Annotated in this window: 35 protein-coding genes and 1 pseudogene; 18 read left to right on the forward strand and 18 right to left on the reverse strand. The window is 74.1% G+C overall.

Going from position 1 to position 41,977, the window contains the following annotated elements; genetic code table 11:
• Nucleotides 1–149 (forward strand): annotated as a pseudogene (locus ABZY91_RS27235) (ABC transporter permease); the annotation flags it as partial.
• Between the two features lie 233 nt (nt 150–382).
• On the opposite strand, the gene ABZY91_RS27240 reads toward ABZY91_RS27235, so the two are convergent.
• Complete coding sequence (locus ABZY91_RS27240; protein ID WP_329877071.1) at nt 383–1,843, reverse strand: NCS2 family permease; 1,461 nt, start codon at nt 1,841–1,843, stop codon at nt 383–385.
• A gap of 246 nt (nt 1,844–2,089) precedes the next feature.
• Here ABZY91_RS27240 and ABZY91_RS27245 point away from each other — a divergent pair, with 246 nt between their 5' ends.
• Genes ABZY91_RS27245 through ABZY91_RS27255 form a run of 3 tightly spaced genes read left to right on the forward strand, consistent with a single transcriptional unit; the run spans nt 2,090 to nt 5,271 of the window.
• On the forward strand, nt 2,090–2,392 hold the full coding sequence (locus ABZY91_RS27245; RefSeq protein ID WP_355405633.1) for a DUF2530 domain-containing protein: 303 nt from the start codon (nt 2,090–2,092) through the stop codon (nt 2,390–2,392).
• Nucleotides 2,393–2,444: 52 nt separating this feature from the next.
• A complete protein-coding gene (locus ABZY91_RS27250) occupies nt 2,445–4,994 on the forward strand; it encodes an HAD-IC family P-type ATPase (RefSeq protein WP_355405634.1) in 2,550 nt (849 codons plus the stop codon).
• Between the two features lie 40 nt (nt 4,995–5,034).
• The gene (locus ABZY91_RS27255; RefSeq protein ID WP_329948955.1) at nt 5,035–5,271 is read left to right on the forward strand and encodes a hypothetical protein; all 237 of its coding nucleotides are present in this window, start codon (nt 5,035–5,037) and stop codon (nt 5,269–5,271) included.
• Between the two features lie 111 nt (nt 5,272–5,382).
• On the opposite strand, the gene ABZY91_RS27260 is transcribed toward ABZY91_RS27255, so the two are convergent.
• Nucleotides 5,383–8,670: a molecular chaperone Hsp90 gene (locus ABZY91_RS27260; protein WP_329877079.1), complete on the reverse strand. Its 3,288-nt coding sequence runs from the start codon at nt 8,668–8,670 to the stop codon at nt 5,383–5,385.
• 287 nt (nt 8,671–8,957) lie between these two features.
• Nucleotides 8,958–9,839 (reverse strand): DUF3027 domain-containing protein, encoded by an 882-nt coding sequence (locus ABZY91_RS27265; RefSeq protein ID WP_329877171.1) that lies wholly within the window; start codon nt 9,837–9,839, stop codon nt 8,958–8,960.
• Nucleotides 9,840–10,561: 722 nt separating this feature from the next.
• On the opposite strand from ABZY91_RS27265, the gene ABZY91_RS27270 reads away from it, so the two are divergent.
• From ABZY91_RS27270 to ABZY91_RS27285, 4 genes are all read left to right on the forward strand, one after another.
• Entirely contained in the window at nt 10,562–11,938 is a 1,377-nt protein-coding gene (locus ABZY91_RS27270; protein ID WP_329948976.1) for an MFS transporter, read from the forward strand.
• Nucleotides 11,939–12,077: 139 nt separating this feature from the next.
• On the forward strand, nt 12,078–12,611 hold the full coding sequence (locus ABZY91_RS27275) for a hypothetical protein (RefSeq protein ID WP_329877081.1): 534 nt from the start codon (nt 12,078–12,080) through the stop codon (nt 12,609–12,611).
• A gap of 10 nt (nt 12,612–12,621) precedes the next feature.
• Complete coding sequence (locus ABZY91_RS27280) at nt 12,622–13,509, forward strand: futalosine hydrolase (RefSeq protein WP_355405635.1); 888 nt, start codon at nt 12,622–12,624, stop codon at nt 13,507–13,509.
• Nucleotides 13,502–14,347: a 1,4-dihydroxy-6-naphthoate synthase gene (locus ABZY91_RS27285; RefSeq protein WP_355405636.1), complete on the forward strand. Its 846-nt coding sequence runs from the start codon at nt 13,502–13,504 to the stop codon at nt 14,345–14,347. Before ABZY91_RS27280 ends, ABZY91_RS27285 begins: the two co-directional genes overlap by 8 nt.
• 100 nt (nt 14,348–14,447) lie before the next feature.
• On the opposite strand, the gene ABZY91_RS27290 is transcribed toward ABZY91_RS27285, so the two are convergent.
• Nucleotides 14,448–14,831 (reverse strand): cold-shock protein, encoded by a 384-nt coding sequence (locus ABZY91_RS27290; protein ID WP_329948958.1) that lies wholly within the window; start codon nt 14,829–14,831, stop codon nt 14,448–14,450.
• Between the two features lie 470 nt (nt 14,832–15,301).
• Between ABZY91_RS27290 and ABZY91_RS27295 the strand changes: the two genes are divergently transcribed.
• Nucleotides 15,302–15,538, forward strand: a complete 237-nt coding sequence (locus tag ABZY91_RS27295) for a hypothetical protein (RefSeq protein WP_329877088.1) — start codon at nt 15,302–15,304, stop codon at nt 15,536–15,538.
• Nucleotides 15,539–15,575: 37 nt separating this feature from the next.
• Here the strand turns inward: ABZY91_RS27295 and ABZY91_RS27300 are convergent, their stop codons facing one another.
• Nucleotides 15,576–16,205, reverse strand: coding sequence for an HAD family hydrolase (locus ABZY91_RS27300; protein WP_329877090.1), 630 nt, complete (start codon nt 16,203–16,205; stop codon nt 15,576–15,578).
• A gap of 114 nt (nt 16,206–16,319) precedes the next feature.
• Between ABZY91_RS27300 and ABZY91_RS27305 the strand changes: the two genes are divergently transcribed.
• The 4 genes from ABZY91_RS27305 (at nt 16,320) to ABZY91_RS27320 (ending at nt 20,331) form a co-directional block, all read left to right on the forward strand.
• Entirely contained in the window at nt 16,320–17,348 is a 1,029-nt protein-coding gene (locus ABZY91_RS27305) for an iron ABC transporter permease (protein ID WP_329877092.1), read from the forward strand.
• On the forward strand, nt 17,345–18,391 hold the full coding sequence (locus ABZY91_RS27310) for an iron chelate uptake ABC transporter family permease subunit (RefSeq protein ID WP_355405637.1): 1,047 nt from the start codon (nt 17,345–17,347) through the stop codon (nt 18,389–18,391). The genes ABZY91_RS27305 and ABZY91_RS27310 overlap by 4 nt, the downstream gene beginning before the upstream one ends.
• Nucleotides 18,391–19,272, forward strand: a complete 882-nt coding sequence (locus tag ABZY91_RS27315; protein ID WP_355405638.1) for an ABC transporter ATP-binding protein — start codon at nt 18,391–18,393, stop codon at nt 19,270–19,272. The genes ABZY91_RS27310 and ABZY91_RS27315 overlap by 1 nt, the downstream gene beginning before the upstream one ends.
• Before the next feature lie 72 nt (nt 19,273–19,344).
• Complete coding sequence (locus ABZY91_RS27320) at nt 19,345–20,331, forward strand: iron-siderophore ABC transporter substrate-binding protein (RefSeq protein WP_355405639.1); 987 nt, start codon at nt 19,345–19,347, stop codon at nt 20,329–20,331.
• 27 nt (nt 20,332–20,358) lie between these two features.
• On the opposite strand, the gene ABZY91_RS27325 is transcribed toward ABZY91_RS27320, so the two are convergent.
• Nucleotides 20,359–21,087 (reverse strand): hypothetical protein, encoded by a 729-nt coding sequence (locus ABZY91_RS27325; RefSeq protein ID WP_355405640.1) that lies wholly within the window; start codon nt 21,085–21,087, stop codon nt 20,359–20,361.
• A gap of 539 nt (nt 21,088–21,626) precedes the next feature.
• On the opposite strand from ABZY91_RS27325, the gene ABZY91_RS27330 reads away from it, so the two are divergent.
• On the forward strand, nt 21,627–24,131 hold the full coding sequence (locus tag ABZY91_RS27330) for a helicase C-terminal domain-containing protein (protein ID WP_355405641.1): 2,505 nt from the start codon (nt 21,627–21,629) through the stop codon (nt 24,129–24,131).
• A 168-nt stretch (nt 24,132–24,299) separates the two neighbouring features.
• Here ABZY91_RS27330 and ABZY91_RS27335 read toward each other — a convergent pair whose 3' ends face one another.
• The gene (locus tag ABZY91_RS27335) at nt 24,300–24,566 is read right to left on the reverse strand and encodes a hypothetical protein (protein ID WP_329877105.1); all 267 of its coding nucleotides are present in this window, start codon (nt 24,564–24,566) and stop codon (nt 24,300–24,302) included.
• A 136-nt stretch (nt 24,567–24,702) separates the two neighbouring features.
• Between ABZY91_RS27335 and ABZY91_RS27340 the strand changes: the two genes are divergently transcribed.
• On the forward strand, nt 24,703–25,107 hold the full coding sequence (locus ABZY91_RS27340; RefSeq protein ID WP_355405642.1) for a hypothetical protein: 405 nt from the start codon (nt 24,703–24,705) through the stop codon (nt 25,105–25,107).
• Between the two features lie 82 nt (nt 25,108–25,189).
• Nucleotides 25,190–26,827, forward strand: a complete 1,638-nt coding sequence (locus ABZY91_RS27345; protein WP_329877109.1) for a DNA repair helicase XPB — start codon at nt 25,190–25,192, stop codon at nt 26,825–26,827.
• Between the two features lie 4 nt (nt 26,828–26,831).
• On the opposite strand, the gene ABZY91_RS27350 is transcribed toward ABZY91_RS27345, so the two are convergent.
• The 3 genes from ABZY91_RS27350 to ABZY91_RS27360 all read right to left on the reverse strand — a co-directional run bounded on the left by ABZY91_RS27350 (nt 26,832) and on the right by ABZY91_RS27360 (nt 29,053).
• Entirely contained in the window at nt 26,832–27,458 is a 627-nt protein-coding gene (locus tag ABZY91_RS27350) for an RloB family protein (protein WP_355405643.1), read from the reverse strand.
• Nucleotides 27,406–28,770 (reverse strand): ATP-binding protein, encoded by a 1,365-nt coding sequence (locus ABZY91_RS27355; RefSeq protein ID WP_355405644.1) that lies wholly within the window; start codon nt 28,768–28,770, stop codon nt 27,406–27,408. The genes ABZY91_RS27350 and ABZY91_RS27355 overlap by 53 nt, the downstream gene beginning before the upstream one ends.
• 97 nt (nt 28,771–28,867) lie before the next feature.
• The gene (locus ABZY91_RS27360; protein ID WP_329877113.1) at nt 28,868–29,053 is read right to left on the reverse strand and encodes a hypothetical protein; all 186 of its coding nucleotides are present in this window, start codon (nt 29,051–29,053) and stop codon (nt 28,868–28,870) included.
• Nucleotides 29,054–29,342: 289 nt separating this feature from the next.
• Between ABZY91_RS27360 and ABZY91_RS27365 the strand changes: the two genes are divergently transcribed.
• The gene (locus tag ABZY91_RS27365) at nt 29,343–31,394 is read left to right on the forward strand and encodes an AAA family ATPase (protein WP_355405645.1); all 2,052 of its coding nucleotides are present in this window, start codon (nt 29,343–29,345) and stop codon (nt 31,392–31,394) included.
• A gap of 130 nt (nt 31,395–31,524) precedes the next feature.
• Here the strand turns inward: ABZY91_RS27365 and ABZY91_RS27370 are convergent, their stop codons facing one another.
• The 3 genes from ABZY91_RS27370 to ABZY91_RS27380 form a co-directional block, all read right to left on the reverse strand.
• The gene (locus ABZY91_RS27370) at nt 31,525–32,211 is read right to left on the reverse strand and encodes a copper homeostasis protein CutC (protein ID WP_329948969.1); all 687 of its coding nucleotides are present in this window, start codon (nt 32,209–32,211) and stop codon (nt 31,525–31,527) included.
• Nucleotides 32,212–32,539: 328 nt separating this feature from the next.
• Nucleotides 32,540–33,508 (reverse strand): hypothetical protein, encoded by a 969-nt coding sequence (locus tag ABZY91_RS27375; RefSeq protein ID WP_355405646.1) that lies wholly within the window; start codon nt 33,506–33,508, stop codon nt 32,540–32,542.
• On the reverse strand, nt 33,505–33,894 hold the full coding sequence (locus ABZY91_RS27380) for a PadR family transcriptional regulator (protein ID WP_329948971.1): 390 nt from the start codon (nt 33,892–33,894) through the stop codon (nt 33,505–33,507). Before ABZY91_RS27380 ends, ABZY91_RS27375 begins: the two co-directional genes overlap by 4 nt.
• Nucleotides 33,895–33,977: 83 nt before the next feature.
• On the opposite strand from ABZY91_RS27380, the gene ABZY91_RS27385 reads away from it, so the two are divergent.
• Nucleotides 33,978–34,622 (forward strand): hypothetical protein, encoded by a 645-nt coding sequence (locus tag ABZY91_RS27385; RefSeq protein WP_355405647.1) that lies wholly within the window; start codon nt 33,978–33,980, stop codon nt 34,620–34,622.
• Between the two features lie 165 nt (nt 34,623–34,787).
• On the opposite strand, the gene ABZY91_RS27390 is transcribed toward ABZY91_RS27385, so the two are convergent.
• The 5 genes from ABZY91_RS27390 to ABZY91_RS27410 all read right to left on the reverse strand — a co-directional run bounded on the left by ABZY91_RS27390 (nt 34,788) and on the right by ABZY91_RS27410 (nt 41,347).
• A complete protein-coding gene (locus ABZY91_RS27390; RefSeq protein WP_355405648.1) occupies nt 34,788–37,529 on the reverse strand; it encodes an ABC transporter permease in 2,742 nt (913 codons plus the stop codon).
• On the reverse strand, nt 37,526–38,278 hold the full coding sequence (locus ABZY91_RS27395) for an ABC transporter ATP-binding protein (protein WP_355405649.1): 753 nt from the start codon (nt 38,276–38,278) through the stop codon (nt 37,526–37,528). The genes ABZY91_RS27390 and ABZY91_RS27395 overlap by 4 nt, the downstream gene beginning before the upstream one ends.
• Before the next feature lie 335 nt (nt 38,279–38,613).
• Nucleotides 38,614–38,973, reverse strand: a complete 360-nt coding sequence (locus tag ABZY91_RS27400; RefSeq protein ID WP_329948975.1) for a hypothetical protein — start codon at nt 38,971–38,973, stop codon at nt 38,614–38,616.
• A gap of 169 nt (nt 38,974–39,142) precedes the next feature.
• Complete coding sequence (gene groL, locus ABZY91_RS27405; protein ID WP_329877131.1) at nt 39,143–40,762, reverse strand: chaperonin GroEL; 1,620 nt, start codon at nt 40,760–40,762, stop codon at nt 39,143–39,145.
• Nucleotides 40,763–41,143: 381 nt separating this feature from the next.
• On the reverse strand, nt 41,144–41,347 hold the full coding sequence (locus ABZY91_RS27410) for a cold-shock protein (RefSeq protein ID WP_030289665.1): 204 nt from the start codon (nt 41,345–41,347) through the stop codon (nt 41,144–41,146).
• Between the last annotated feature and the right edge of the window lie 630 nt (nt 41,348–41,977).

The following is a 41,977-nucleotide window of genomic DNA, read 5'->3' on the forward strand; positions in this document are numbered from 1 at the left end:
CCTTCACCCCCGCCATCGAGACCCTGCGCGGACTGCTGCTCGGCAGCGAGATCGGCCACAACGGGTGGCTCGCCGTCGCCTGGTGCCTGGGCCTCGCGGCGCTCGGCTACCGCTGGTCGACCTCGACGTTCAACCGCGACCCGAAGTAGCCGCCATGGCGGCACCCACCACCACCCGCCACTCGCCCCGCCCCGGGGCGGCGTACCCCGACACCCCGTCGGCCTGCGCCGCCCCGTCCGCGTTCCCGGCCGGACGGAGCGGGCAGCCACCGCCCCGCACGACGAATGCCGGCCTTCGAGACGAGTCCCGAAGGCCGGCATCGGAAGCCTGGGCCCCGGAGGCCGCACGCCGCGCACGGTGTCCGCCGCAGCGTGCGGGTCCGTCAGAGCAGGCCGAGGGCCGGCATCAGGTAGTAGAAGGCGAAGACGGCAGAGACCGCGTACATCGCGACCGGGACCTCGCGGCCACGCCCTGCGGCTAGGCGCAGGATGCAGAAGGTGATGAAGCCGAAGCCGATGCCGTTGGTGATGGAGTAGGTGAACGGCATCATCACGATGGTCAGGAACGCCGGGATCGCGATGGTGTAGTCGGCCCAGTCGATGTCCTTGATCGAGTTGGCCAGGATCAGGAAGCCGACGGCGACCAGGGCGGGGGTGGCGGCCTGGGCGGGAACCATGGTGGCGAGCGGGGTGAGGAACAGGGCCACCACGAAGAGGCCGCCCGTGACGATCGAGGCGAAGCCGGTGCGGGCGCCCTCGCCGACGCCTGCGGTCGACTCGACGAAGCAGGTGTTGGCCGAGGAGGAGGTCGCGCCGCCCGCGGCGGTGGCGATGCCGTCGATCATCAGGACCTTGTTGATGCCCGGCAGGTCGCCCTTCTCGTCCAGCAGGTGGGCCTCGTCGGCGACGCCGAGGATGGTGCCCATCGCGTCGAAGAAGCAGGACATCAGCACGGTGAAGACGAAGAGGACGCCGGTGAGGACGCCGACCTTCTCGAAGCCGCCGAAGAGGCTGACCTCGCCGACCAGGCCGAAGTCGGGGGCGGCGACCGGGTTGCCGGGCCAGGCCGGGACGGTCAGGCCCCAGTTGAGGGCCGGGATGTCGGCGATCTTGTCGATGACGACCGCGAGGCCGGTCATGACCGCGATCGAGACCAGGATCGCGCCGGGGACCTTGCGGACGATCAGCACCAGGGTGAGCAGCAGACCGAGCACGAAGATCAGGACGGGCCAGCCGAGCAGGTGGCCGCCGGTGCCGAGCTGGAGCGGGACGGTGGTGTGGGCGGCGTCCGGGATGCGGCTGACGAAGCCGGAGTCGACCAGGCCGACGAGGCTGATGAAGAGGCCGATGCCGATCGCGATGGCCTTGCGGAGGCCTAGCGGGACGGCGTTCATCACGCGCTCGCGCAGGCCGGTGGCGACCAGCAGCATGATCGCGAAGCCGGCCAGCACCACCATGCCCATCGCGTCGGGCCAGGTCATCTTGGGTGCGAGCTGGAGGGCGACGATGGTGTTGACGCCGAGGCCGGCGGCGAGGCCGATCGGGACGTTGCCGATGACGCCCATCAGCAGCGTGGTGAGGCCCGCGGTGAGCGCGGTGGCGGTGACCAGCTGGGCGCTGTCCAGGTGGGCGCCGTTCATGTCCGTGGCGCTGGCCAGGATGATCGGGTTGAGCACCAGGATGTACGCCATGGTGAAGAAGGTGGCGATGCCACCGCGGATCTCGCGCGGCAGGGTGGAGCCGCGCTCGCTGATCCGGAAGTAACGGTCCATCGCGCCGGACGGGGGCTTCGGCGCGTCGGAGGTGGGCTCGGGCGACTCGGCGGTCGGCTGGGCCACGGGCATGCTGCATCCTCTGGTGGGGGCTGAGGAGAGGGGGACCCACCCGGAGCGACGGTGGCCGGGCGGCCCGGTGGGACGGGCACGAAGCAAGGTGTTCTGAGCATGCCGCGGCCGACCGGGGACACAAGTATGAGTTCCCTGTTCGCTCCTACGCCATCTTCGCGCGTAGAACGAAGGGGTTTCCGGAAAGAAAGAGACAGCTGCGGCACGGAATCGGACAAGCGCCCGCCGCACCGTACCCTAGAGCCCATGCCGAAGACGCCGTTGCACCCCTCGCCCCCGTCGCTGGAGGCCAACGACGTCGCCATCGTCGGCGGCGGCACGGTGGTGTGGTTCGTCGCCTTCCTGGTACTGCTGCCCTTCTGGGGCACCCTCTCCGACCACGGCCACGGCAACTGGCCCTGGATCTGCCTGGCCGGCAGCGGCCTCGGCCTGATCGGCCTCTGGTACTGCCGCGCCCGCCGGGACGCCATCGCCCGCAGCCGGGCCGCCGAGGCCCGGGCGCAGGCCCCGAACGGGAACGGCGCGGACCCGGCCACCCGGTCGGACTGAATAGTCCTTTAGTAGCACGCATCGGACATAAGGCACCCGTAGAGTCGGTGCCATGACGCAGCCTGCCCAGCCTGCCGAGGACCGGCCCACCGAGGAGAAGCCCGAAGGCGCGCACCCGCTCGGGCTGCTGCCCGGCCGGCGCGGCGGCCTGACCGCCGACGAGGTGGCCGAGCGGGTCGCCCGCGGCGAGGTCAACGACGTCCCGGTCCGCTCCAGCCGCTCGGCCAAGGAGATCGTCCGGGCCAACGTCTTCACCCGGTTCAACGCGATCATCGGCGTGATGTTCGGGATCATCCTGATCGTCGGCCCCCTCCAGGACGGCCTCTTCGGCCTGGTCATCGTCGCCAACACGGCGATCGGCATCATCCAGGAGCTGCGCGCCAAGAAGACCCTGGACAGCCTCGCGCTGATCGGCGAGGCCAAACCCCAGGTCCGCCGGGACGGCACCGTCCAGCAGCTCGCGGTCGGCGAGATCGTGCTGGACGACACCGTGCTGCTCGGCATCGGCGACAAGGTGATCGTCGACGGCGAGGTCACCGAGGCGGACGGCCTGGAGATCGACGAGTCCCTGCTCACCGGCGAACCGGACCCGGTCCTCAAGCAGCCCGGCGACCAGGTGATGTCCGGCAGCTTCGTGGTGGCCGGTGCCGGCGCGTTCACCGCCACCAAGGTCGGCCGCGAGGCGTACGCCGCACAGCTGGCCGAGGAGGCGAGCCGGTTCACCCTGGTGAAGTCGGAGCTGCGCAGTGGCATCGACAGCATCCTGCGGTTCATCACCTGGCTGCTGGTGCCCACCGCGATCGGTCTGATCATCAGCCAGCTCGCGGTGGAGGGCCGGGACTGGAAGGAAGCGGTCCGCCGGATGGTCGCCGGGATCGTGCCGATGGTGCCCGAGGGACTGGTGCTGCTGACCTCGGTGGCCTTCGCGATCGGAGTGGTCCGGCTGGGCCGCAAGCAGTGCCTGGTGCAGGAGCTGCCGGCGATCGAGGGGCTGGCCCGGGTGGACACCGTCTGCCTGGACAAGACCGGCACCCTCACCGAGGGCGGCATGGACGTCGTCGACCTGCGCCTGATCGAGACCGGTCCCGACGGGAGCGACCCGGACCGGGAAGGCCGGGGCCCGGTCGGGCGGAGCATCACGGGCACCGGGGACGGCCAGGACGGCCCCGACGCCCGGGACGGTCTGGACGACCGCGGCACCGTCAAGGAGATCGTCAAGCAGGCGCTGGGCATGATGGCCGGCGCCGACGCCCGCCCCAACCCGTCGATGCGCGCCGTGATCGACGCCTACGGCGACGGCAGCGGCGAGCGGAGCGGCGGCTGGCGGGTCATCGAGGCGATGCCCTTCTCCTCCGCCCGCAAGTGGAGCGGCGTGCAGTTGCTGGAGCCGCAGGGCGGCGAGGCCACCTGGCTGCTCGGCGCGCCGGACGTGCTGCTGCCGGCCGGCCACCCGACGCTCGCCGAGGTGGACGAGCTGGGCACCCAGGGCCTGCGGGTGCTGCTGCTCGGGCGCACGCCCACCCCGCTCGACGCCCCCGACCCGGCCGCCGGCCTCCGGCCGCTCGCCCTGGTGGTGCTCCAGCAGCGGCTGCGCGACGACGCCGCCGACACCCTGCGCTACTTCGAGAGCCAGCGCGTCCAGGCCAAGGTGATCTCGGGCGACGCCGCCGTCTCGGTCGGCGCGGTCGCCGCCCACCTCGGGCTGCCCGGCGCCGACCACCCCTTGGACGCGCGCACCCTGCCCACCGACCCGGAGGCGTTCGCCGACGCCGCCGAGCGGACCACCGTCTTCGGCCGGGTCAGCCCGCAGCAGAAGCGCGAGCTGGTCGGCGCCCTGCAGTCGCGCGGCCACACCGTGGCGATGACCGGCGACGGTGTCAACGACGTGCTGGCGCTCAAGGACGCGGACATCGGCGTGGCGATGGGCACCGGCAGCGACGCCACCAAGGCGGTCGCGCAGATCGTGCTGCTCGACGACTCGTTCGCGACCATGCCCTCGGTGGTCGCCGAGGGCCGGCGGGTGATCGGGAACATCGAACGGGTCGCCGGGCTCTTCCTGGTGAAGACGGTCTACTCGGTGCTGCTCGCCCTGCTGGTGATCTTCACCCATTCGCCGTACCCGTTCCTGCCCAGGCACTCGACCGTGCTCTCCACGCTCACCATCGGCGTGCCGGCCTTCTTCCTGGCACTGGCGCCCAACAACGAGCGGGCCCGGACCGGCTTCGTCCGGCGGGTGCTCCGGCTGGCGATCCCCGGCGGCATCATCGCCGGTACAGCCACCTTCACCGCGTACGCACTGGCCCGTGCGGACCATGCGACCGACCTCGAATCGGACACCAGCGTCGCCACCCTGACGCTCTTCCTGGTCGCCATCTGGGTGCTGGCGATCGTGGCCCGGCCGTACAACTGGTGGCGGCTGCTGCTGATCGGGACGATGGGCGGGGCGTTCGCCCTGGTCCTGACCGTGCCGTGGCTCTCCGACTTCTTCCAGCTCTCGCTGTCCGGCACCCGGGACCCGTGGATCGGCGTCGGGATCGCGCTGATCGCCGGAATTCTGCTGGAAGTGACCTGGCGCATCATGCGACGCAGGACGGATGATTGACCGCACTCAACGGATCGAGCCCGAACGGGGGGGGTTCCGCATGGCGCGCAGGGGTGGGGAGTTGGAGGCGTTCACCGCCTTCCTGGGCGGCCTGCTGGCGACCGGTCTGCTGGCCCTGGCGCTGGTGGGGGTCGGCACGCTCGCCGGTGTCGACGCCGGACCGCGGCTGGTGAAGGTGGCGACGGCCCTGCTCGGCGCGGTCTGGGTGGTCGTGACGCTGGGGATCTACCTGCGACTGATCGCGCGCGGCCGGACCCGCTCCGGCACCCGCTCCTGAAACGCCGGAACGGGTGCGGGAACAGCTGCGGGACCGGACACCGGAACGGGCCCGGGCGGCGACCCTGGCGGCGACCCGGGCGCCGGAGCAGGCCCGACCGGGCCGCCCCGCTCAGCCCTCGAAGTCCCGGGCCGCGGAGAGCTCGTAGGCCCGGTCGGGCTCGCTGAGCGCGGCCAGCACCTCGAACCGCCGGTGCCACTGGCCCACCGACCAGGCGAGCCCTGCGGCCAGCCCTTCCGGAGTGGCGGCGTGCAGCAGACCGGGCACCGGCGGGACCTCGAACTCGTCGTCCTCGTCGGCCTCTTCGGCCGACTCCGGGTCGTACGGCGCCTCGGGTGCGTCCGCCCCGGTGTCCCAGCGCCAGTCGACGGCGGCCTCGCCGCCGTCCGGGCCGACCACCAGCAGCTCCTCGTGCTCCTCGTAGGCGACCGGACAGCCGGGCAGCAACTCCCGCACCACGGCCGGCACCCGGTGCAGCGCGCCCTCGGAGAGCACCCGCCCGCCGGCCACCTCGCTGGCCAGCGAGACGTGCAGCCGCTCGGCGAGGTCGGCCGCCAGCGCCGGAGCCACCGGCAACAACGCGTGGTCGTGCAGGAGTTGAACCAGGTCGGGGGCGTCCGCGACGACCGCGTCGGCAGCGTCCACGATCACCGTCCGCGACGGGCGGCGGCCGGTGGAGCGGTCCAGCGGCGGCAACGCCCGTACCACGTCGAGCGGTTCGATCCGCTCGACCGGCACGCGGGCCAACGCACTGTGGATGCCGTGCAGTTGGCGGTGCCCGACCTCGGCCTCCGGGTCGGCGAGCCGGTCCAGCACCTCGTCCGGCCCGTGCGGCTCGGCCAGCAGCGCCGTCAGCGTCGTGCGGACGCCCAGCGCGTGCAGGAACTGTTCGTCGAGCGCGGTCCGCGCCTCGTCGTAGAGGCCGCGGAGCAGCGGGTCGGCGCCTGCCGCGCGCAGCCCGGCCGGCTCCCGGCCGTCCAGCACCGGGTGGTCACGCAGCCACCAGGCGGTGTACGGCGGCAGGTCGGCGTACGAGCCGTCGGGCAGCAGGGTGCGGACGGGGGTGACCACGGCGTCCCGGTACGGCGGCCGGGCGAGCGCGGCCAGCGCCTGCGGCCACGCGTCGTCCTCCACCAGATCGAGGTCGCGGACGGCCAGCAGCTCGGCGGCGACCGGTGGGAGGCCCGTCGGGTTGCCCGCGTCGGCGTTCAGGACCTCCAGCACGTCCTCGGCCCACTCGGCGAGGCCGTCCGGCGCCTCGTCGATCAGGCCGGTGGGGTGACCGCCGGCCGCCCGGTCGGCGGGCGCGGTCGGGTCGAGCCGCTCCAGGTCGTCCGGGTCGAGCACCACGTCCTCGGCGCGGACCAGCACGAAGTCGGCCAGCACACCGACGGCGGTGAGCACCTCGGGGCCCCAGCGCTCCAGCAGGTCGTCGTCCACCCAGCCGGCGTCGTCCTCCCGGGCCAGGGCGGCGAACGGGCTGTCCGGGAGCACGAGTTCGCCCGCACGGGCCGGCTCGCCCTCGTCGTCGAGCAGCGCGAGGCGGCCCAGCCAGGGGTGCTCGCCCACGGCCGGGGCGGCCGCCTTGACCAGGGCCAGGACGGCATCGGCGAGGTCCGCGGCGGCGTCCGGGTCGTCCTCGGCCACCTCGTAGGAACGCGCGACGGCCGCCCGCACCTCGGGGGTGTCCAGGACCCCGGCCGGGGTGGCGGCGCCGGCCCCGAGCTTGGCCAGCAGCGGGTGCGCGGCCTCGGAGTGGGCGAGCCGGAGGTCGAGCACGGCCAGCGCGCCGGCCAGCGACTCGGGGTAGCCGGGGAACGCCGCCCAGTCGGCGTCGTCGGAGGGCAGCAGGACGCGGCGCGGACCGGTGACGGTCCGTCCGTCGGCGAGCGGGACGGGCAGCGCGCCGAGCGCCTCCGGGTCGGCCCCGCCGAGCGCCGCGTAGAGGTTCCGCCACCAGGCCGGCTCGCGGTCCAGGCCACCGAGCTGGTCGACCACCTCGGCGAGCGGCACCCGGCGCACGTTCAGCACCCGCAGTTCGGTCCGGCGCTCCAGGCCGGCCGGCAGCAGGCCGGGGAAGATCGGCGCCAGCGCCTCGACCACCGAGCCGTCCGCGCCTTCCAGCAGCGTCGCGTCGCGGGGGCGCAGCGCGGGCGTCCCCTGCGCGACCGGCGCCGGGTGGGGCAGGAACGGCGTGCCGGGCAGCCGGGAGAGGATCGCGGCGCGCAGCGCGTTGTCCAGCGCTCCCTGGCCGAGCGGCCCGGGGACGAGCCCGAGCGAGCCGAGGTCGCCGCCCCGGGAGCGCAGCAGGTCGGCGTAGCAGTCGGCGGCGCGCTCGGTGAGGAAGTCGGCGAGCGGGCCCGGGGCGACGTGCCGGCGGGTGGAGTCCAGCGGGTAGGAGGCGATCAGCAGCGCGGGCAGGCCGAGCGGCTCGTCGCTGGGCGTGGGCGCGTGCAGCACCGGGTCGACCCCGGGCGCCTGCGGGGTGCCCTCGGGGTCGACCGGAACGGCCCAGGTCACCGTCCAGTACGGGCGGGAGCGCTCCTCGGTGGGACGGTCGGCGAGCAGGGCCGCGTCCAGGGAGCCGGAGGCGCCGGCGGTCTGCCAGACGGTCCGTCGCAGCCTGCCGCCCGCGTCGTCGGTGACGGTCACCTCGGTGACGCCGTCCGGACGCGGCTCGGCGGCGCTGCGGGTGAGGACGCGGGTGCTGTCCGGGGTCTCCACGACGATCTCGGAGAGGCCCGCGAGGGTCAGCAGCAGGGCGTCGTCGACGGCGGCCAGCAGACGACGGGTGAGGTCCTCGGCGGCCGCGTCGCGCAGCGGCAGGACGACCACCGTGTCGTAGCCGTCGGGCGCCGGGCCCTCGGCCGCGAACGGCAGCCGCAGCAAAGGCACATGACCGTCCCTCCGGCGCAGCTCCTCGGTGAGTGCGGGCTGGGCCTCGGCCAGCGAGCGGGCCTCGCCGAGCGACCAGCGCACGCCGCCGGCCGCGCCGAGCACGGCGGGTTCGTCGGTGACGGCGAGGACGGCGGCGAAGCCGACGCCGAACCGGCCGACGGTGGGCCGGCCCCCGGCCTCGGAGTCGCGCTTGGAGGAGGCACGCAGGGTGGAGAGCGACTCGACGGCGGCGGCGTCCAGCGGCGCGCCGGTGTTGGCGGCGGCCAGCACGCCGTCCGCCAGGGTGAGCCTCAGCCGGCCGGGGGCGCCGCCCGCGCGGGCCGCGGCGTCGGCGGCGTTCTGCGCCAACTCGACCACCAGCCGGTCGCGGTAGCCGCCGAGCGCGAGCTCCTCCTCGGCGTTGGCGTCCTCCCGGAACCGGGCCGGGGAGGCGGCCCAGGCGTCCAGCACACGGCGGCGCAGACCGGCGCTGCCGAAGTGGTCCGCGAGGTGCTCGTCCATTCCGCTGCCGATGATCCGAGGTTCCACTGGACCTGCCGCCTTCCGCCGCCCTGTACTTCGTACGGGGCATTGTCCCCCGCCCGGGGACCCCCGGCCGACCGGGGTGGGTGCGCACCGGTGCCGTGGCGCGGTCCGGGCCGATCAGGAGGGGTGCGACGGCGTCCGGCGGTGCGGGGCGGTCCGGCGCCGGGAGCGTGTCCGCCGGCACGGAGGCGTCCGGACGGGCCCGTACGACGGCGTCCGGCCCCGCCCGGGTGGGCGGGGCCGGACGCGGAAAGCCGTCGGGCTCAGGAGTGGCCGAGCTCCTCGGCCGGGGCGTCGGGCTCCACGGAGCCGGAGGTGCGGTCGGGGTGCAACTGCATCGGCTCGACGACCAGCTCGTCCAGGATCAGCTCGGACGGCGCCGGCGGGGCCGGGATGACCGCCGCCTCGGAGTGGCCGCCGCAGCCGTACGCGAAGGAGACGATCTGGCCGTCGGCCGGACCGAACTCGTTGCCGCAGGCGCCGAACGCCTGGCCGAGCGTGCCACCGATCGGGATCAGGAAGCCGCAGCTGACGCAGGAGGCCGGGGCCGACTGCGCCATCGGGGTCTGCGAGCCGTGCGCCTTCTCCCAGCGGTCGGCCGCCAGGTGCAGGCCGAGCCGGGAGAGCACCCGGCTGCGGCCCAGGCCGAGCTCGTCGGCGACGGCGCCGATCTGGGCGCGGGCCGGGGCGGGCTCGACGTGCGGGTCGCTGACCACCACGTCCTCCTGGGCGACCTGGGCCACCACGGAGTTCGGCGCGGGCTCGTCCTCGCCGGTCCAGCCCGGTTCGAGGCGCAGGTCGTCGGCGTCGGTGGGGAGCAGGTCGCCGGGTCCCATGTCACCCGGACGCAGCCGCTCGCTCCACGGCACCCACTGCGGGGCGAGGATCGCGTCGGAGCCGGGCAGCAGCACGACCTCGTCCAGCGTCACGTTCTTGGCCCGCGGGGCGCGCGCCACGGTGACCGCCCAGTGCCAGCCGCGGTAGGCCGCGTCGAGGCACTCGAAGGTGTGGGTGACGACACGGTCGGCCTCCGCCTGGACGCCGAGGTGCGCTCCCACGGTTTCCGTGCCGACCGCCTCTTCCGCAGCCTGGCGGGCGAGTTCGACGGCCTCGGCACAGAGCCGATCAGGGGTACGGCTTCGCATCGCAGCACTCACGGCGTCGATTCTCTCCCAGTTCTTCTGTCACCCACGGCGTGTTGCCTGTCCGTCGCGGCTCGGTGTCCCTCGTCCATTCTGCGCGACCGCGGCCCGCCTCGGATACCGGCCGCGCCGCTCGCCGGGTCCGACGGGCGCCGGCCGATCGCTCGGGCGGACCCTGGGCAGGCTACCCGTCGGTCGGCCACCCGGCACAGTCCGGGGCCGTCCCTGTGCCGGGACGGCGGTGCGCGAAAGCGCCGGAGAGCGGTACCCGCCGTGCTCACGGACCGTGCCCGGCCGCGCCGCGCGGAGCGGAATCTCGCGTTGCCTTCCCGATTCTGGGGCAGGATGGCCTTGTGGCGGACGAAAAACCGTCGCAGCACGTACTGCGCCCCTCGCAGGCCGGCAGCCCCGACGAGGCGAACGCCGTGCCGCGACAGCAACCCCCGGTCCACGGTGCGGGCGAACCGCAACCGGTGGACTCCTCCACGACGCCCGCTCCCGCGTCCGGCCCCGTCGCCTCGCCCGCCGACTCACACCCCGACCCGCATCCCGACGCCGCCGACGCACCCGGGGACCTCACGGACACCGGGACGTCCGGGGCGGCCGTGGATCTCCGGAAGGCCGCCGGCACCCCCGAGGTCGAACAGCAGACCGGACAGCAGACCGGACAGACCGGACCGGGAGAGGAACCGGAGGAGGAGGACGGGGAGCGGCGCCGCAACTTCCTGGTCCGCACCGCCTCCGCCGCCGGCTCCCGCACCGGCAAGATGGTGCACGGCACCGGCCGCCGGATCCGTCGGGCCACCTCCGCCGAGGGCGCCGGCGAGTCGGGCCTGGCCAAACTGATCGAGCTGCACGCGCTGAACTCCTTCGGCGACATGCTGATCACCGTCGCGCTGGCCTCCACCATCTTCTTCTCCGTCCCGACCGGCGAGGCCCGCGGCCGGGTGGGGCTCTACCTGCTGATCACGATGGCCCCGTTCGCCCTGCTCGCCCCGGTGATCGGCCCGCTGCTGGACCGTCTGCCGCACGGCCGACGGGCCGCCATGGCGATGTCGATGCTGGCCCGGGCGGTGCTCGCCTGGACGATGGCCGGCGTGGTGACCGGCGGCGGACTGGCGCTCTACCCGGAGGCCCTGGGCGTGCTGGTCGCGTCCAAGGCGTACGGCGTGGTGCGCAGCGTGGTGGTGCCCCGGCTGCTGCCGAGCCGGCTGTCGCTGGTGAAGGCGAACTCCCGGGTCACCCTGGCCGGGCTGCTGGCCACCATGGTGGCTGCGGGGGTGGGCGGTCTGCTGCACCTGATCGGGCCGGGCTGGCCCCTGCGCGGGGCGTTCCTGGTGTTCGTGGCGGGCACCCTGATGGCCTTCCACCTGCCGCACAAGGTGGACTCGGCCAAGGGCGAGCAGCGGGCCGTCCTGCACGCCGAGGAGCACGGGCCGGGGCACCACGGCGTGCTGCACGGCAAGGCGGACGAGCCGGCGCCCGCCGACCAGCGGCCCAAGGCGTCGCTGCGCACCGTCGGACCGTCGGTGATCCTGGCGCTGCGCGCGATGTCGGCGCTGCGCTGGCTGGTGGGCTTCCTGGTGATGTTCCTGGCGTTCCTGCTCCGCGAGGAGCCGATCGGCAGTCTCCAGCCGACCCTGGCGCTCGGGATCGTGGCGCTGGCCGCCGGAACGGGCAACGCGCTGGGTTCGGTGCTCGGCGCCATGCTGCGCACCCGCGGCCCGGAGGTGACGGTCACCGCGATGCTGCTGCTGGCCGGCTGCGCCACGGCCGCGGCCGCGCTCTGGTACGGCGCGGTGACGGTGGTGCTGGTCGCCGGGGCCTCCGGGGTGGCGGCGTCGCTGGGCAAGCTGTCGCTGGACGCCCTGATCCAGCGGGACGTCCCCGAGTCGGTGCGGACCTCCGCCTTCGCCCGGTCGGAGACGCTGCTGCAGATGTCCTGGGTGGTCGGCGGCGCGGTCGGCATCCTGCTGCCGCTGAACGGGGCGCTGGGGCTCTCGGTGGCGGCGGCCGTGGTCGGCGCGGTGCTGCTCTGGACGGTCCGCTCGCTCTTCCGGGTGGGGTTGCGACACCGCTCGACCGCGCCCCGGGTGGCGTGAGGCGCCCCGGCGCGCCCCGGGGTGACGCGGCACGCGCGGGCCCCTCGGGTGCCGCGGGCGCCCCGCACCGGCCGAGGCACAACACGCGGTTGCCGACCCCCGCGTAGCGTGATCGGGAAAGCCCGGTAGCCTCTGACGCATGAGCCTCAGCACCCGTGTCATCGCCGCCCTCGGCGCCGTCGTCGTGATCGGCGCCGGCACGGTCGGCGGGTCCATCGCGTTCGCGTCCGGCCAGCACGAGATCAGCGACCACCGCGTGACCCTGACGGTCGGCAACTCCTCGTTCGCGGCGGACCCGTTCTGCTTCAACGACGGCAGCCCGCTGACCGACCTGCAGCAGGAGGAGTGCCAGGACAAGGCCGCCAAGGCCCTGGAGAGCGGCACGCTTCCCAAGTCGGACGTGGTCGTCAGCGACCGGATCGGCGTCGGTGTGAGCCCGGAGGTGGCCGACCGCGGCTGGTGGGCCAACACCAACGGCGGCCAGCAGGGCTCCGGCGGCCGGTTCATCCTGGCCTCGGCGGCCAAGGACACCACCTACTCGGGCTCGGTCCCCGCCAGCAAGGCGCTCAACGCCTCGGGCAAGACCCTGATCACCGTGGTGGAGACCGACCCGGACCAGCCCGAATCGATCTACGGCGTCTGGTACTTCCAGCTGAACACCCAGGACAGCTGACGGCCGTCCGGTGACGGCACGACTTCCCGACGAGCAGTCGGGCCCCGCGCGGGCCCGGCTGCTCGTCGTCGTCGCGGTGGCCCCCGAAGCCGAGGCCGTGCTGCGCGGTCTGACCGCGGCCGGCGCCTGCGCGTCCCCCTCCGCTCCCGCGACGGCTCAGGCGGCCACTCACGCGACCGCTCACGCATCCGCGGGTCCGGCGGCTCCCGCAGCCCCCGACGTGCGGTGGCCCGGCGGCGCACCAGACCGGGTCGAGCACCCGTCGGGCGTGACGGTCGACGTGCTGGCCGGCGGGGTCGGCCCCGCCGCCGCCGCAGCGGCCGCGGCCACCGCCCTCACCGCCGCCCGTTACGACCTGGTGGTCTCCGCCGGGATCGCCGGCGGCTTCGCCCCGCAGGCGCCGGTCGGCGCGACCGTGATCGCCGAGCACATCGTCGCCGCCGACCTGGGCGCGGAGACCCCCGAGGGCTTCGCCGACGTCACCGAGCTGGGCTTCGGAACCGTCCGGCACACCCCCGCCCCGGCCGCCGTGGCCCTCGCGGCCGAGGCGCTGGCCGCCGTCGCCGGCACCGTCCTCACCGGCCCCGTCCTCACCGGCACCGTGCTGACCGTCTCCACGGTGACCGGCAGCGCCGGGCGGGCCGCCGAGCTGGCCGCCCGCCACCCGCGGGTGGCGGCCGAGGCGATGGAGGGGTTCGGGGTCGCCGAGGCGGCGGCCCGGCACGGGGTGCCGGTGTTCGAGCTGCGCACCGTCTCCAACCCCGTGGGCCCCCGCGACCGGGCGGCCTGGCGGATCGGCGACGCGCTGGCCGCGCTGGAGCGCGCCTTCGCCGCGCTCCCCTACCCCGAACTGCTGACATCCTGCCGGAACGCGTCGAAGGAGGCCGGCCGTGGCTGAACGGCTGAGCATCGCCTACTCGCCCTGCCCCAACGACACCTTCGTCTTCCACGCCTGGGCGCACGGACGCGTCCCGGGCGCGGACGTCCCCGAGGTCACCTTCGCGGACATCGACGTCACCAACGGCCTGGCCGAACGCGGCGAACTGGACGTCCTCAAGGTCAGCTACGCGGCGCTGCCCTGGGTGCTGGACGAGTACACGCTGCTGCCCTGCGGCGGCGCGCTCGGGCGCGGCTGCGGCCCGCTGGTGCTGACCCGCCCGGACAGCGGCGACGACCTGAGCGGGAAGACGGTCGCGGTGCCCTCCGAGCGGTCCACCGCCTACCTGCTGTTCCGGCTCTGGGCCGCCACGGCGGTGCCGGGCGGCCTGGGCGAGGTCGTCGTCCTGCCGTTCCACGAGATCATGCCCGCCGTCCGGGACGGCCGGGTGGACGCCGGACTGGTCATCCACGAGGCCCGGTTCACGTACCGGGACTACGGCCTGCACTGCCTCGCCGACATGGGCGAGGTCTGGGAGCGGGAGACCGGCCTGCCGATCCCGCTCGGCGCGATCATCGCCAGGCGTTCACTGGGCGCCGAGCGGCTGCGGGCGCTCACCGAGGCGATCCGTACCTCCGTCCGGCAGGCCTGGGACGACCCGGCCGCCAGCCGGGAGTACGTGCTGGCGCACGCCCAGGAGATGGACCCGGCCGTCGCCGACCAGCACATCGCGCTGTACGTGAACGAGTTCACCGCGGAGCTGGGCGAGGAGGGTCACGCCGCCGTGCGCGCGCTGCTCACCCGGGCCGCAGCCGAAGGGCTGGTGCCCCCGCTCGGCCCGGGTGCGCTGGACTTCTAGGGCGACGCCCGGAGCTCCCCCGACACTCCGCACGGCCGGACCCCGCACTCCCCGGGGCCCGCGTCCTCCGGGCCCCGCGTTCTCCGGGGCCCGGGACGCCCTACACGTCGAACTGTTCCGCCACCCCGCGCAGCAGCACCGCCAGCTTCTGCCCGGCCGGCTTGGCCGGGTACCGGCCGTGCTGGAGACCGGGCAGCACCGCGTCCATCATCGTGATGAGGTCCTGGACGAGCGCCGCCATGTCGTCGGGGCTCTTCCGCTGGGCGGCGGCCACCGACGGCAGCGCCTCCAGCAGCTGGACCTGCATCGCCTGGTCGCCGCGGTGACCGGCGACCACGCCGAACTCGACCCGCTGGCCCGGCTTCAGCGACGTGATACCGGCGGGCAGCGCCTTGGTGTGGACGAAGACGTCGCCGCCGTCGTCTCGCGACAGGAAGCCGAAGCCCTTCGTCTCGTTGAACCACTTGACCTGGCCGGTGGGCATCTCGAACAGTCCTCGATATGGGTGTGAGGGATCCTCGGCCCTGGCCGGGGATCACGGGGTGGTGGGTGGGCGGACCGACCTTGGGGGGACGCGCCGACGAGGCGCGTACGGTCAGCACGCTGTAGAGAGCAGACTAACGGTCCGTCACTGTCTCATCCGCGTTCCGCGAAAGATCCGTACGGAGCTCCGGCGACCGCGGGCGACCGGGTACCGGCATGGCCGGGGCGCGGCTCGGCGCTTTCCACAGGCTCACACCCCCGGTCCAAGAGAGCGGGGCGCACGGGTGCGCCCCTCGGCACAGCCTGCATACCCCCGCCCAACAGGGATCAAAACTCCCAGCGCCCGGAAAACTGCGCAACGTGACGGGACCGCCGGTCCGCGGAACGACCCCGCAGGCCGGGGCCGGGGCGACGACCTGCGGGCCTCTGCGAGACTGGGGCGACAGCCGACCCCGCAGAGGAGCAAGCCCAGTGAGCAGCCAGAGCGCCGACCGCGGCGATGCCTACGTCAAGGCCGGAGCGATCGTCTTCGGGCTCGGGGCGCTCGCCACCCTGGTGACCTTCGTCCCGCTCTTCCTCGATCTGACGCCGCTGCCGTCGGCCGCGTACTGGCTGAGCATGCTGATGCCGCTGGGTTTCCTGCTCGCCCTGAGCGGGCTGCTGCTCTCCGCGCGGGACCAGCGCCGGCGGGCGCGCGCCGGGGCCTGACGACCCCGGGCGGGCGCGCCCCGGCGGTGGTCCGCCGTCAGCGCCCCGCGAGGTGCCCGGCCAGCCACGCCGGGAACTCGGTGAGGTCGGCCAGCACCACGTCCGCGCCCGCCGCCAGCAGCTCCGCCGCGCTGTACGGACCGGTGGCCACGCCGACCGCGACCGCGTCCGCGTGCCGGGCGCCCCGGATGTCGCCGAGGTGGTCGCCGACGTAGACGCCGGCGCCGTGCTCGCGCAGCGCGTCGCCCTTGGTCTCCGCCCAGAGGTCCCCGACCAGCGCGTCCGCGTGCAGACCGGCGTGGTCGAGGTGGAGCCGGGCGTTCGGCTCGTACTTGCCGGTGATCACGGCGACCCGGCCGCCGTACGAGCGGACCGCGTCGACGGCGGCGTGTGCGCCGGGCAGCGCGACGGTCGGGGCGAAGGCGTGGTCCCGGTAGAGCGTGCGGTACCGGTCCGCGACCGCGTCCAGGCCCTCCTCCGGGAACCAGTTGCGGAGCTCGTCCAGGAGCGGCGGCCCGAGCCGGGTGACCACCAGGTCGGCATCGATGTAGGTGTCGGTCTCGGCGGAGAGCGCCAGGTAGGTGGCCCGGATGCCGGGCCGGGTGTCCAGCAGCGTCATATCGAGGTCGAAACCGACGGTGAGCGGGGCGTCCGGGGTCGCAGGCATGCCGCCAGGCTATCCAACCCTCCGGAGCGGGCCCCGAGAGCCGTCGGACCGGACGATTTGCCCCGGCTTCTCCGTGGAACTTAGGTTTGCCTGAGCTATCGGCGAGAGAGAGCCATGACCGACACCACCGCGCCCGGCAAGCAGCGACTGCTGCGCCGCCGAATACTCTGGCTCGCCGCCGCACTGACCGTGCTGGTCGCCGCGGCACTGCTGAGCCTCGCGGTCGGCAGCCGCACCATCCCCTTCGGCGAGACCGTCGACGCCCTGCTGCACGGCGGGGACACCACCAACGCCGTCGTCGTCCGCGAGCTGCGGGTGCCGCGGACGGTGGTCGGCCTCGCGGTCGGCGCGGCGCTCGGTCTGGCCGGCGCCGTCATGCAGGGCATCACCCGCAACCCCATCGCCGACCCGGGCATCCTCGGCGTCAGCCAGGGCGCGGCGGCCGGTGTCGTGGTGGCGATCTCGGCGTTCGGGATCTCCACGCTCACCGGGTACGTCTGGTTCGGCTTCGCCGGCGCGGTGGTCGCCACCGTCCTCGTGTACGGGCTGGCGGGCCGCGGCCGGGGCGGGGCGACCCCGATCAAGCTGGCGCTGGCCGGCTCCGCGATGTCCGCGTTCATCGCCTCGCTCAACACGCTCGTCCTCACCACCGACGCGGCCGCGATGGACCAGTTCCGGTTCTGGCACGTCGGCTCGCTGTCCGGCCGCACCTCCGACGTGGCCTGGCAGCTGCTGCCGTTCCTGCTGGTCGGCACGGTGCTGGTGTTCTCGGTGGCGCGCGGGCTGGACGCGCTGGCGCTCGGCGACGACACCGCCAAGGGGCTCGGCGCCAGGACCGGGACGGTCCGGGCCGTCGGCGCGCTCGGCGCGACCGTGCTGACCGGTTCGGCGGTCGCCGCGGCCGGCCCGATCGCCTTCGTCGGCCTGGCCGTGCCGCACGCCGCCCGGGCGGTCGCCGGCGCCGACCACCGCTGGGTGCTCACCTTCTCCGCCGTGCTCGGCCCGGCGCTGCTGCTGCTCGCCGACGCGTTCGGCCGGGTCCTCTTCCCGCCGTCCGAGGTGCCGGCCGGGGTGATGACCGCGCTGGTCGGGGTGCCGGTGCTGGTCGTACTGGTCCGGCGGCGGAAGGTGGTCGCGGCATGAGCGCCGTCTCCCTGCCCGGCTACACCGTGCTGCGCGCCGGGCGGGCCTCGTTCCTCCTGCACCGGCGCTCGGCCACCGCCGTCCTGGGCCTGCTGCTGGTGCTGGCCGCCACCGTCGTCGCCTCGCTCTGCCTGGGCGAGTCCACCGTCGCGCCGGGCGAGGTGGTGAAGGTGGTGCTGGGGCGGCCCAGCCCGCACGAGCTGGTGGTCGGCGAGTTCCGGCTGCCCCGGGTGGTGGTGGGCCTGCTGGTCGGCACCGCGCTCGGCCTGGCCGGCGCGCTCGTCCAGACCGTCGCCCGCAACCCGCTGGCCAGCCCCGACGTGGTCGGCGTCTCCTGGGGCGCGACGGCGACGGTGGTCGGCCTGATGGCGTACGGCGTGGTCGGCTCCGCCGGTGAGGTGCCGTACGCGGCGGTGGGCGGCGGACTGGCCGCCGGCCTGCTGGTGTACCTGCTGGCCTGGCGGCGGGGGCTGCACGCGCAGCGTTTCGTCCTGATCGGCATCGGCATCTCGGTCGCGCTCTCCTCCCTCACCTCCGTCTTCCTCACCAAGGGCGACGGCTTCCAGGCGCAGGCCGCCAAGGTGTGGATGACCGGCAGCCTCAACGGCTCCGGCTACGACCAGGCGGGCCCGCTCGGCTGGGTGCTGCTCGCCGCCCTGCCGGCGGCGCTCTGGGCGGCGCGGGCGCAGCGGTCGATCTCCTTCGACGACGCCACCGCCGTCGGGCTGGGCCTGCGGCTGGACCGGATCCGGCTCGGCATGGCGCTGCTCGGCATCGTGCTCGCCTCCTGCGCGGCGGGAGCGGCCGGCCCGGTGGACTTCGTCGCGCTGATGGCCCCGCAGATCGCGCTGCGGCTGGCCCGCTCGGCGCAGATCCCGCTGTTCTGCTCGGCGCTGACCGGTGCGCTGGTCGTCGTGCTGGCCGACCTGGTGGCGCGGCGGTTGCTGGCGCCCACCGAACTGCCGGTCGGCGTGGTGACCGGGCTGGTCGGCGCGCCGTACCTGATGTGGTTGCTGATCCGTTCCCGTCGTGGAGGTTCCTGATGTCCGCTGACGCGGTGTCCGCCGAGCCCGGCTCCGGTCCGTCCGGCTCCTGCCCGTCCGGCTCGGACCGGCCGGAGCCCTTCCACCGGCTCGAAGCGCGGGGCCTGACCCTCGCCTACGAGACCCGCACCGTCGCCGAGGGGCTCGACCTGCGGATCCCGGACGGGAGGGTCACGGTGATCGTCGGACCGAACGCCTGCGGCAAGTCCACCCTGCTGCGCGCGCTCGGCCGGCTGCTGAAGCCGACCCGCGGCGCGGTGCTGCTGGACGGCGAGGAGCTGGCGCGCGTCCCCACCAAGAGGATCGCCCGGCGGATCGGGCTGCTCCCGCAGTCGCCGACCGCACCCGAGGGCATCGCCGTGGCCGACCTGGTCTCACGCGGTCGCCAGCCGCACCAGAGCTGGTGGCAGCAGTGGTCGGCGGAGGACGAGACCGCCGTCACCGAGGCGCTGGAGCGGACCTCCACCGCCGACCTGTCCGAGCGCGGCGTGGACGAGCTGTCGGGCGGGCAGCGCCAGCGGGTCTGGATCGCGATGGCCCTCGCCCAGGGCACCGACATCCTGCTGCTGGACGAGCCGACCACCTTCCTGGACATCGCGCACCAGGTGGAGGTGCTGGACCTGGTCCGCCGGCTGAACGTGGAGCGCGGGCGGACGGTCGTCGCCGTACTGCACGACCTCAACCAGGCCGCCCGGTACGCGGACCACCTGGTCGCCATGCGGGACGGGCGGATCGTCGCCCAGGGACCGCCGGCGAAGGTGGTGACGGCGGAGCTGGTGCGCGAGGTGTTCGGGCTGGACTCCGTCGTCGTGCCGGACCCCGTGACGGGGACCCCGCTGGTGGTGCCGGGCGCGCCGTGGACGGCCACGAAGGACGCATAGCGCCGGTTTACCATCCAATTCGGACATAATCGACGGGTTGCCGCCCCGTCCCGATCCGTCCGAGGACCGCCGATGCCTCCGATCACCCGCCGCGCCCTGCTCACCGCACTCGGCGGGCTCGGTGGCGCCGCCCTCTGCGGCTGCACCACGCGGCACCCCTCGCCGCCACCCGTCGACGGCACCGCCATCGCCGAGTCGGCCACTCCCGCGCCGGTGCCGGACGTCGTCGTGACCACCGCCACGGGGCCGGTGACCGTGCCGGGCGCACCGCTGCGGGTCGTCACCCTGGACACCGCCGAGCTGGACTCCGCGCTCACCCTCGGCATCACCCCGGTCGGCTCGGCCCGGCCCGCGGCGGACCCGTCCTTCCCCGACTACTGGCCCGCGTCCCGGCTCGCCCCGATCGCCACCGTCGGTGCCACCGGCGACCCGGACCTCGCCGCGATCCGAGCGCTGCGGCCGGACCTCATCCTCTCCAACCAGAGCCGGGACGGCGGCCGGTACGAAGCACTGCGGGCGATCGCCCCGACCGTCCTCACCCAGACCACCGGCGCGCCCTGGAAGGCCAACGTCCAGACCCACGCCCAGGCGCTGAGCCGGCAGGACGCGGCCGCGGCGTTCGCGGCCTCCTACCAGCGGCACGTCAACCAGGTGGTGACGGCACTGGGGAACGCCAGGACGGGCGGCCGGAAGGTCAGCCTGGTCCGCTTCGTCGAGGGCGGGGGCATCCGGCTGTACGGGAAGCAGAGCTTCCCCGGGTCGGTCCTGACCGACGCCCAGGTGGGGCGGCCGGACGCGCAGAACGTCGACCAGGGCGACATCGAGATCCCGGCGGACCAGCTCGCCAAGGCCGACGGCGACCTGCTGCTGTACGCGACCTACGGCGACCCGGACCGGGCCGGGACGACGGCCGCGCTGGCGAGCCCGGCCTGGCAGGCGCTCGGCGCGGTCCGGGCCCACCGCGCGTTCCCGGTCGACGACCAGCTCTGGTTCCAGGGCATCGGCTACACCGGCGCCAACTACGTCCTGACCGAGCTGCAGCACTTCCTGGGCGCCTGAGGCCGGGGGTCCGAGGCCGGGAGGGCCCTACTGGCCGGGTGCGGCCGTGCGGCGGCGCCGGACGGACATGGCCAGCAGGAAGACGGCCGACAGCACCGCCGCCAGCCGCAGCACGCCGGGGGCGGCGCTCCACACGGCGTCGGTGGCCTGCTGGCCCGGTTCCAGACCGGTGCCCCAACGCCCCTGGGCCCGGCCCCAGAACCAGAGGGAGCTGCCGCTGACCGTCATCAGCGGGATGCCGAAGACGGCCAGCTTGCGGGCGAAGTCGCCCAGCTGGCGGGACAGGTAGCCGAGCGCCCAGCCCACCAGCATGGCGATCAGCTGACCGGTGACGGCGCCACCCACCAGGACGGCGGCGGCGAGCAGCAGCAGCGGTGCGGGACGGCGGCCGGCCGTCGCACCGGCCTTCGGCGGCGCCGCCGGGTCCCCGGCGGCGGGCGTGGGCTGGCGGCCCTTCGCCTTGCCCTTCCGTGCCTTGCCGGCCTTCCCCCTGCCCTTCTCCGCCCCGGCCTTCCCGGGTCCGGGGTCAACCGGCGGCCCGGTCCCCCCGCCCGCGGGGGCGGCGTCCGGGGCGTCCGCCGCGGCGTCGTCCTGCGCGGTCCGCTGTTCGGGGATCGGCTTGTCGGACGCCGCCGGACCCGCCGGCCCCTCCCCGAAGTCGATCGACACGTAGTCCCAGTCGCCCGCGCTCATCGCCCGGTACGGGGCGGGGAGCGCGTCGGGGTCGCCGGGCGCCCCCTCCACCTGCTTCGCCACCCACGGCGAGTCCCCACCGAAGGAGGACGGGGACGGGGCCGGAACCGACGGCCGTGCGGCGGACGGGGCGGACGGGGTGGGCGGACCGGAAGCCGCGGACGGCGCGGACGGAGGCGCGGACGGCGGGGCGGCGGGGCGCGGCGGCGTCGAGGGGCGCGGAGGCGCGTCGGGCACCGCCTCCTGGGCGTACACGCTGTCGCCGTCCCCACCTCCGGCCGGGCCCGCCGTACCCCCCGAGCCCGGCGGCTCGCTCCAGGGCCCCTGCTTGCGCCACCACTCGCCGTCCGACATCCCCACCACACCCCGCCTTGCCCGAACCCGTACCGGAACCCGTCCCCGTCCCCGTTGCCCGTGACGGTACCCACCCGCCGTCCCACCACGCGAGCCGGACCGCACGTCCTCCCGCGCCGGACCGCGCCGGACCGCGCGGCACGACACCGAACCACCCGCGTCCGCACCCGAACGGCACCGGGACCGGCCCCCACCACCCGCTCTCCGCCCATCCCCCACCCCGCCCCGGCGCGACTAACCTAGGTCGAATGACCACACAGCAGGGCTCCCAACGCCAGGCCAAGTCCGCCGCCGGCCCCCGCACCCTCGCGGAGGAACTCCGTACCCGGCCCGACGACGACCTCGCCACCCTGCTCCGGTCCCGCCCCGACCTGCTCAACCCCGTGCCCGGCGACCTCACCCAGCTCGCCGCCCGGCTCTCCTCCCGCGCCTCCGCCCTGCGCGCCCTGGAGCGGCTGGACCGGTTCACCCTGCAAGTCGCCGAGGCCCTCGCCGCCCTCCCGGACGGCGCCACCCCGACCGCCGTCCGCACCCTGCTCGCCGGACCGGCGAAGGTGAAGCCGCACCCCGGCGCCACCCCGCTGACCGCCGGCGACCGCTCGGCCGTCGCCGCCGAGCTGCCCCGCGCGCTCGCCACCCTGCGCGACCGCGCCCTGCTCTGGGGCCCTGACAACGGCCTGCGCCTGGTCATCGCCGCCCGTGAGGCGCTCGCGCCGACCGCCGCCAACCCGGGGCGCACCGGCCTCGGTCCGACCTTCGCCGAGGCGAGCACCGGCATGTCCCCGGCCCGGCTCCAGCAGTTGCTCGCCTCCGCCGGACAGCCCGCGACGGCCGACCCGGTCTCCGCCGTCGCCGGGTTCACCGCGCTGCTCACCGACCGCACCCGCTGCGACGACCTGCTCGCCACCGCCCCCGAACCGGCGCTGCGGCTGCTGGAACGACTGGTCTGGGGCCCGCCCACCGGCACCGTCCCGGACGCCACCCGCCCGGTCACCGCCGCGGACGCGCAGAGCCCGGTGGAGTGGCTGCTCGCCCGCGGCCTGCTGCTGCCCACCAGCCCGGGCAGCGTCGTCCTGCCCCGCGAACTCGCCCTCCACCTGCGCGGCGGCCGCTCGCACCGCACCGTCGAACCGCTCCAGCCCGAACCGTCACCCGCCGCTCCACCGCGCGATCCACAGGCTGTGGACAACGCCGCCGCCGGACAGGCCCACACCGCCGTCCGGACCGTCGAGGAACTGCTCGACCACTGGGGCCTCACCCCGCCGCCGACCCTGCGGGCCGGCGGCCTCGGCGTCCGCGACCTCAAGCGCACCGCGCAGACCCTGGAGACCACCGAGCAGCTCGCCTCCTTCTGGATCGAACTCGCCCACACCGCCGGGCTGCTGGCCCCGGACGGCGAGGCCGACGAGCGCTGGGCACCCACCCCCGCCTACGACGACTGGCTCCACCTCGGCACCGCCGCACGCTGGACCGTCCTCGCCCGGGCCTGGCTCACCGCCACCCGCGTCCCCGCCCTCGCCGGCACCACCGACAGCAAGGGCAAGCCGCGCGCCGCCCTCGGACCGGAGCTGGACCGCACCCTCGCCCCGTCCGTACGCCGCGCCGCCCTCGCCCTGCTCGCCGAACTGCCGCCCGGCACCCCGGCCACCGCCGACGAGCTGCTGCCCACCCTGCGGTGGCAGCGCCCGCTGCGCGGCGGACCGACCGCCCCCGACGGCCGCGACCTGCGCGACGACCTCGCCACCTGGACCCTCGCCGAGGCCGAACTCCTCGGCATCACCGGCCGTGGCGCCCTCGCCGCCCCCGCCCGTGCGCTGCTCACCGCCGAGGCCGACCCCGCCGGGGTGCTGGCCCCGCTGCTGCCCCGGCCGCTGGACCACGTCATCCTCCAGCCCGACCTCACCGCGGTCGCCCCCGGGCCGCTGCTCACCCCGCTCGCCCACGCGCTCGCGCTCTGCGCCGACATCGAGTCCAAGGGCGGCGCCACCGTCTACCGCTTCACCCCCACGTCGGTCCGCCGCGCGCTCGACGCCGGTCGCAGCGCCGCCGACCTGCGGGCCTTCCTGGAGCAGCACTCCCGGACACCCGTCCCGCAGCCGCTCGGCTACCTGATCGACGACGTCGCCCGCCGGCACGGCATCCTGCGGGTCGGCGCCGCCTCCTCGTACCTGCGCTGCGACGACCCCGCGCTGCTCAACGAGGTGCTCGCCGACCGCCGCTCCGTCGACCTGCGCCTGCGGCTGCTCGCCCCCACCGTGCTGGCCTCGCAGGCGCCGCCCGACGCCCTCCTCGCCGCGCTGCGCACCATGGGCTACGCGCCGGCCGCCGAGTCCGCCGAGGGCGACGTGCTGATCACCCGCCCCGACAGCCACCGCACCCCGCCCCGGACGGCTCCCGTGCCCGTCCCGGACGGCCCGCCCACACCGGACGACACGCTGCTCGCCGCCGCGATCAAGGCGATCCGGGCCGGCGACCGCGCCGCGACCGCCGCCCGCCGCGAACCGGCCGCCACCGACGGCCGCCAACTCCCGCGCACGGCCGCGGCCGAGACGCTCGCCTCGCTCCAGACGGCGGTCCTGCTCGGCGAACGGATGTGGATCGGCTACCTCAACGCCGAGGGCCTCGCCAGCCAGCGGATCATCGACCCGGTCAAGGTCGAAGGCGGCTTCGTCACCGCCTTCGACCACCACGACGGCGAGCTGCGCACCTTCGCGCTGCACCGGATCACCGGCGTGGCCGAACTCGACGAGTAGCCACCGGCCCGGAGGCGAGCCGGTGCCGGTCCGGACCGCACCCGGCTCGGACCGGCTGCACCCGGCTCGGACCGGCGGAAGGACGGCCGGAGGAAGGACGGCCGGCCGAGGAACGGCCGGAGGAAGGACGGCCGGCCGAGGAACGGCCGGCGGAAGGACGGTGCGCGGTCAGTGCGCCTGCTGCTGCGCCGCCTGCTCTCCCTGCTTCTCCTTCATCGCCTTGTCCGCCATGGCGGCGAGGTCACCCTGCCCGATCGGCATCACGGAGTTGGCACCGGCCAGGTCCGCGAGCAGGAACGCGGGCGCCGCGAGCGGACCGCCGGGCCCCTCGCCGATGCCCGCCAGGGCGTGCGCGGAGGTGGCCGAGGAGGCGGTGGCGGCGAAGGCCGTACCGGCCAGGGCGAGAGCGGTGAGGACGCGCTTCGACGTGTTCATACCCGAATCAACGAGCCGCCCCGGCCCGGGTCACCCCCGGCCCCGCTCCCGCTCCTCCCCCGCCCCGCTGCGCCGCATTTGACGCGCACCGTCCGGCGGCGTAGTCCGGAGGAGGGGGACGACGGAAGGAGCCATCATGCTCGGCGATCCGATCGGCGAAACGAAGGGCCAGGACATCGGTCGACGCGTCCTCGCCGCCGAGGAGGGACACGTCGTCGTCGAGGTCTCGTTCGAGGGCAGCGGCGACTACTACGGCACTCCGGTCAAGGGGTTCGGCACCTACGAGTCCGAGCTGCGCGCCGACGGCACGCTCCGCGGCGAGGGCCAGGGGGTCGACATGACCTCCGACGGCCAGACGATCAGCTGGCACGGCATCGGCATCGGCCACTTCACCGAGGACGGCGGCACCAGCTGGCGCGGATCGCTCTTCTTCTCCACCGCGTCACCGCAGTTCGAGCGCCTCAACGGCATCGTGGGGCTCTTCGAGTACGAGGTCGCCCCGGACGGGAAGTCCACCGGCAAGTACCACGAATGGAAGTAGCCTCCCGACCACGCGGCCGGATGAGCGACACTGGAGGGTCTGCGTCCCTGCAGACCTGTCAGCCAGTGGAGGGCTTCCCCGCGTGAACGACGGACCACTCATCGTCCAGAGCGACAAAACTCTTCTCCTGGAGATCGACCACCCGAAGGCCGCCGACTGCCGGCGCGCCGTCGCGCCGTTCGCCGAGCTGGAGCGTGCGCCCGAGCACGTGCACACCTACCGCATCACCCCGCTCGGGCTGTGGAACGCGCGCGCCGCCGGCCACGACGCCGAACAGGTGGTCGACGCCCTGGTCAAGTACTCCCGCTACCCGGTGCCGCACGCGCTGCTGGTCGACGTGGCCGACACCATGGCCCGGTACGGGCGGCTCCGGCTCAGCAAGCACCCCACCCACGGCCTGGTGCTCACCAGCACCGACCGCCCGGTGCTGGAGGAGGTGCTGCGTTCCAAGAAGATCGCCCCGCTGGTCGGTGCCCGGGTCGACCCCGACACCGTCGTCGTCCACCCCTCCGAGCGCGGCCAGATCAAGCAGATGCTGCTCAAGCTCGGCTGGCCCGCCGAGGACCACGCCGGCTACGTCGACGGGGAGGCCCACCCCATCGAGCTGGACGAGAACGGCTGGCAGCTGCGCCCCTACCAGGCCCAGGCCGTCGAGGGCTTCTGGCACGGCGGATCGGGCGTCGTCGTGCTGCCCTGCGGCGCCGGGAAGACCCTGGTCGGCGCCGCGGCGATGGCGTACGCCAAGTCGACCACGCTGATCCTGGTCACCAACACCGTCTCGGCCCGCCAGTGGAAGCACGAACTGGTCAAGCGGACCTCGCTCACCGAGGACGAGATCGGCGAGTACAGCGGCACCAGGAAGGAGATCCGCCCGGTCACCATCGCCACCTACCAGGTGATGACCACCAAGCGGAAGGGCGTCTACGCCCACCTCGAACTCTTCGACGCCCGCAACTGGGGCCTGGTCGTCTACGACGAGGTCCACCTGCTGCCGGCGCCGGTCTTCAAGTTCACCGCCGACCTCCAGGCCCGCCGCAGGCTCGGCCTGACCGCCACCCTGGTCCGCGAGGACGGCCGCGAGGGCGACGTCTTCTCGCTCATCGGGCCCAAGCGCTTCGACGCACCGTGGAAGGAGATCGAGGCGCAGGGCTACATCGCGCCGGCCGACTGCTGCGAGGTCCGGGTCACCCTGACCGACTCCGAGCGGCTCGCCTACGCCACCGCCGAACCCGAGGAGCGCTACCGCTTCTGCGCGACCACCGCGACCAAGCGCCGCGTGGTGGAGGCGCTGGTCAAGAAGCACGAGAAGGACCAGACGCTGATCATCGGGCAGTACATCGACCAGCTCGACGAGCTCGGCGAGACCCTGGACGCCCCCGTGATCAAGGGCGAGACCAGCAACGCCCAGCGCGAGAAGCTGTTCGACGCGTTCCGCAACAAGGAGATCAGCGTCCTGGTCGTCTCCAAGGTCGCCAACTTCTCCATCGACCTGCCCGAGGCGACCGTCGCCATCCAGGTGTCCGGCACGTTCGGCTCCCGCCAGGAGGAGGCCCAGCGCCTCGGCCGCGTCCTGCGACCGAAGGCCGACGGCCACTCGGCCCACTTCTACTCCGTGGTCGCCCGCGACACCGTCGACCAGGACTTCGCGGCCCACCGCCAGCGGTTCCTGGCCGAGCAGGGCTACGCCTACCGCATCATCGACGCGGACGACGTGCTGTAACCGGTCATGGCCGGTAGTCCAGGGCGTCCAGCAGACCACCCACCGAGGTGCACGGATTGCTGACGCACCAGCACTCGATCTGCCCGTCCGGCTGCTCGTGCCGGGCGTGCAGATCGAGTGCCGCGGCGCGGGCCTTGACGGTCAGGCCCCTGACGTCGTCGAAGGCGAACTCCTTCCTCTTGGGGTCGTACCCCTTGAGGACCTTCGCCAGTTCCCTGGCTGCCTGCTGGCTCTGCAGGTACGCCCGGCCCCGGTCGAAGTGGAGCAGGAGCCAGAGCTCGAAACACGGCGAGGAGAGCGCGCACTTCACACCCTTCTCGCGGGCGAGTCTCAGGGCCCGGTCGAGGGACGGTGCCTGCTGCGGGGCTTCGACGTCCAGCACGCACCACACCTCGTCGAACGGCTCGTCCGCACGGGCAGCGTGGGCTATCGCGGAGTTGACGAGCGACCACGGCTCACCGTGCGTGTTGCCGATCTTCAACGAGACCGGCTTGCTCCGAAGGTCCTTGACGAGGCCGCGGAGGTAGATCTTCTCCGTGACCTCACCCTCGCAGTAGACCAGGAAACGGCGCTCCTGCTCACGCGTGTTCGCGTTCTGCTTCTTCGTCCCGAGCGGCTTGCCCCGCCTCATCGACCCCACGCTTCGCCCCGATCCCCACCAGAAGCTCTTCGTCGAAGAAAGGTAGCGCACCGTAACGGCCTGCGAGGTAGCGCTTCTCAAGATTCTCGACACCGTCCCTGACCCTGAAGTCGACCAGTGCGGTCAGCTCCGTGGCCCCCGTACGGGCGTCCTTGGTCGCCAGATAGACCTGGTCCCGGTGCAGATTCGCCTCGCTGTGCGGGGCGAGCAGTGTCGCGTCATGCGTGTTGAAGAGGAGTTGGGCACCGCCTGTGTTCCACTCCCGGTTCTGGAAGAGCGCCACCAGGCGGGCAGCGAGATGCGGATGCAGCCGTGCGTCCAACTCGTCGACGACGAGGAGTGATCCGTCCTGCAGCGCGCCGACCACCGGTCCGAGCAGTCCGGCCCAGGTACGCGTGCCGTTCGACTCGTCGTGGAGATCGAGAGTCACGGGCCCGCCCTCCGCCGCGTGGACGAAGCCGATCTGGGGAGCCGGCTTCACGTCGAACGCCTCGTCCTCCGGAATCTCGGGAACCAGGACCCGCATGGCCGACCTCACCTGACGCACACGTTCGTCGTCCCACTCCTCCTCGGTGATCGAAAGATCGGTGATACCAAGGTCCGCGAACTGGAGCAGGCCCCTGAGCCTGTCGCGATATTCCTCCGATTTGTCCCACAACCTGCGCGTCTCCTGGATCCTCGCGCCGAAGTTCGCGTCGAGTGCAACCTTGAGCCCGCGGTGAAACCATCGGTGGATTCGCCGCAGAATGTCATGGTTGTTTCCCGCCCCCGCCGACAGGTAGAGGCTGTTCGGCCGCACGACGTCCTCGATCAGCCGCCTGCGCCCCCGGAAGCTCGGCCCGTACGCGTAGCTCGACGTCCCGTCGTCGGCCACCGAACGCTCGAAGAGACGGCGTGGTCGCCCCTCCGGAAAGCTCCTGAGCCACTCCTCGCGCACCTGCCGGTCGTCCAGCTCGAAGCCGTACTCGAAGTGGACGCCGTCGAGCACGATGTCCACGGCGAACGCGGACGGCGCCGCCCGGCCCCCTGCGGTGAGCAGGAACGGGACACGCGACGTGCCACCGTCCGGCAGCCACCGGGCGTGCGATTCGAGGACCGCACGACGCATGTAGACGAGCGCCCGCAGCGCGTTGGACTTGCCTGACGCGTTGGCCCCGAGAATGGCGAGCGCCGGGAGCACGCGGACACCCGCCGCAGACGCCTCGGTCACCGCGATGTCGTCATGCTCGTCGGTGGCGACCAGGCTCAGCTCCTGCTCCTCCAGGAGCGACGCGTGGTTGGCCACCCGGAACCGCATCAGCATCGTTGGCCCTCCTCATCCATTCGATGGGGAGACTACCCAAATCAAACTGCCGAAATCTGCAAAGTTCCGCGAATTCAGGCTTCTGATTGCACTCTGCTCAGTACTTGACGCCGTCGCGCCCGAGGAGGACCACGCGCGCGGCGGTGTCGAGGGCGATGCCGACGTTGCGGACGGCGGTGGTCAGGGGGCTGCGGCGGCGGCCGGGGGTGCCGGTCGCGGTGGCGCCGGCGGGGGCGGACTGCTGGGACGGCACTCGGGGCGCCGTGATGTGTACGGTGCTCATGGTTCAACGGTAGGTTCCGGACACGCCGGGCACATCACCCCAAAGGCCGTATCCGGCAGGACGGAGGTCGTCCTCCGGGAGTACGGAGGCCCCGAGGGATCCAGGAGCTGGAACCCGGAGGCGGACCGGACTAGGATCGTCCGTCTGCCCCCTCCCGAACCGTGGTACCTGCTGTAGTCGCGCAGGCAGCCGGGGGAGGCGCCGTCCGTTCGGCAACCGGTCGGCCGTACTCACCGTGAGCTCCTACGATCCGCTGCGCCCGCCCGCGGGGCAGCCGGAAAGGTTCGCTGTGCCCGCCACCCCCACCACCGATCCCCTGCAGCGCGAACGCGACCACCTGGCGTCCTCCCGCGCCGCGCTGCGCGCGATGCGCGAGGACGTCGAGTCGCTGGACATCAGCGACGTGACCGGCACCTGGGTCACCGCCGTCGTGCTCCGGAACCAGATCGAGGCCCGGATCGCCTCCCTGGCCGACCTCTCGCACACCCCGCTCTTCTTCGGCCGCCTCGACTACCTCCACGCGATCAGCGAGGAGCTGTCCGAGGGCTCCGGCGGCGAGAGCTTCTACATCGGCCGCCGGCACGTGCACGACGCCGGCGGCGACCCCATGGTGATCGACTGGCGCGCGCCGGTCTCCCAGCCGTTCTACCGGGCCAGCCGGACCGACCCGCTGGACGTCGAGCGGCGCCGCCGGTTCGGCTACACCGGCGGCGAACTGACCGCGTACGAGGACGAGCACCTCACCGACCCGGCGGAGCACGACACCTCCTCCGCGCTGCTGGCCGCCGAGATCGAGAAGCCCCGCGTCGGCCCGATGCGCGACATCGTGGCCACCATCCAGCCGGAGCAGGACGAGATCGTCCGCGCCGACGTCTCCGGCACCCTCTGCGTCCAGGGCGCGCCCGGCACCGGGAAGACCGCCGTCGGCCTGCACCGGGTGGCGTACCTGCTGTACGCGCACCGCGAGCGGCTCGCGCGGACCGGCACGCTGGTGATCGGTCCGAACAACGCCTTCCTCTCCTACATCGAGCAGGTGCTGCCCGCGCTCGGCGAGGTGGACGTCGCCCAGGCGACCGTGCAGCAGCTGGTCGGACACGTCGAGGTACGGGGCGAGGACTCCGCCGAGGCGGCCCGGCTGAAGGGCGACGCCCGGATGGCCGAGGTGCTGCGCCGGGCGGTCCGGGCCGGCATCACCCTGCCCACCGAGCCCTGCGTGGTGGTCCGCGGATCCCGCCGCTGGCGCGTCCCGGCGTACGAACTGATCGAGATCATCGAGGAGTTGAAGAGCCGCGACATCCGGTACGGCGCCGCCCGGGATGCCCTGCCGCAGCGGATCTCGCACGCCGTGCTGCTGAAGATGGAGCAGGGCGGCGAGGCCCCGGACGACCGGGTGCAGGACGCGGTGGCCCGCAACGCGGCGGTGAAGGCGGTGGTCAAGGAGTGCTGGCCACTGGTGGAGCCGGCCAAGCTGGTGCTGCGCCTGCTCTCCGAGCCGGAGTTCCTCGCCGCGTGCGCGGACGGCCTGCTGACCGCCGAGGAGCAGGCGGCCGTGCTGTGGCCGAAGCCGGGCCGCTCGGTGAGGACCGCCCGCTGGACGGCCGCCGACGCCGTCCTCGTCGACGAGGCGACCGACCTGGTGCAGCGCACGCCCTCGCTCGGCCACGTGGTCCTCGACGAGGCGCAGGACCTCTCGCCGATGCAGTACCGCGCGGTCGGCCGCCGCTGCTCCACCGGCTCGGCGACCGTGCTCGGCGACCTCGCCCAGGGCACCACCCCCTGGGCGACGGCGAGCTGGCCGGAGGCCCTGCACCACCTCGGCAAGCCGGGCGCCCACATCGAGGAGCTGACCAAGGGCTTCCGGGTGCCGGAGGAGGTCATCTCCTACGCGTCCCGGCTGCTGCCGGCGATCGCGCCCGGACTGGCCCCGGCCGGCTCGGTCCGCGACGCCCCGGGGTCGCTGATCGTCCGTCACGTCGACGGCGCGGAGCGGGTCGAGGCGGTGGTCGAGGCCTGCCGCCGGGCGCTGCTCAACGAGGGGTCGACCGGCCTGATCGCGGCGGACGCGCACGTCCCGCTGCTCGCGCAGGCCCTGGCGACGGCCGGCCTGCCGCACCTCGCCCCGGGCACCGAGACCAGCGCGGAGGCCCGGCTGACGCTCGTCCCGGCCTCGCTGGCCAAGGGTCTGGAGTACGACTACGTGGTGCTCGACGAGCCGGCCGCGGTGATCGCCGGCGAGCCGGACGAGCGGACGGGCCTGCGGCGGCTGTACGTGTCGCTGACCCGTGCAGTCTCCGGCCTGGAGGTCCTGTACTCGGAGCCGCTGCCCGAGCAGCTGCGCTGACGGACGCGACGCCGGAGGACGGGGCGCGGGGCGCCGGGTACCGGGCACTGATGGACCGCGCCACGACGGACGGTGGCGCCACGACGGAGGGGCCGGCCCGTGGAGGGCCGGCCCCGGGCTCCGACGTGGTTCAGCCGCCGATCAGCGCCCGCCACTCGGCCACCTTGGCGGCGTCCACCGGCGACTGCCACCCGTCGACCCGCACCGCGCCGCCGACGTGGAAGGCGTCGAAGCCGGCCGCCAGCAGCCCGGCCAGGTGCTCGGCACGCAGGCCGCCGCCGATCAGGATCCGCTGGGTGTAGCCGGGCTCGCCGGCGCGGGCCAGCTCGGCCAGCAGGACGTCCCGGCCCGCGTCCACGCCGCCGGCCGCGCCGGAGGTGAGGAAGGTGTCGAGGCCGGGCAGCGCGCCGACGGCCGCGCGCACGGCGGCCCGGTCGGCGCTGTGGTCGACCGCCCGGTGGAAGGTCCACCGGCAGCCGGCCACCGCGTCGGCGACGGCCTCGGTGGCGGCGAGGTCCACGCCGCCGTCGGCGTCGAGGAAGCCGAAGACGAACTCGTCGGCACCCTCGGCCCGGAGGGCGGCGGCGCGGGCGCGCAGCTCGTCCAGGTCTCCGGGCGCGAAGCCGTCGCGCAGGCGCAGCATGACGCGCAGCGGCAGCTCCACGGCGTCGCGGATCTTGGCGAAGTCCTCGACCGAGGGGGTCAGCCCGTCGGCGGCCATGTCCGTGACCAGTTCGAGCCGGTCGGCGCCGCCCGACTCGGCGGCCTGGGCGTCCTGGGGCGTCAGCGCGATGACTTCGAAAATTGGTCTAGACATATCAGACAGCCTGCCACATCGGGCAGCGCCCGGCGAGCCCCGTGCAGCCACCCGGAGCACCGAATCCACCCGCCCCTTCCGGCAACCGCGTCGACCGCACCCGCCCGGCGACGGCGCGACCGGCCCGCCCCCGACCCCGGACCCGGACCCGGCCCCGGACCGACCGGACGGCCCCGACCGCGACCCCGGACAGACCGAACGGCCGGACGACCGGTCCCACATCCGGTCGTCCGGCCGTTCAGGGGCGGCGAAGCCCCGGCCGTCCCCGCTCCGACGGGGTTCACGCGAACCCGCCGGGCCCGCGGATCCCCGACGGATCCGCGTGCACTCAGGCGAGGCTCCGGCCACCTCCCGCCCCGGCTCCACTCCGGCCGAGGATCCGGCCGAGGGCCAGCAGCACCACCAGCGCGACGCCCATCAGCGGCAGCAGCCGCCACGCCCCGCCGACCACCTGCCAGGCCCGGAAGAGACTGAACCCCGCGCTCAGCGCGAGCACCGTCAGCCCCATCGCCGCCGGCGCCAGCCGGCCCCGGGCCACCCCGAGCAGCGACACCAGCGGGACGATCAGCAGCAGCGCCGCCGTCCGCCCGTCCATCAGCACGAAGGAGCTGTAGAACTCCTCGGCCAGCAGGACCAGCCCGCCCCCGACCATCGAGGCCACCACCACGACACGGCTCCGCCAGGTCGGACGTTCCAGCAGTTCCTGCGGCGCGAGCGCGAAGAGCAGGCCGGACACCAGCTGCGGTGTCGCCTCGCAGCTCCCCAGGAAGAACTGCCACCCGTCGTGCGAGACCCCGATCACCTCGACCATCCGGAACACCCCGGCGAGGACCACGACCAGCGCCGTCACCCGGGCGGCCTGCCGGCGGCCCGCCAGCACGAAGGCGACGAGCAGCAGCGGGACGAACATCTCCCCGACGGAGGCGATGAACCCGGGCACGTGCGTGATGTGGTCCGGCGTCATCAGCAGCCTGGGCCGGTACGAGCCGACCGCGCTCCCCAGCGCCTGCGCCACCCCCAGCCCCGCGATCGCCCCGGCGATCAGCGGCGCGGCGGCCGCGAGCAGCTGCCCCAGGCGGGACGAGGCGGTCAGCCCGGCGCGCATGCGCAGGCCGTAGGCCCCGAGGTCGACCGCCTCCCGGGCGGTCGCCAGCTTGCCGGCCTCGGCCGTGCTGTCGGCGAAGACGGCGGACAGCTCGTCCCCGCGCTCCCGGCGGTAGCGGGCCGGGTAGAGCCGGAGCGCGGCGCGGAACGCCACCGGCTCCGCCAGGAATCCCGGAAAGGTCTGATGAGTCATGCGAAGGCCCCCCTGACCCTCAGGAACGCGGGCCGCGCCGTTCCGGTCGGACGGACGGCGGCGGGCCGGACGGCCGCCAGCCTGCGCCGCGCCTCCTCGGCGACGGCGGCCAGCCGTTCGGCCTCGGTGCCCAGCGCGCCCCGTCCGCCCTCGGTGAGCGCGTAGGTGCGGCGGGCCCTGCCGTCGACGACCTCCTCGGCAGCGACCTCGATCAGGCCCTGCTGGAGCAGCCGGTCGAGCGCGCCGTACAGCGTGCCGGTGCGCATCGTGACCCGGCCGCCGGAAATCGCGGCGACTTCCTGGATGAGCGCGTAGCCGTGCCGGGGGGCATCGGCGAGCGCGGTGAGCAGGAGCAGCGTCGGCTCCTGCATGGCCCGTTCTGTCATGGAACTACATATACCGTCCACCGACATATCCGGTCCAGCGGAATCCGTCACCGATCCGGGTGACGGCCGGACAGAATGACCCCATGCCCGACGCACCCGACCCCGGTCTCCTCGCCGCCTGGACCGCCCTGCTCCGCCGCTGCGGCACCGGGACCGACCCCGGACCGGCCGGACGGGAGCTGCTGCGGCGCTGGGCCGAACCGCAGCGGCGGTACCACACCACGGAGCACCTGCGTGCGGTCCTGGCCCACGTCGACGCGCTCGCCGGGCACGCCGCCGACCCGGACGCCGTCCGGCTGGCCGCCTGGTTCCACGACGCCGTCTACCGCCCGGACCGCTCGGAGAACGAGGAGCGCAGCGCCGTCCTCGCCGTCCGCGCGCTCACCGAGGCGGGGCTCTCCGCCGCACGGGTCGACGAGGTCGCCCGGCTGGTCCGGCTCACCGTCACCCACCACCCCGAGCCCGGTGACCGCGACGGCGAGGTGCTCTGCGACGCCGACCTCGCCGTCCTCGGCGGTCCGCCGGACGCCTACGCGGCGTACGCGGCAGCCGTCCGGGAGGAGTACGCCTTCGTCCCCGAGCCGGACTTCCGCGCCGGGCGCGCGGCGGTGCTCCGGCAGCTGCTCGCGCTCCCCGCGCTCTACCGCACGCCCACCGCGCACGAGCGGTTCGACGCCCCCGCACGCGCCAACCTGGCCGCCGAGCTCGCCGGACTCACCCGCGCGTAGGCCCTCCGGTGCCCGGCGGGCCCGCCACCCGGGCCCCAGGCCACCCGGGCCCGCCGCCCGGGCCCCGTTCCGATGCCTCCCGGGACAGGGGCGGGCCCGGCCGCCGAAGCAGCCGGGCCCGTCGAAGCACGGCCCACCGGAGCGGGCACGGGAGGCACGGCCCCGTCAGCCGGCCCGCCGCGCCAGCGGCAGCCCCCCTCGGGTGAACGCGGCCGCTCCCAGCCCGGCCACCACCGGCAGCACCACCGTGACCAGCAGGATCACCCCCCACGGTGCGGCGAACGGCGCCGCCGAGCTCCCGGCACTGTGCGCCCGGAGCAGTCCCATCGCCGGTACGAACCCGCTGATCGTGCCGAGCACCGCCCCGATCGCCGCGATCAGCGCACACTGCAGACCGGCCTGCACCCGTCGGATCCGCGGCGGCGCGCCGACCGCGGCCAGCGTGGCCTGGTCGTTGCGCGAGTCCGCGGCGGCGAGCCCGGTGGCCACGGCCGCGGCGCCCAGCACCACGACGGCCGCGAACCCGGTGAGCGCCACGGTGTTCAGGTTGCTCTTCGGGTGGTATCCCCGCTCCACCCGGAGCTGGGCGAACGGGACGATCCGTGCCACGGTCGCCTCGGCCCGCTGCTGCTCCTTCGGGGTGGGCACCGTCTCCGGCAGCCAGACCGACCCGGCCGGCCGGGCTTCGAGACCGGCCTTCCGCACCGCGTCGAGGCTCATCAGGACCGGCCCGAACCGGGCGGCTTCCGGGTTCTCCACCAGGACCGCCTCGACGCCGATCTCACGGTTCTCCGTCTGCGGCGCCTGGCCGGGCTGGACCGGTCCGCCGGCGCCGCCCTGCATCGTCAGCACCGCCCGGCCGTCGCGCAGGAAGGCTCGGTCGAAGACGACCGTCCTGCCGGCCGCCAGTGCCTCCTCGGCGGTCCGGTCGTGCAGGCCGAACAGGTTGTGCAGGACGGTCGCGTCCCCGGCCAGCGTCCGGACCGCGGACCTGCCCCGTTCGACCGGGCCCGTCCCCTGGATCCGCACGCTGGAGGAGCACTCCGGGCAGAACACGTAGACGACCTCGTGGACGTCGGCGCGGGTGCCGAGCCCGGGCAGGTCCTGCTCGACGGAGGTGCGCAGCCGCGCCAGCTGCGGGCTGTCCGGCTTGAGGGCGGCGTCGACCACGACGGCGCCGGGCGGGGCCTCCGGACGGTAGGCGGCGCGTTCCTGCGCGTCGGTACCGGTGGTGTAGACGCCGACGGCGACGGCCCCGGCGACGGCGGCCAGCACGGCGGCCACGGCCGGCGCGGTCCGGCCGCGGTGGCGGGCCGAGTCGCGCAGGGCGAGCCGGGGGCCGAGCGGGAGCCGGCGGGCCAGCCTGCCGAACAGGGCGATCAGCATCGGGGTGAACAGCAGCAGGCCCATTTCGGCGGTGGCCGCTCCGGCCAGTACCGAGAGGGTCCGGGCAGTGAAGCTCCCGACCACCGGCATGCCGGCACTGGAGTACGTGCCGACCCCGTAGACCGCCACGGCCGCGCCGGCGCCGACCAGCAGCAGACCCACGACCGGGGCCCAGCGGCTGGGGGCGGTGACGGTGTCGCGGCCGGTGAGGCCGGCCACCACGTCACGGCGGGCTGCCTGCACGGCGGGCAGCACGGCGGCCAGCAGTGCGGTGAGGACACCGACGCCGGCGATCGCCAGCAGGTCGACCGGGGCGAGCGCGAAGTGTCCGAAGCGGCTGCCGCCCGCCTCCTCGGCCCAGGGCCGGACGGCGGCGACCAGTCCGGTGCCGAGTCCGACACCGAGCGCGGCACCGGCCAGCCCGAGCACCAGCCCGGCGCCGAGGACCACGGCGCGGACGTGGCCGCGGTGGCCTCCGGCCGCCCCGATCAGGGCGAGCTGGCGGCGCGAGCGGCGGGCGCCCACGGCGAACGCGGGGCCGGCCAGCAGCGCGACCTCCAGCAGTGCCATCCCGACGACGGTGACGAGCACGACGGTCCGGTTGTCCGTGGCGGCCGTGAGGTCCACCGGCCGGTCCAGCTGGTAGGGGACGGCGGACCGGGCGGGCGGGTCGAGGGTGACGGCCCGGGAGGTGACGGTGAAGCCGTACCTGTTGAACTCCTGGACCTTGGCCCAGTCGAGCCGTCCACCGGCGGGCAGCCGCACCAGCCACTGCTCCGGCGGGGCGCCCTCGTCGGCGACCGGGGCGGTGATCCCGGCGGTCTTCGGCGCCATCGCCGCCGTGAGCGGGGCGACCACCTCGCCGGGGCGGCCGACCAGCTCCACCTTGTCCAGGTCCCCGGGGTGCTCGACCACGCCGGTCAGGGTGAACGGGGTCGCCAGGCCCTTGAGCGTGGTGGCGTCGCCGATCCGCAGCCCGGCCTCGTCGAGGAAGGCCCGGGTGACGGCGGCCTCGTGCGGCGCGGAGGGGGCCCGGCCCTCGACCAGGTCGAGACGGCCGGACCAGTCCTTCGTGGTCAGGTCGGCCTCACCGGTCGAGGTGGTGAACAGGCCCTCCCTGGTCGAGGCGCTGACCTCGGGTCCGGGGGTGGCCGGCAGGAGCACGGCCCCGGGCGGCAGTAACCCGGTGACCAGGGCGGCCGGGGCCGTCGCGGCGGCGCGCTGCTGCTCGGCGGTGGCCGTCTCCCCGGCCACCAGCACCCGGACGCCGTCCTCGGCGACCGGGGCCTGTTCGACCGCGCGGCCCGGCCGGTAGGCGGTGACCAGCGCGTCGGTGCCGCCCATGAGCCGCTCGACCCGCTCGCCGGGGGTGAGCTGGCCGCTGCGGTAGACGACGTCGGCGCCGGTGACACCGAGGACGGGCAGGGCGATCATGGCGACGACGAGGGCGCTGCGGCCCTTGGCGCGCAGGGCGTCGCGGCGGGCGATGCGCAGCGCGACGCGCAGGGCGGAGAGCCTCATCGACCGGCTCCGTTCCGGCTGGAGAGCAGCAGCAGGGTCTCGGCGTCCCGGCCGATGCTCTCGTCGACGATCCGGCCGTCGCGCAGGAAGACCACGCGGTCGGCCCAGACGGCGTGCCGGGGTTCGTGCGTGACCATCATGGCGGCGGCGCCGGCGTCGCAGCGGGCCCGCAGCACCGCGAGCACGGCCTCCCCGGTGGCGGAGTCGAGGGCGCCGGTGGGTTCGTCGGCGAGGACGAGGCGGCGGTCGCCGACGAGCGCGCGGGCGATGGCGACGCGCTGCTGCTGACCGCCGGACATCTCCTCGGGGAAGCGGTCGGCCAGCTCGGCGATGCCCAGTTCGGTGAGTGCGGCCAGCGCCTCGCGGCGGGCGGTCCGCCCGGAGGTGCCGTCCAGCTCCCGGGGCAGCGCGATGTTCTCGGCGGCGGTGAGGGCCGGAATCAGGTTGTAGTCCTGGAAGACGTAGCCGACCGAGCGACGGCGGACGGCGGCGAGCCCGGTCCGGCTCAGTCCGCCGAGCTCGACGCCCTCGACCAGCACCTCCCCGCCGGAGGGCCGGTCGAGACCGCCGGCCAGCGTCAGCAGGGTGGACTTGCCGGAGCCGGACGGGCCCATCACGGCGACGAACTCCCCGGGGTGAACGGCCAGGTCGACGCCGCGCAGCGCGTGCACCTCGGACGGGCCGTGCCCGTGCACCCGGGTGACGTTCCGCAGCTGCAGGACGGGCCGGGCCAAATCTGTCTGGGACATGCTTCTCCCCCTCGTTTCGCGTGGGCGGACGGCCTCGCGGCCGGCGGCGCCCTACATACCGAGTATGTATACCCCCACCCGAGGGGGTGACTCAAGTGCCCGACATAAGTCGGTAGACTGCATATGCAGGTTACGCGAGTCGGAGCAGCGGAAAAAGCCGCCGTACCCGGAGGCACGACGGCGGCGGACGAGGAGAAGCGGGGGAACCGACAGGGAGAGGGCGGGGGAACCGGCAGGCGGAGGGCGGGGAAGCGGCAGGGGCGGTAAGGAGCGCGGCGACAGAGGGGGCGGCGGAGACGACCGGGGCAGCGGGCGGCGCCGGAACGGCGGGAGCGTCAGGCGAGCTGCCCGACGGGCGCCACCGCGGCTCCCTGCTTGCCGCAGACCCAGTGCGGCTCGGGGCCAAGCTCCGGCTCCACGCCGAGCGCGTGCGGGTCCCCGTCCGCCGCGCACTCGGCGCAGAGCGGCCAGCGGCCGTAGTTCTCCAGCAGCGCGTCCTGGACGTCCTGGGCGACCAGCCCGAGCACGTACTCGGTGCCGTCCGGCCACTGCTCCAGCCACCAGCGCCGGTGCGTCACGGCCTGCTCGACCAGCGACACCACGGCGGCGTCCGCCACGTCCCGTGCGGTGAGGTCGGCCAGAATCAGCGCCCGTGCGGTGTGCAGCGCCGTCTCGATGTCGTCAGGGGAAGCCATCGGCCCATTCTCCCAAACCCGCCGCCGCCCCGGACGCCCTCCGCACGAGACCCCGCCGAACCGCCCGGTGCCGCGCCCCGCAGACGCCCCCGCTCCCCCGCAAACGCCGCACGGGCGGCCCCCCGAAGGGGACCGCCCGTGCGGACGAGGAACCGTCCGATCCGAAGGATCAGAAGTCCATGTCACCGCCCGGCATGCCGCCGCCGGCGGCCGAAGCCTTCTCCGGCTTGTCGGCGATGACGGCCTCGGTGGTGAGGAAGAGCGCCGCGATGGAGGCGGCGTTCTGCAGCGCGGAGCGGGTGACCTTCGCCGGGTCGATGATGCCCGCGGCGATGAGGTCGACGTACTCGTTGGTCGCGGCGTTCAGGCCGTGGCCGGCGGGAAGGTTGCGCACCTTCTCCACCACGACGCCACCCTCGAGACCGGCGTTGGTCGCGATCTGCTTGATCGGGGCCTCCAGCGCGATCTTGACGATGTTGGCACCGGTGGCCTCGTCGCCCTCCAGCTCCAGCTTGTCGAACGCGACGGCGGCCTGCAGCAGGGCGACGCCACCACCGGCGACGATGCCCTCCTCGACGGCGGCCTTGGCGTTGCGCACCGCGTCCTCGATGCGGTGCTTGCGCTCCTTGAGCTCCACCTCGGTGGCCGCGCCGGCCTTGATGACGGCCACGCCGCCGGCCAGCTTGGCGAGGCGCTCCTGGAGCTTCTCGCGGTCGTAGTCCGAGTCGCTGTTCTCGATCTCGACGCGGATCTGGCTCACGCGACCGGCGACCTGCTCGCCGTCGCCGCCACCGTCGACGATGGTCGTCTCGTCCTTGGTGATGACCACCTTGCGGGCGGTGCCCAGCAGGTCGAGGCCGGCGCTCTCCAGCTTCAGGCCCACCTCCTCGGCGATCACGGTGCCGCCGGTGAGGATGGCGATGTCCTGGAGCATGGCCTTGCGGCGGTCACCGAAGCCCGGGGCCTTGACGGCGACGGACTTGAAGGTGCCCTTGATCTTGTTCACGACCAGGGTCGACAGGGCCTCGGCCTCGACGTCCTCGGCGATGATGACGAGCGGCTTGCCGCTCTGCATGACCTTCTCCAGCAGCGGCAGGAGGTCCTTGACCGAGCCGATCTTGGAGTTGGCGATCAGGATGTACGGCTCGTCGAAGACGGCCTCCATGCGCTCCAGGTCGGTGGCGAAGTAGGCCGAGATGTAGCCCTTGTCGAAGCGCATGCCCTCGGTGAGCTCAAGCTCCAGACCGAAGGTGTTGCTCTCCTCGACGGTGATGACGCCTTCCTTGCCGACCTTGTCCATGGCCTCGGCGATGAGCTCGCCGATCTGGGTGTCGGCGGCCGAGATGGAGGCGGTGGAGGCGATCTGCTCCTTGGTCTCCACGTCCTTGGCCTGGGCCAGCAGCTGGTCGGAGACGGCGATGACGGCCTTCTCGATACCACGCTTCAGGGCCATCGGGTTGGCGCCGGCGGCGACGTTGCGCAGACCCTCGCGAACGAGCGCCTGGGCCAGCACGGTGGCGGTGGTGGTGCCGTCACCCGCGACGTCGTCGGTCTTCTTGGCGACCTCCTTGACGAGCTCCGCACCGATCTTCTCGTACGGGTCCTCGAGCTCGATCTCCTTGGCAATGGAGACACCGTCGTTGGTGATCGTGGGGGCGCCCCACTTCTTCTCCAGAACGACGTTGCGACCCTTGGGGCCGAGCGTGACCTTCACCGCGTCGGCGAGCTGGTTCATGCCACGCTCAAGGCCGCGGCGAGCTTCCTCATCAAAGGCGATGATCTTGGCCATCTGAAGTGGTCCTCCGGGACACGGTCGACTGCTCGGACCAAGGGGTGCCCGCGACGGACGGCCCTGGTATGCGGGGGTCCCTTCCCCTACCGCTCCCTGGGGCCTCACCGACCCGGTCCGCTTATCACTCTCAAGCTGTGAGTGCTAACGCCAATGATTAGCACTCTAGGTGGGCGAGTGCAAGCCCAATCGGCAATCCGCGAGCGCCTCCGGGGCCCTCCGCGCGCCCCCCTCCGGGGCCCCTCCGGCGGTCCCCGACCGCCTCCGGACGCACCCCCGGACAGGCCGGCGGGCCCGTACGACGTGTGTCGTACGGGCCCGCCGGGAAGCAAGAGGCGCACCAGCCGATGAGCCGAGCCGAACTCCTGGGTGTCGGAAAGGTCAGACCGCCGCGCGGACCATGTCCGCCTGCGGGCCCTTCTGCCCCTGAGAGATCTCGAACTCGACCCGCTGGCCCTCCTCAAGGGTGCGGTAGCCGTCCATCTGGATCGCGCTGTAGTGGACGAAGACGTCCGCACCACCGTCGACCGCGATGAAGCCGTAGCCCTTCTCCGCGTTGAACCACTTGACGGTGCCCTGAGCCATTCCGAACTCCCCTAGTGCTGTGCTGGCCCTTCACGTGCCCGCAGGTCTGCGGGCCCGGGTCTGGTTGGAGGCCGGCCCGGGGAACCCCCCCTGGGCGCAACCGCGCACGCCACAATCCCCCCGACGCCGCCGGACGGTATCCGGCGAACGGGCGATTGCGTCGACCGCGGCTGAATGTATCCGGATCGACGCCCTCTGCAACAGGGTCAACGGTTGGGAATTCCCCGGCATGATCAAGGGACAGCCCGGGAGTAATCGGGAGGAAGGCCGCCTTTCCTCCCGGACATAGCGGACGGAATGCCCGAAATCCGCTCCAGAATTCTGACACCGGCCTGACATGTTTCCCTACCGCGGGCCCGTCGCCGGTCTCAACGGCCGGACGGTCGGCGGCGGTACGGGTGCGAGTGGGCGCGGTCGCCGGGAGGGCGGGGAGGGGCGGCGCTGTTCCCGGTACAGCGACACTTTACTCCGCCCGGGACGGAAAATATTCCCGCCAAAATACGACCGGCCGTTCGCGGCGCGGAATTCCGCGCCGCGCGCCGGGCCGCGCCGGGGGAAAGCGGGCACCAGGCCGCCGCCCCCCCCCCCCAGAAAGGGTAAGCAGCCCCGGCCAAGAAAAAAAGCGCAGCG

It is taken from the genome of Kitasatospora sp. NPDC002965 (genome assembly GCF_040611255.1).
In the GTDB taxonomy this organism is placed as follows: Bacteria; Actinomycetota; Actinomycetes; order Streptomycetales; family Streptomycetaceae; genus Kitasatospora.

Excerpts from the sequence above, each read along its gene's own strand:
- ABZY91_RS27240 (WP_329877071.1), bottom strand. The coding sequence starts at position 1,843 with ATGCCCGTGGCCCAGCCGACCGCCGAGTCGCCCGAGCCCACCTCCGAC.
- ABZY91_RS27245 (WP_355405633.1), top strand. The coding sequence starts at position 2,090 with ATGCCGAAGACGCCGTTGCACCCCTCGCCCCCGTCGCTGGAGGCCAAC.
- ABZY91_RS27250 (WP_355405634.1), top strand. The coding sequence starts at position 2,445 with ATGACGCAGCCTGCCCAGCCTGCCGAGGACCGGCCCACCGAGGAGAAG.
- ABZY91_RS27255 (WP_329948955.1), top strand. The coding sequence starts at position 5,035 with ATGGCGCGCAGGGGTGGGGAGTTGGAGGCGTTCACCGCCTTCCTGGGC.
- ABZY91_RS27260 (WP_329877079.1), bottom strand. The coding sequence starts at position 8,670 with ATGGACGAGCACCTCGCGGACCACTTCGGCAGCGCCGGTCTGCGCCGC.
- ABZY91_RS27265 (WP_329877171.1), bottom strand. The coding sequence starts at position 9,839 with ATGCGAAGCCGTACCCCTGATCGGCTCTGTGCCGAGGCCGTCGAACTC.
- ABZY91_RS27275 (WP_329877081.1), top strand. The coding sequence starts at position 12,078 with ATGAGCCTCAGCACCCGTGTCATCGCCGCCCTCGGCGCCGTCGTCGTG.
- ABZY91_RS27290 (WP_329948958.1), bottom strand. The coding sequence starts at position 14,831 with ATGCCCACCGGCCAGGTCAAGTGGTTCAACGAGACGAAGGGCTTCGGC.
- ABZY91_RS27300 (WP_329877090.1), bottom strand. The coding sequence starts at position 16,205 with ATGCCTGCGACCCCGGACGCCCCGCTCACCGTCGGTTTCGACCTCGAT.
- ABZY91_RS27305 (WP_329877092.1), top strand. The coding sequence starts at position 16,320 with ATGACCGACACCACCGCGCCCGGCAAGCAGCGACTGCTGCGCCGCCGA.
- ABZY91_RS27310 (WP_355405637.1), top strand. The coding sequence starts at position 17,345 with ATGAGCGCCGTCTCCCTGCCCGGCTACACCGTGCTGCGCGCCGGGCGG.
- ABZY91_RS27315 (WP_355405638.1), top strand. The coding sequence starts at position 18,391 with ATGTCCGCTGACGCGGTGTCCGCCGAGCCCGGCTCCGGTCCGTCCGGC.
- ABZY91_RS27320 (WP_355405639.1), top strand. The coding sequence starts at position 19,345 with ATGCCTCCGATCACCCGCCGCGCCCTGCTCACCGCACTCGGCGGGCTC.
- ABZY91_RS27330 (WP_355405641.1), top strand. The coding sequence starts at position 21,627 with ATGACCACACAGCAGGGCTCCCAACGCCAGGCCAAGTCCGCCGCCGGC.
- ABZY91_RS27335 (WP_329877105.1), bottom strand. The coding sequence starts at position 24,566 with ATGAACACGTCGAAGCGCGTCCTCACCGCTCTCGCCCTGGCCGGTACG.
- ABZY91_RS27340 (WP_355405642.1), top strand. The coding sequence starts at position 24,703 with ATGCTCGGCGATCCGATCGGCGAAACGAAGGGCCAGGACATCGGTCGA.
- ABZY91_RS27350 (WP_355405643.1), bottom strand. The coding sequence starts at position 27,458 with ATGAGGCGGGGCAAGCCGCTCGGGACGAAGAAGCAGAACGCGAACACG.
- ABZY91_RS27355 (WP_355405644.1), bottom strand. The coding sequence starts at position 28,770 with ATGCTGATGCGGTTCCGGGTGGCCAACCACGCGTCGCTCCTGGAGGAG.
- ABZY91_RS27360 (WP_329877113.1), bottom strand. The coding sequence starts at position 29,053 with ATGAGCACCGTACACATCACGGCGCCCCGAGTGCCGTCCCAGCAGTCC.
- ABZY91_RS27370 (WP_329948969.1), bottom strand. The coding sequence starts at position 32,211 with ATGTCTAGACCAATTTTCGAAGTCATCGCGCTGACGCCCCAGGACGCC.
- ABZY91_RS27375 (WP_355405646.1), bottom strand. The coding sequence starts at position 33,508 with ATGACTCATCAGACCTTTCCGGGATTCCTGGCGGAGCCGGTGGCGTTC.
- ABZY91_RS27380 (WP_329948971.1), bottom strand. The coding sequence starts at position 33,894 with ATGACAGAACGGGCCATGCAGGAGCCGACGCTGCTCCTGCTCACCGCG.
- ABZY91_RS27385 (WP_355405647.1), top strand. The coding sequence starts at position 33,978 with ATGCCCGACGCACCCGACCCCGGTCTCCTCGCCGCCTGGACCGCCCTG.
- ABZY91_RS27390 (WP_355405648.1), bottom strand. The coding sequence starts at position 37,529 with ATGAGGCTCTCCGCCCTGCGCGTCGCGCTGCGCATCGCCCGCCGCGAC.
- ABZY91_RS27395 (WP_355405649.1), bottom strand. The coding sequence starts at position 38,278 with ATGTCCCAGACAGATTTGGCCCGGCCCGTCCTGCAGCTGCGGAACGTC.
- ABZY91_RS27400 (WP_329948975.1), bottom strand. The coding sequence starts at position 38,973 with ATGGCTTCCCCTGACGACATCGAGACGGCGCTGCACACCGCACGGGCG.
- groL (WP_329877131.1), bottom strand. The coding sequence starts at position 40,762 with ATGGCCAAGATCATCGCCTTTGATGAGGAAGCTCGCCGCGGCCTTGAG.
- ABZY91_RS27410 (WP_030289665.1), bottom strand. The coding sequence starts at position 41,347 with ATGGCTCAGGGCACCGTCAAGTGGTTCAACGCGGAGAAGGGCTACGGC.